Below are 56818 nucleotides of genomic sequence, written 5' to 3'. Positions count from 1 at the left end.
CACCGGGTCCGCCCCGACCTCCCGGCCGATGTGATCAGGGCCTTCGCGCGAGCCGGGATCAAGGTGGGCTCCACCCGCCGCTGGGAGCTGCGTTCCGTGGACCACCCGGCCGTGGCCCCGCTGCTGGAGTACAAGCGGCTGTACCGCATCTGGGTGGCGCACGGCTGGTCCTGGCTGCGGGACTGGGTGCGCGAGGGGCGGTTCCGGCCGGAGTTCCACGCGGGCGGCACGGTCACCGGGCGCTGGGTCACCAACGGCGGGGGCGCGCTGCAGATCCCCAAGGTGATCCGCCGCGCGGTGGTGGCCGACCCCGGCTGGCGGCTGGTGGTGGCCGACGCGGCGCAGATGGAGCCGAGAGTGCTGGCGGCGATCTCCCGCGACCCCGGCCTGATGGAGGTGGCGGCCCGCGAGGGCGACCTCTACCAGGCGGTGTCCGACCGCACCTTCTCCGGCGACCGAGACCAGGCCAAGCTGGCCGTCCTCGGCGCGGTCTACGGCCAGACCGCGGGCGACGGCCTGAAGAACCTGGCCGCCCTGCGCCGCCGCTACCCCAAGGCGGTGGCCTACGTGGACGAGGCGGCCCGCGCGGGCGAGGAGGGGCGCCTGGTCCGCACCTGGCTGGGCCGCACCTGCCCGCCCGCGGCGGGGACGGGCGCGGACGCCGCGGAGGAGGCGGGCATTCCGCTGGGCGAGGAGCGCGGGGAAACGGCCGCCGACCGGGGCCGGGGCCGGTTCGCCCGTAACTTCGTCGTCCAGGGCAGCGCGGCCGACTGGGCGCTGCTGCTCCTCGCCGCTCTGCGGCGCGCGTGCGTGGACCTCGCCGCCGAGCTGGTCTTCTTCCAGCACGACGAGGTGATCGTGCACTGCCCCGCCGAGGAGGCCGAGCAGGTCGCCGAGGCGATCCGGGAAGCCTCCGCCCTGGCGGCCCGCCTCACCTTCGGCGACACCCCGGTCCGCTTTCCCTTCAGCACCGCCGTGGTGGAGTGCTACGCCGACGCCAAGTGAGGGCGCGCCACCTGTGCGACCATGGCCGGCAGAGCTCGAACGCGGCTCCTGGACGAGTGCGCCGTACCCAGCCCACGACAAGACGGCGCGTGGGAGTTCGACATGGGATGGATCGCGCTCGTGATCTCCGGAATGCTGGAAGCGGTATGGGCGACGGCCCTCGGCAAGTCGCAGGGCTTCAGCCGCCCGCTTCCGTCCGTCGTCTTCGTCCTGGGCCTGCTGCTGAGCATGTCCGGCCTCGCCTTCGCCCTCCGCACGGTCCCGGTCAGTACCGGCTACGCGGTCTGGGTCGGCATCGGAGCGGCCCTCACGGCGGCCTACGCGATGCTCTTCGGCGGTGAGCCGGCCAGTACGGCCAAGATCCTGCTGCTGCTCGGGATCATCGCGTGCGTGGCGGGGCTGAAGCTGACGCACTGAGCCGGTGCCCCGCGCGGCCGAACGACGACCGGAAAGCCATGGCTCGTCCAGGGCAACCCTCTCCCCGCCTCACCAGTCACACGAACATCACTTGTCCGTGTTCCCGCAGGTCCAGAAAGGGCCCTCTCCTGTGACGACTCGTCCCCGCATGGCAGCCGCGACTCTGACGGCCGCGCTCGCCACGGCGGGCGGTCTGCTGACCGCCACCCCGGCTTCCGCCGTCACCTGCGCCTCGCCGTCCTGGACCGCGCAGTACTACGCGAACACCTCGTTCAAGGGCACGCCCAAGCTGACCGCCTGCGACTCGGCGATAGCCGAGAACTACGGCTACGGCGACCCGGCCGGTGTCACCCTGCCGAAGGACAACTTCTCCGTCCGCTGGTCCGTGACCCGTGACTTCGGCTCCGGCGGCCCGTTCCGGCTCGCCGCGGCCACGCAGGACGGGATGCGCGTATACGTCGACGGCGTGCGGCGGATCGACCTGTGGCGGAACGTTTCCTCGACCGCCCGCAAGACCGCCGACCTGACCATCCCGGCGGGCAGGCACACGCTCCGCGTGGACTACGTCGCGTGGACCGGCTACGCCTCCGCCGCCTTCACGTACACCCCCCGCACCGACGCCAGGACGGACACGGTCAAGCCTCTGGCGCCGACCGGGCTCACCGCCGCGTACGACCGCGGGACGGCGAAGGCCACGCTGCGCTGGACCCGGAACAAGGAGATGGACCTCGCCGGGTACCGCGTGTACCGGCGGGCGAGCGGCGCGAGCTGGGCCAAGGTCAGCGGCACCACGCTGCTCACCTCGCCGTCCTTCGTGAACGCGCCGCCCGTGACCGGCCAGACCTTCTTCTACGAACTCCGCGCCGTCGACAAGGCCGGCCGCGAGTCCACCGGCAGCGCAGACGTGTCCACCACCACGGTGGACCGCACCGCTCCGGTGGCGCCGACCGGCCTGACGGCCACGGACGGGCAGGGCGGCGTCGCCCTGGCCTGGCAGCCGGTTCCGGGTGCGGCCACGTACACCGTCTTCCGCCGACAGCAGACCGAGCCGGGCCTCCCGGAGGCCCCGGTGACGCAGGTCACCACGGTGTCCTCGGCCTCCTGGACCGATACGGCCGCCGCCGAGCGCACGGGCTACACGTACTACGTCTCCGCCGTCGACGCCGCGGGCAACACCTCCGCGACGCGCGCCACGGCGTCCGCCACCCGCGGCGACCTCGCCCCCGCACCGGCCACCGCCGTGACGGCCGTGTTCAAGCCGGGCACCGGCATCGTCGTGAGCTGGGCCCGCTCGACCAGCGGCGATGTCGAACGGTACGACGTCTACCGCGACGGTCACCTGTACACGGACGTGTCCGGAAGCACCTACACCGACCTGACGATCAGTCACGGCTCCACCTATGCCTACACGGTGGTCGCCGTGGACAAGGGCGGCAACCGTTCCCCCGTCTCCGCGCCCGCTTCCGCCACCACGGACGGTGACCTCGTCGCCCCGGCGCCCGTCACCGGCCTGACGGCGACGCCCCGCGAGGACGGCGTCTTCCTGGAGTGGACGCCGAACACCGAGTCCGACCTGAAGCGGTACGAGGTCTTCAAGGCCGAGAAGTACGACGACGGCGACGGTGGCCGGGTCTGGCTCGCCCACCGCGTCGAATACCTCGGCCCGGACACCACCTCGTTCCTCCACACCAGCGCGGCGGACGGCGAGAACGTGATGTACGCCGTGATCGCCGTCGACGACTGGGACAACCAGCTCGACGTGACCAACGAGACCGTCCACTGGACCGAGGTCACCGAACTCGGCACCCCGACCGAGGACTGACGCCCGCGCCCGCGCAACCGCCGGCAGCAGTCCGTCGACGGGGATGCTGCTCAGCTGCTCGACGACGCGAGAAAATCACGTGTTCTTGACAGGGTGGCGTCGGCGGCGCGGAACCGCAGCGACGATCCGTCGGAGGAAGCGGACACTTGGACCGTGCCGTCGGGCGCTCTGTCGACGTGGACGTCCTTCTGTCCTGGGGCGCCCCAACCCCGCACGTGCACATCCCGTACATCAGGGAAGCGCAGAAAGAACTCGAAGCCCTCGCTGCCGTGCACACGGGAGAATCCGAGGGTGACGGAGCAGCCTCGTTCGTCGAAGTGGACGTAGAAGAGGTCGCTGTTGCTCAGGACGTCGTGCGCGCACAGCGCCGGGAGCTCTGGGCTGCTCTTTGCAGCACCCTCAGAGGCGTTCATAGAAGGTTTTCTCGCTCGGGTCGGGAACAGTGGTGTGGAGCCTGGCGTCGAGTCTGCTGAGGAAGTGGTGAGGCCCGCTGTCCGCGCCTTTTGGACCGGCCCGGAATCCGCTGATGTGGCCGACGAGCACATCGGTACTGCCGGTGAAGCGGAGGAAGTCGGGCTTCCCGCCATGCGACACCGCGACGCGCATCCTGTGCCTGCTCTCACTGAGCACTGCCAGTTCGAAAGAGACGAGCAGTCCGGGCTCCCAGGCGTCCAGCTCCAGATCCTCCACAGCGAGGAACTGGAGCTGCCCCTGCACCGTGTCGACGTCCGCGGCTGCCCATTCCTCCGGCAGCGGCAAGGGCAGAGCGGGCAGGTCCAGCCGCAGCGTCACGGTGGGGCCGTGCCAGTCGAGGTGCACGGACCGGAGTCTGACGGAGCTCAGATCCAGGGGGGCCCGGCCGTAGAGCGGGGCGAGAACCTCGCTGTTTCGGGGGGAGAGCTCAGCGGTCATAGTAATAGTGTTCCTCGCACCCAGGGACCTGGCCGTTCCGGGTGTTGTCGAATCCCCATTGGGGTTTTCGTACACCTCCTCGCGAGTCTCGAACCGGTCACGAACCATTCCAGAACGGTTCGCCTACCCGAACTCTGATCTGCCTCTTCTGTTCGTCGTGGAACGCTACTTCGGCCGAGACTTTTGCTCCGACCTCAGGCAGGTCGAGCGCCGGTGGATCGGGGTTGTACGAGGCAATGTCCAGGAATCCGATCACTTCGGGAGAGCCGTCCAGCTCGATGAAAACTCCGAACGGTCGTCGAATGCGGACCACCCCGTGAGTCTTACTGCCGACCGGATGCCGGAGCTTTGCGTCTTCCCATTCGTCCGCCATAGCTACCTGTGCCTCACTCTGGGGTAGTGGTTCAGATCCTCCACGGAAGTGTTCGGGATCTCGATCTCGGTCAGGGGTCCGCCCTCGTAAGGGCGCTCGTACTGCCCGAAGCGAAGATCATACTCTTCCCGAGGAATTTTGATCTCTATGACGCCTTCACCATAATGCCGGGCATATTTATCTGCGAGTTCACGCTCCTTGGCGAAATATGCCTTTCCATCCATGTACGGGTCATGGGGTCCACCCGGGAAGTCTTCGGCCCGGTATCCCAGGGATTCTTGAATCTCACCTTGCCCCCGCTGGGGGGCCTTGTAGATCGACTGATAGTCGGGAGCGAGGCCGAGCGAGTCGGACCATGTGGTCGGATTGACCACGTAGGTGACGGGGTTGGGTGCAGGGGCCAGGCCCAATGGATCGAGGGTCGTATAACGCCCGATCTCCGGGCCGTAGTGGCGGAAGTAGTTGTAGTGGAGGCCGGTTTCGGGGTCGTAGTACTGGCCTGGGAAGCGGAGTGGGGTGTAGGTGGTGGCGGTGGTGTTCCAGGTAGTGCTGCCCCAGAGGGTGGTGCGGGTGCGCCAGGCGATCTCGCCGTCCTCTGCCACGAGTTCGCGTGGGGTGCCGACGAGGTCGGTGACGATCGCGAAGAAGCGGGAGTCGATCTCCGTCTGGGGGGCGTCGGCGGCGGTGATGCGCTCGGTCTGGGCGATCGGTTGCAGGCCGCGGTGGTCCCAGGTGAGGGTGACCGGGTTCGGGACGTCGGGTGCCGAGGTCGTCTGTTCGCAGAGGGTGGTGCCGTCCCAGGTGAAGATGACCTGTTCCGTCACCGTCATGCCGTCTGCCGACAGACGTTGCTTTGAGGTGCGGCGGCCCAGGGCGTCGTAGGTGTAGCGCCACACGGTGCCGTCGGGGGTGGTGACCTGGGCGAGGCGGTCTTCCGGGTCCCATGCGTAGCGCCAGGTGTCGGGCTTATGGGAGACGCGGGGTTTCTGGCGGAGGGTGACGCGGCCGAGGGCGTCGTGTTCGTAGCGGACTCCGCCGGCTCGGGTGATGCGGGTGCCGGTGTAGGTGCGGTCGCCGGTGGCTTCGTGGCCGGGGTGGGTGGTCGGCCAGGAGGCCATGGTCTGGTTCCCCGCCGCGTCGTAGGCGTACGACTCGGACCAGTTTGTGGCGTGGATGGCGGTGACGCGGCCTGCTGGATCGAGGGTGAAGGTGCGGGGGCCGTCGAGGTGGTCGTCGAGGGCGGTGAGGTTGCCGTCGGCCCGGTAGGTGTAGGCCCGGCGTTGGCGGGTCTCGCCGTCCGTGGTCGCTGTCTGGGTGGACAGGCGGCCCAGCGGGTCGTAGGTGTTGGTGAGGGTGAGGAAGTCGCCGATTCCGCGAGTGAGTTCGCGACCTGCGTCGTCGTAGTCGATGTCGATGGGGCGGCCGGAGACGACCAGGTCCGTGCGGCGGCCCGCGGCGTCGTAAGACCAGGTGGTGCGGGCGCCGGTGGGGGTGGTGCGGCCGGTGCGGCGGCCCAGTTCGTCGTGGTCGTACGTGAGGGTGCGGTCGTCGACCGTTTCCGTGCGGACGCGGCCGTACTGGTCGCGGAGGACGGTCAGGCGAGTGCCGTCGGGGCCGATCGCTTCGGCGAGCTGGTCCGAGAGGTCGTACGCGAAGGTGCTCACTCGGCCCGCCGCGTCCTTGCGGACGGTGCGCCCCAGCGCGTCGCGCTCGAACGTCGTCGTCTCGTCGAGTGCGTTCGTCCGGGAGACGAGATGGCCCGCGGGGTCGAAGACGTACGCGAGGGTGCGGTCGTCGAAGTCGGTCTCGGACACTAGGTGTCCGGCCGGGTCGTAGGCGTATTCCCAGAAAGCGAGCGGCGCCCTCGACGCCTACGCCGACACGGTCAAGTGGGCGCAAGGCAAGGCCAAGACCAGGCCCGGGCACCCCGTCACCGACAGATCGCCCGAAACAGGAAACCCCAGGTCACGAGCAACGTGACCTGGGGTTTCTCAGCGGAGCCGCTTTCGGGATTCGAACCCGAGACCTACGCATTACGAGTGCGTTGCTCTGGCCATCTGAGCTAAAGCGGCGTGTTGGACGCACCGGGGTGCGATCGGCAACGTCGGTAAGTCTACACAGGTTCGAGGGGTGGTTCGTACCGGGCCCCGGCCCGAGGGGGCCCGGTGCGGCGGGGGTCAGGTGCAGCGTTTGCCGGGGGCGGGCGGGGTGCCGTGGAGGAGGTAGGTGTTGATCGCTGAGTCGATGCAGGCGCTGCCGCGGCCGTAGGCGGTGTGGCCGTCGCCCTCGTAGGTGAGGAGGCGGCCGGAGGAGAGCTGGCGGGAGAGGGACCGGGCCCAGCGGTACGGGGTCGCCGGGTCGCGGGTGGTGCCGACGACCACGATGGGCGCCGCGCCCTTCGCCTCGATGCGGTGCGGCTCACCGATGGCCCTGACCGGCCAGTACGTGCAGTTCAAGGCGGACCAGGCGAGGCCCGGGCCGAACACCGGTGACGCCTTCTCGAACTGCGGCAGCGCCTGCTCCACCTGCTCCGGGCTCTCGAAGGCCGGCGGCAGGTCGAGACAGTTCACGGCCGCGTTGGCCATCATCAGGTTGGTGTAGTGACCGCGGGAGTCACGCTCGTAGTAGGTGTCGGACAGGGCGAGCAGGCCCGCGCCGTCGTTCTCGTCCATCGCGGAGTCCAGCGCCTCTCGGAGCTGTTCCCAGGTGCTCTGGTCGTACATCGCGGCGACCACGCCGATGGTCGCCAGCGACTCGGTCAGGCGGCGGCCGTCCGCGTCGCCGGCCGGGATCGGGTGGGCGTCGAGCGCCCGGAAGAACTTCTGCAGGCGGTCGCCGACCTGCGCGGGGGTCGCGTCCTTGCCGTTCAGCGGGCAGTCGGCCCGCTTGACGCAGTCCGCCGAGAACGCGTGGAACGCCGTCTCGAAGCCCGCCGTCTGGTCCAGGTTGACCTGCCGGGCGTCGAGCGAGGGGTCCATCGCGCCGTCCAGGACCAGCCGGCCGGTGCGGTGGGGGAACAGCCCGGCGTAGGTCGCGCCGAGGAGCGTGCCGTACGACGCGCCCACGTAGTTCAGCTTCTTGTCGCCGAGCAGTTCGCGCAGGACGTCCATGTCGCGGGCCGCCTCGACGGTGGAGACGTGCCGGAGCAGCTTCGCGGAGTGCTGCCCGCAGGCCTCGGCGAACTTCCGGTCGGCACCGACCAGGGCGTCCGTCTCCTTGGCGTCGTCCGGGGTCATGTCCACCTCGGTGAACGCGTCCATCTGGCGCCCGTTCAGGCACTCCACGGGTTCGCTGCGGGCCACCCCGCGCGGGTCGACGGCGACGATGTCGTAGCGGGCCCGGACCTCGGCGGGGTAGCCGATGCCCGCGTACTGCTGGAGGTATGTGATCGCGGAGCCGCCGGGGCCGCCCGGATTGACCAGCAGGGAGCCGAGCGGCTTGCCCTTGCCGGTGGCCTTCTTGCGGGCGAGGGCCAGCTTGATGTCACCGGAAGCGGGCTTGTCGTAGTCGAGCGGCACCTTCATCGTGGCGCACTCGAAACCGGGGGCGCCGCACGCCCGCCAGCTCAGCTTCTGCGTGTAGTACGGAGACAGCGCCGAGGGCGTCGACATCGGCAGCGCGGCCAACGCCGCCGCCACCGTGCCGTCCGAGCCCGTACCGTTCGCGCCGCAGCCGGACACGAGCAGTGCGGACGCCGCGAGCAGGGCCGCCGCCGTCCGGGCCGTGGCTCGGGAAGCAGCCCCGGGCAGGAGCGAGCGGCGCGGCCGGGCGGGCGGGGGCGACGGGGAGGGCCTGGTGTCCATCAAACGAGCGTAACGCTGCGCGACGCCTCGCGTACGCTGCGTCCAGGTTGTGGCGTGCTCACCCCGCGCGCAGGGCCATGGTCATCGCCTCCACCGCCAGCAGCGGGGCCACATTGCGGTCCAGGGCGTCACGGCAGGCGGCGATGGCCTCGATACGGCGCAGGGTGGACTCCGGGGAGCCCGCCCCGGCGATGCGTTGGAGAGCGTCCTCGGCGTCCTCGTTGGCGATGGCCACGCGGGAGCCGAGCTGGAGGGCGAGCACGTCGCGGTAGAAGCCGGTGAGGTCGCCCAGGGCGACGTCGAGGCTGTCGCGCTGGGTGCGGGTGCGGCGCCGCTTCTGCATGTCCTCCAGGTCCTTCATCACCCCGGCCGTGCCACGCGGCAGCCGGCCGCCCTGAGCGGCGCCGAGCGCGGCCTTCAGCTCGTCGGCCTCCTTGCCGTCCATCTCCTCGGCGAGCTGCTTGGCGTCCTCGACGGCGGCGTCGACCAGCTCCTGGGCGGCCTTGAGGCAGCCGCCGACCTCCTCGATGCGCAGCGGCAGCTTCAGCACCGAGGCGCGGCGACGGCGGGCCTCGGGGTCGGTGGCCAGGCGCCGGGCGCGGTCGACATGCCCCTGGGTGGCGCGGGCGGCGGCCGCGGCGACCTCGGGCTCGACGCCGTCACGGCGCACCAGCATGTCCGCGACGGCCGCGACCGGCGGGGTACGCAGGTTCAGGTGCCGGCAGCGGGAGCGGATGGTGGGCAGCACGTCCTCGATGGAGGGCGCGCACAGCAGCCAGACCGTGCGCGGGGCGGGCTCCTCGACGGCCTTGAGGACCGCGTTGGCCGACTTCTCGTTCAGCCGCTCGGCGTCCTCGACCAGGATGATCTGCCAGCGCCCGTTCGCCGGGCTGGTGTACGACTTGCGGACCGTGTCCCGCATGTCCTTGACCAGGATCTCCGCGCCCACGGCCGCGACCGAGGACACGTCCGCGTGGGTGCCCAGCAGCGCGGTGTGGCAGCCGTCGCAGAAGCCGCAGCCGGGGGTGCCGCCGAGGGCGCGGTCGGGGCTCACACACTGGAGGGCGGCGGCGAAGGCGCGCGCCGCCTGGTTGCGGCCTGCGCCGGGCGGTCCGGTGAACAGCCAGGCGTGGGTCATCTTCGATGCCTCGGGCGGCGGCTGGTCGGCCGCGGCGGCCGTGACGAGCGCGTCGGCGTCCCGCGCGGCAGCCTCCAGCGCAGCGCTCACCTTCTCCTGCCCGACGAGGTCGTCCCAGACGCTCATGGGTCACGCCGCCCTTTCCGTCACTTCGTGTTCCGTCGTCCATTGTGCGGGGGGCCACCGACAGTGCCGTCCGCACGGCGAAGGGCGGTGCCCTCCGCCGCGCCGAAGCGCCCGGTGGACACCGCCCCTTGCTTCCGCCCGGTCAGCCGCGCCGGCCCCGGCCGCGCCGGCCGCCGTCGTCGTCGTGCCGGTCGCGCTCGTCGTGCTCGTCGTAGGACCCGAGGAGTTCGTCCGCGAGCGACGGCAGATCGTCCAGCGGGGTCTCCTCGGCCCAGTCGGGGCGCGGGCGCCGGGGCTTGCCGTCGGCGCCGAGCTGCGGGATCTCGCGGGTGCGGTCCTCCGCGTCGTCGCGGACCGGCGGCAGTACGGCCGTCTCCTCGGCGGGACTCACCGGGGGCAGTACGGCGGTCTCGTCGGCCTCCCGGTCGGAGAACTTCGGCAGCAGCGCCGTCTCGTCGGCCGCGCCCTTCGGGGCGGGTGGCTGCGGCAGCTCGGCCGTCACCTCGGCCGCGGAGCCGCCGTCGCGCACCGGGCGCAGTACGGCCGTGTCGTCGCCCGCGCGGGGCGCCGGGGCGTCCGGGACGGCACGCTCGGGCTCGGACGGCTTGCGGGCCGCGGTGTCGGCCGCCGCGGCGGCCTCGGCCGCGCGCCTGCGGGCCTCCTCGGCACGCAGCAGGGCGTCCTCGGCCTTGCGCTGCTTCTCCAGGCGCAGGGCCTCGGCCTCGGCGCGCTGCCGGGCCTCCTCCTCGGCCTGCTTGCGGCGCCGCTCCTCCTCGGCCCTGCGGCGGGCCTCCTCCTCGGCGCGGGCCTTCTCCTCGGCGAGGAGCCGCTGACGCTCCTCCTCGGCACGGCGGTGCGCCTCCTCGGCGCGACGCCGGGCCTCCTCCTCCTGTCGCTCGGCCTCGCGGCGCTGCGCCTCCTCCAGCTCACGGCGCTTGCGCTCCTCCTCCTCGGCACGCAGCCGCGCGAGCTGCTCGGCGCGCTCGCGCGCCACCCGCTCCTCCTCGGCCTTGCGGGCGGCCTCGGCCTCCGCCTTGCGGCGGGCCTCCTCCTCGGCCTTCTTCCGCGCCTCCTCCTGGGCCTTGATCTCGGCCTCGGAGAGCGGCAGCACGGTGTCGAGCCGGTGCCGGATCACGCGGGTGACGCCCTCGGGCTCCTGGCCCGCGTCCACGACCAGGTAGCGGCCGGGGTCGGCGGCGGCGAGGGTGAGGAAACCGGCCCGCACGCGCGCGTGGAACTCGGCCGGCTCCGACTCCAGCCGGTCCGGCGCCTCGGTGAAGCGCTCCCGCGCGACCTCCGGCGGCACGTCCAGCAGGACGGTCAGATGCGGGACGAGACCGCCGGTGGCCCAGCGGTTGATACGGGCGATCTCGGTCGGCGACAGATCCCGGCCGGCGCCCTGGTAGGCGACGGAGGAGTCGATGTACCGGTCCGAGATGACGACCGCGCCGCGCTCCAGGGCGGGGCGTACGACGGTGTCGACGTGCTCGGCGCGGTCGGCGGCGTACAGCAGCGCCTCCGCGCGGTGCGACAGGCCGGCCTCGGACACGTCCAGCAGGATCGAGCGGAGCCGTTTGCCCACCGGGGTGGCGCCGGGCTCGCGGGTGAGGACGACCTCGTGGCCCTTGGCGCGAATCCACTCGGCGAGGGCCTCGGCCTGGGTGGACTTGCCCGCGCCGTCGCCACCCTCCAGGGAGATGAAGAAACCGTTCCCCGCAGGGGCGGTGACCGGGTCGTCGCCGCCGAGCAGGGCGTCCTTGATGTCCTGGCGCAGCGGGATGCCGGACCGGTCGTCGACCTTGGCGAGGACCAGCACAGCCACCGGGAGCAGCAGCGCGCCGACCAGCATCAGGGTGAAGGAGGCACCGCCGTGCGCGAAGACGAAGCGGCCGTTCTCCAGCCGGTGGCGGCCGATGAGCCCGGCGACGACCGGGGCGATCAGGGCGCCCAGCGCCATGAAGACCCGGACGACCGCGTGCAGGTGCTCGGTGATCCGGGTGCGGCGGGAGTCCTCGGTCTCCTGGTCGAGCAGGGCGTGCCCGGTGTTGGCGGAGATGCCCGCGCCGATGCCGGCCAGGGTGAGGATCAGCAGGACGGTGGTGACGTCCGGGACGAGTCCGGCGGCCAGCAGAGCGATGCCGGTGAGCGCGATGGCCAGGGCGAGCAGCCGGCGCCGGGACAGCGAGGGCAGCAGCGCGGGCGCGGTACGGATGCCGACGCCGACTCCGCCCGTGAGGCCCAGCACCAGCAGGCCGTAGAGCACCGGGCCGCCGCCCAGGTCGGAGGCGTGCAGCACGCACACCGCGACGGCGGCCGAGATGGCCCCGGCCACGGCGGCGCAGGCGATGACCAGCAGCAGCACGGCGCCCGTGCGGCCCTTGTCCACGCCGGAGCCGGAACGCGGACGGCGCAGGCCCTCCAGCGGGGAGCGCGGGCGCGGGGTGCGCGTGCCGGGCAGCTTCAGGGCGGTCAGCACGGACACCGAGGCGGCGAACAGGCCGGCCGCGACGTAGGCGGCGAGGGCCGCGTGGTGCTGGTCGAACCAGGCGATGCCGGTGGCCAGCAGGTTGTTGAACAGGGAGGCGATGACCAGGACGGCGGCGGCCAGCGGCAGCGCCACGAAGCCGGTGCGCAGCGACAGACGGCGCAGCGCGTCCAGGTGGTCCGGCAGCGGCCGCACCGACGCGCCCTCGGGGGGCGGGGCGGGCAGCAGCGCGGGGGCCGCGCTCTCCCGGCACACCGTCCACAGCCGCTCGGCGATGCCGGTCACGAAGGCGGTGGCCAGCAGGACGGTCAGGGCGTTGCCCGGCGTCCAGTCGATCCACAGCGGCGCCACGATCAGCAGCGCGGCCCGCACCCCGTCGGCGCCGACCATGGTCCAGCGCCGGTCGAGCGGGCCGTCCGGGGCGGTGAGCGTGGTCAGCGGGCCGAGCAGGACGGCACCGAAGAGCACGGTGGCCAGCACGCGGGCCCCGAAGACCGTCGCCACTGCGAACGCCGCGCCCCGGTAGCCCCCGCCGAAGGAGCCCTGGGTGACGGCCGCCTGGAGGACCAGCACCACCAGCACGAGCAGCGCGAGGGCGTCACCGACGCCGCTCACGAGCTGCGCGCTCCAGAGGCGGCGCAGGTCGGGTCGGCGCAGCAGTGAACGGACGGCGCGCTCGCGGGAATCCGCGACGAGGGCGTCGTCCGGTGCTGGATTGGGGGCCGTTGGCTGCTCGGCTCGCGTCATGCGTTCAGCCTATCCGCAGCTACCCACCCCCATGCCTCCCTCGTCCCCACCCCTTCCCTGACCCTCACTCCTTGATCCCTTAAGGGGCGCACGCCGGAGCGCGGAACACCCCGGTACCGAGGCCGGTACCGGGGTGTTCGCGAAAGAGGAAGCGGGTGAGCGACTCAGTCTTCCGAGCCGGAACCCGTCGCCTTGGCCGCCGTGGTCTTCTTGGCGGCCGTCTTCTTCGCCGTGGTCTTCTTGGCGGCCGCCGTCGTCTTCTTGGCCGCCGTCTTCTTGGCGGCGGTCTTCTTCGCCGGAGCCGTCTTCTTGGCCGTGGCCTTCTTCGCCGTCTTCTTGGCCGGCCCCTTGGCCCGCTTCTCGGCGAGCAGCTCGAAGCCGCGCTCGGGGGTGATCTCCTCCACACTGTCGCCGGAGCGCAGGGTGGCGTTGGTCTCCCCGTCGGTGACGTACGGACCGAAGCGGCCGTCCTTGACCACGACCGGCTTGCCGGAGACCGGGTCCTCGCCCAGCTCCTTCAGCGGCGGCTTGGCGGCCGCCCGGCCACGCTGCTTGGGCTGGGCGTAGATCGCCAGCGCCTCCTCCAGCGTGATCGTGAAGAGCTGCTCCTCCTCCGTGAGCGAGCGGGAGTCCGTGCCCTTCTTCAGGTACGGGCCGTAGCGGCCGTTCTGCGCGGTGATCTCCACACCCTCGGCGTCGGTGCCGACCACGCGGGGCAGCGACATCAGCTTCAGGGCGTCCTCGAGCGTGACCGTGTCGAGCGCCATGGACTTGAACAGCGAGGCCGTGCGCGGCTTGACCGCGTTCTTGCCGGTCTTCGGGGTGCCCTCGGGGAGCACCTCGGTGACGTAGGGGCCGTAGCGGCCGTCCTTGGCGATGATCTGGTGGCCGCTGACGGGGTCGGTGCCCAGCTCGAAGTCGCCGCTGGGCTTGGCCAGCAGTTCCTCGGCCAGCTCGACGGTCAGCTCGTCCGGCGCGAGGTCCTCGGGGACGTCGGCGCGCTGGTGCTGCTCGGTGTCCTTCTCGCCCCGCTCGATGTACGGGCCGTAGCGGCCGACGCGCAGGACGATGCCGTCGCCGACCGGGAAGGAGGAGACCTCGCGGGCGTCGATCGCGCCCAGGTCGGTGACGAGCTCCTTCAGGCCGCCGAGGTGGTCGCCGTCGCCGTTGCCCGCGTCCGCGGCGGCGCCGGTGTCGAGGCCCTCGCCGAAGTAGAAGCGCCTGAGCCACGGCACGGACTGCGCCTCGCCGCGCGCGATGCGGTCGAGGTCGTCCTCCATGCGGGCGGTGAAGTCGTAGTCGACGAGCCGGCCGAAGTGCTTCTCCAGCAGGTTGACCACGGCGAAGGACAGGAAGGACGGCACCAGGGCCGTGCCCTTCTTGAAGACGTAGCCGCGGTCCAGGATCGTGCCGATGATCGACGCGTAGGTCGACGGGCGGCCGATCTCGCGCTCCTCCAGCTCCTTGACCAGGGACGCCTCGGTGTAGCGGGCCGGGGCCTTGGTGGCGTGGCCGTCGACCGTGATCTCGTCGGCGGCCAGCGGGTCGCCCTCGGAGACCTGGGGCAGCCGGCGCTCGCGGTCGTCCAGCTCGGCGTTGGGGTCGTCGGCGCCCTCGACGTACGCCTTCAGGAAGCCGTGGAAGGTGATCGTCTTGCCGGAGGCGCTGAACTCGACGTCCCGGCCGTCGGCGGAGGTGCCGCCGATCTTGACGGTCACACTGTTGCCGGTCGCGTCCTTCATCTGGGAGGCGACGGTCCGCTTCCAGATCAGCTCGTACAGCTTGAACTGGTCGCCGGTCAGGCCGGTCTCGGCGGGGGTGCGGAAGCGGTCGCCGGAGGGGCGGATCGCCTCGTGCGCCTCCTGCGCGTTCTTGACCTTGCCCGCGTAGGAGCGGGGCTGCGGCGGGAGGTAGTCGGCGCCGTACAACTGCGTGACCTGGGCGCGGGCGGCGCCGATGGCCGTCTCGCTCAGGGTCGTGGAGTCGGTACGCATGTACGTGATGTAGCCGTTCTCGTACAGCTTCTGGGCGACCTGCATGGTCGCCTTCGCGCCGAAGCCGAGCTTGCGGCTGGCCTCCTGCTGGAGGGTCGTCGTACGGAACGGGGCGTACGGCGAGCGGCGGTACGGCTTGGACTCCACCGAGCGCACGGAGAACCGGGTGGTCTCCAGGGCGGCGGCGAGCGCGCGGGCGCCCGCCTCGTCCAGGTGGAGGGTGTTGGCGCTCTTGAGCCGGCCGAGGGAGTCGAAGTCGCGGCCCTGGGCGACACGCCGGCCGTCGACGCTCTGGAGGCGGGCGACCAGCGAGGACGGGTCCGACGCGTCACCGGCGCGGCCGGTGGCGAAGGTGCCGGTCAGGTCCCAGTACTCGGCGGAGCGGAAGGCGATGCGCTCACGCTCGCGCTCGACGATGAGCCGGGTGGCGACGGACTGCACACGGCCCGCCGACAGCTTCGGCATGACCTTCTTCCACAGGACCGGCGAGACCTCGTAGCCGTAGAGGCGGTCGAGGATGCGGCGGGTCTCCTGGGCGTCGACCAGCTTCTTGTTCAGCTCGCGCGGGTTGGCGACGGCCTCGCGGATCGCGTCCTTGGTGATCTCGTGGAAGACCATCCGCTTGACGGGGATCTTGGGCTTGAGGACTTCCTGGAGGTGCCAGGCGATGGCCTCGCCCTCGCGGTCCTCATCGGTGGCGAGGAAGAGCTCGTCGGAGTCCTTCATCAGGTCCCGGAGCTTCTTCACCTGCGCCTTCTTGTCCGCGTTGATGACATAGATCGGCGCGAAGTCGTGTTCCACGTCCACACCGAGGCGGCGGACCTCGCCGGTGTACTTCTCCGGCACCTCGGCGGCGCCGCTGGGAAGGTCACGGATGTGCCCGACGCTCGCCTCGACTACGTATCCGGGGCCGAGGTAGCCCTTGATCGTCTTCGCCTTGGCAGGCGACTCGACGATGACGAGTCGGCGGCCGCCCTGTGCGGTCTCGCTGGTCGGGGACAACTTCGCTCTTCTCTCCGGTCGGCGCTGGGGTCCTCCCCAGGGCGCTCGTCCCTGGGGTCGCGGCGTGTGGTGGCTGGTGTGACGCTGCGGAGTGTGACGGTACATCCCGCCCCCGTGTCAAACGGGAAAAGCCCACAACGGCCACTCGAACGGTAACCCGACTACCGCCATTCCTGCCGCCCGGAGTACCCACCGAGCGCTCACCCCAAGCCCGAAGCCCTCCCCTTCCGCCGCCGCTCCTGCCCGGCCGACCGGGTCAGGGACGCGTCAGGCAGTACGCGGCCAGCCCCAGGGAGACGAGCGCTCCGGCCGCCGCGAGCACCGTTGATGCGACCCGGTTCACACCGGCGGCGACCGGTTCCGCGCGGCGCACCCGCACCCCGGTCCACACCATCAGAGCCCCTCCGAACAGCGTGAACACCGCTCCCGCGAACACCGCCGGCACGCTCTCCATGATCCGTCCGCCCCTCCCGCGCGCCCGGCGCGGTCCGCAACTCTCCAGCGCGGGGAGGCTGCCACGCCCGGTGGGCGGCGGGGCGACGGCGGGATGAACGGACGGGGCCGGCTCTGTCGCCGTCCGGGCGGCACACATCACTTTCCGGCCTTTTTGCCGTTCCGCTCCGTGCCCCCGGCATACGACGATGATCCGCCCGCCCGTCCACCGGACCGGGTACGCCGGGTACGACAACCGGATCAGCCGACGTGTCCCGCCCGCGCGGCTCAGCCGAGCGGTTCCAGGAAGCCCTGCTCCACCAGCAGCCGGATCTGCGCGGGCGTACGGTCGCGCAGCACCACGGGGTCCTCGCCGACGAGCTGGGCGATGGCGTCCAGGATGACCCCCGCGCTCAGCGAGCCGTCGCACACGCCCGCGAAGCCCGCGCCGATGGTGTCCACCTTCGTCGCCCGGCGCATGCCCCGGTGCTGACGGAGCACCACATGCTCGGGGTCCTCGGCGCCGGGCAGGCCGACCTGCTCCTGCACGACCTCGGCGGCGAGCCTGAAGTGGCCCTCCAGCAGGGCCGCGTCGTCGTGCGCGCGCAGGTGGTCGACGCGCTCGAAGTGGTGCCGGATGGTGTCGCCGAGAGGCTGCTCGACCGGGTGCGGCCACTCCTCCACGGTGACGGAGGGCTCGGCCGAGCCGGTGCGGCGCAGGGTGATCCAGCCGAAGCCGACCGCCTTCACCTTGCGCGCCTCGAACTCGTCCAGCCACGCGTCGTACCGCGACTGGTACTCCGCCCGGTCCTCGCGGTGGTCCCCGGCGTCCCTGAGCCACAGCTCGGCGTACTGCGTGATGTCCTGGACCTCGCGCTGCACGATCCACGCGTCGCACCCGCGCGGCACCCAGGAGCGCACCCGGTCCTGCCAGTCCTCCCCCTCCACGTGCTGCCAGTTGGCGAGGAACTGCGCGAACCCGCCCTCGTTCAGCCTGTCCCCCGCCTGCTGAACGAGCGAGCGGCACAGATCGTCCCCGCTCATCCCGCCGTCGCGGTAGGTGAGCCGGGCGCCGGGCGAGATGACGAAGGGCGGGTTGGACACGATCAGGTCGAACGTCTCGTCGTCCTTGACCGGTTCGAACAGCGAGCCCTCGCGCAGGGAGGCGACGGGCGCGCCGGAGAGGGCGAGGGTGAGCGCGGTGATGTGCAGGGCGCGCGGATTGAGGTCGGTGGCGGTGACCCGCGTCGCGTGCTGGGCGGCGTGCAGCGCCTGGATGCCGGAGCCGGTGCCGAGGTCGAGCGCGGCGGCGACGGGGGTGCGCACGGTGATGCCGGCGAGTGTGGTGGAGGCGCCGCCGACGCCGAGGACCACGTCCTCGTCCCGGCTGCCGATGCCGCCCGCCCCGCCGACCGCGCAGCCGAGGTCGGACACGATGAACCAGTCCTCGCCGTCGGGCCCGCCGTAGGGGCGGACGTCGACGGTTGCGGCCAGCTCGTCGCCGCCCACGGGCTTGAGCCACCCGGCGTCCACCGCGTCCTCGACCGGCAATACGTCCGTCAGACGGGCGCGGGGCACCGGCTGCTGGAGCAGGAACAGCCGCACCAGGGCCTCCAGCGGCGTGTCGCCGCGGGTCGCGCGCAGGGCGGGCACGGTCTCGCTGCGGGCGAGCGCCGCGTAGGCGGGGGCGCCGAGCAGGTCGAGGAGGCCGTCCGCGGTGAAGGAGGCGGACAGCAGGGCGTCGCGCAGGCGGGCGGCCGCCTCGGGCCGGTCGGTGGCGGGCAGGGGGGCGGAACCGGAGTCAGTCACGCCCCCATTGTGGCCCGCCGCGCCGCCCCGGGGCCGCCGCACCCGGCCGTCCGCGCGGGCGCCGTCAGCTCTTGGCGGCGGGCGGCGCGGAGGCGGAGACCTTGCAGCTCTGCTGCTCGGCGATGGCCTCCTTGACGTCACCCTGCTCCAGACGCTTCAGCGCCTCGGTGCCGCTGCTGCTCTGGCGGCCGATCTCCTTGGTCTGGTCGGCGACCTCGTGCAGGCCCTTGGCGAACTTGCCCTGGTCCTTGGTGTCCAGCCCGTCGACCTTCTTCTTCAGGTCGGCGTAGGAGGTGGCCAGGCTGTTGAGGTTCTTCACCGCGTCCTGCTGCCGCTTGGCCCCGCCGTCGACCCCGGGGGGAGCACCGGCGCCGTTGATGGCGGTCGCGATGGCCTTGTAGCCGTCGGACATGTCTTGGAACGCCTGCGCGTACGTCTCCTTCGCCGTCTTCGGCGGGAGGTCGCTGTCGCTGGCGATCTTGGCGATCCCGGCGTTGGCCGCCTTGATCTTGGTGTACTGCGCGGGCACCGCGTCGCACACCTTCTTCGCCCAGACACCCAGCTTGGGGTCGGGGCCGCCGCCGTCGCTGCCGCATCCCGTCAGCGCCGTTATCAGTACCGCGCCGCCGGACAGGGCGGCCGCGAGCTTCTTGTTCACCGGATCGGTCCCTTCCATGGCTATCGGCCACCGGAATCTACACGGCGGAACGAGACCATCCACACGACCGATGCCCCATAAGAAGACTTTTGCGGTGCTTCGCACCATGCGAGAGAAGGCTCACGGCCGACGGCCCTCCCCACCACGCACGAGCGGGCGGCGACGCGTCAGCACGCGCCGTCCGCCCGCCCGTTGGCGGAGCCTCGTTTACGGAACCACCGCCGGCGGCGTGGAGTTGGACATCTCGCCCGCGTCCTCGTCGTCCCCCACGGCGATGCCGCGCCGCTTGGACACGTACACCGCGACGACGATCACCAGCAGCGCGAACACCGCGACCAGGGCGCGGACGAGCATGCTGCTGCTGCCTCCGTAGGAGAACTTGATCACCGCGGGGGCGATGAGCAGGGCGACCAGGTTCATCACCTTCAGCAGCGGGTTGATGGCCGGGCCCGCGGTGTCCTTGAAGGGGTCGCCGACGGTGTCGCCGATCACCGTGGCCGCGTGAGCGTCGCTGCCCTTGCCGCCGTGGTGGCCGTCCTCCACCAGTTTCTTGGCGTTGTCCCAGGCGCCGCCGGAGTTGGCGAGGAACACCGCCATCAGCGTGCCCGCCCCGATCGCGCCGGCGAGGAAGGCTCCGAGGGCGCCGACACCGAGGGTGAACCCGATGAAGATCGGTGCCATCACGGCGAGCAGGCCGGGCGTGGCCAGCTCTCGCAGGGCGTCGCGGGTGCAGATGTCGACGACCCGGCCGTACTCGGGCTTCTCCGTGTAGTCCATGATCCCCGGCCGCTCGCGGAACTGCCTGCGCACCTCGAACACCACCGAGCCGGCCGACCGCGACACGGCGTTGATGGCTAGCCCGGAGAAGAGGAAGACGACCGCCGCGCCCGCGATCAGGCCGACCAGGTTGTTGGGCTGGGAGATGTCCATCGACAGAGTCAGCGGCGAGCCAGGCCCGCTGAGCTGCTCCCCGACATCCCGCACGCCGGTGGTGATCGCGTCCCGGTACGAACCGAACAGGGCCGCCGCCGCGAGGACGGCGGTGGCGATGGCGATGCCCTTGGTGATGGCCTTGGTGGTGTTGCCGACCGCGTCCAGGTCGGTGAGCACTTGGGCGCCGGCGCCCTCCACGTCCGAGGACATCTCGGCGATGCCCTGCGCGTTGTCGGAGACCGGGCCGAAGGTGTCCATGGCGACGATCACCCCGACCGTGGTCAGCAGCCCGGTCCCGGCGAGCGCCACCGCGAACAGCGCCAGCATGATCGAGGTGCCGCCGAGCAGGAACGCCCCGTACACGCTGAGGCCGATCAGCAGCGCGGTGTAGACGGCGGACTCCAGGCCCAGCGAGATGCCGGAGAGGACGACGGTCGCGGGGCCGGTGAGCGAGGTGCGGCCGACGTCGCGGACCGGGCGGCGGGTGGTCTCGGTGAAGTAGCCGGTGAGCTGCTGGATGACGGCGGCGAGCAGGATGCCGATGGCCACGGCGACCACCGCCAGCACCCGGGGGTCGCCGTCCTTCCCGCGGATCGCCGCGTCGGTCACGCCGGCCAGCTCGGAGTAGCGGCCGGGCAGATAGACGTAGACGGCGACGGCGACCAGCGCGAGGGAGATCACGGCCGAGACGAAGAAGCCCCGGTTGATGGCGCTCATCCCGCTGCGGTCGGCGCGGCGCGGGGCGACCGCGAAGATGCCGATCATCGCGGTGATGACACCGATGGCCGGTACCAGCAGCGGGAAGGCGAGCCCGGCGTCGCCGAAGGCGGTCTTGCCGAGGATCAGCGCGGCCACCAGGGTGACGGCGTACGACTCGAAGAGGTCGGCCGCCATGCCCGCGCAGTCCCCGACGTTGTCACCCACGTTGTCCGCGATGGTGGCCGCGTTGCGCGGGTCGTCCTCCGGGATGCCCTGCTCGACCTTGCCGACCAGGTCGGCGCCGACGTCGGCGGCCTTGGTGAAGATGCCGCCGCCGACTCGCATGAACATGGCGATCAGGGCGGCACCCAGGCCGAATCCCTCCAGCACCTTGGGCGCGTCGGCCGCGTAGACCAGCACCACGCAGGAGGCACCGAACAGGCCGAGGCCGACGGTGAACATGCCGACCACGCCGCCGGTGCGAAATGCGATCTTCATCGCTTTGTGCGAGACGACGGTGAGATCCATTTGCGTCTCGCCGTCTCCCGGAGTCGCCTCCCGGGCGGCCGCGGCAACGCGCACATTGCTGCGGACGGCGAGCCACATGCCGATATAACCGGTGGCCGCCGAGAAAGCCGCGCCGATCAGGAAGAACACCGAGCGTCCGGCCCGCTGATTCCAGTCGTCCGCGGGAAGCAGCAGAAGCAGGAAGAACACCACGACGGCGAAAATGCCGAGGGTGCGCAACTGCCGCGCCAGATACGCCTTCGCGCCTTCCTGGACCGCCTCGGCGATCTCCCGCATGCGCGCGGTGCCCTCGCCCGCCGACAGCACCTGGCGCACCAGGACGCCCGCGACGACCAGCGCCGCGAGGGCCACCGCCGCGATCACGGCGACCAGGGCGCGGTTGCCGTCCGTCAGGACGACGGCCGCGAGGTACACGGAGTTGGATGCGGAGTGACCCGCCTGACCAGGGATGAGAAGCCCCGCCATTCGTCCTCCTTGACGCTTGGGCCGAGCTCAAGCTGTGGACGGACTTGTAGCTGCCCGATGGTGATCCCGACCGGCACGGTAAACAGAATTGCCCGCCCCTAACCCTTTAGCAAACGATCGAGTGCAGGACCAGAGCACGAAACCCGGACGGAGTAATACCCCTGAGGCATTTAAGATCGCGCCTTCACCGGCGCCAACTGCAGGGTTTCCGGTCGTGAATTCCTTCACGTATTCGCGGCGGTCGGCGGTTCGGCCGAAAGTGGGCGGAACGCCGCGAGGGGCCCTGCGGTGCAGGGCCCCTCGGGAAGTCGTCCGGCTCGCGTGGCGCGCGGTCCGGATCAGTGCGGTCCGGATCAGTACGGCTCAGATCACTACGGTCGGCGGCTGGACGGTCGGCCAGGACATGCGGATCAGGCCACCGTTCTCGCTGGTGGTGACCTCGACGTCGTCCACGAGGCCGCTGATGACCGCGAGGCCCATCTCGTCCTCCTCGGCCTCCACGTCCGCGTCGGCGCTCGCGCCGCCCGCGACCCGCTCGGCGGGCACGGCGTGCGGGGCCTCGTCGCCGACCTCGATGGAGAAGAGCTTCTCGTCCTCGATGAGCGCCACCTTGACCGGCGCGGTGATGCCCACGCTCTGGTGGAGTCCGACCGCGCGGGAGCACGCCTCACCGACCGCGAGGCGGACCTCGTCGAGTACGGCCTCGTCCACTCCGGCCCTGCGCGCCACCGCGGCCGCCACCAGACGGGCGGTCCGGACGTGCTCGGGCAGCGCGCTGAAGCGGAGTTCGACGGTGGCCATGCATCCCCCTCGCGTACTACGGGCGTGCGGTGCGGGGCCGGGGCCGCCGAAAGCCCGCACCCCCACGATGAAACTTCCGCGCCCGGACCGCTGACGGCGCCGGGGCGGAGTCGACCGGCGCCCGGACCGCACAGACGGCCCGGACCCGGCTTACGACCCTGATCAGTCGGTGGCCGCCACCGCTTCCTCGACCGAGGTGTGGATGGGGAACACCTTGGTGAGGCCGGTGATACGGAAAATCTTCAGAATGTGCTCCTGGTTGCAGACCAGACGGAGCGAGCCCTCATGGGCACGCACCCGCTTCAGGCCACCGACCAGCACGCCGAGCCCGGTGGAGTCGAGGAAGTCCACGCCCTCCATGTCGACGACAAGATGGAAATTGCCGTCGTTCACCAGCTCGACCAACTGCTCGCGCAGCTTGGGCGCGGTGTACACATCGATTTCGCCACCGACCTCGACGACCGTACGATCGCCGACGGTACGGGTCGACAGGGACAGGTCCACGAATCCTCCAGCACCTTGCTATCGAGCGGTCGCCCCTCGGGACATCCCGGCTTACGGCCCTTGGAACACTTCGCCAGCCGCCATGGCATTCAATCACTTACCGGCAGGTGTGCACGACGCCTTGGCTCCATTGTCCGTCAAGCCGGTGACACACTCGGTGCCGATGGCCAAGAATCACCGACCCGATCACCCCCAGCCGGACCCGGCGTCCCGCCCGTCCCCGGAGACGGTTCTGCACCGGCTCGCCTCCGGTCCGAGCAGGTCCGCGCGCATCACTCATACGGAGCACTTGCCCCCGCGTGCGGGCCGGCATGCCGTCTGGCCGGACCGGATTCGCGCCGAGGTGATCGCGGCGGTCCAGGAGCGCGGGATCGAGCACCCCTGGGCCCACCAGGCAATCGCCGCCGAGCACGCCCTGGACGGCGACTCGGTGGTCGTCGCCACCGGCACCGCTTCCGGCAAGTCGCTGGCCTATCTGATGCCGGTGCTGTCGGCCCTGCTGGACGGCTCCGAGGCCCCGAACGGCCGGGGCGCCACCGCCCTGTACCTCTCCCCGACCAAGGCCCTGGCCGCCGACCAGTGCCGCGCGGTACGGGAACTCGCCGCGCCCCTGGGCAACGCGGTGCGCCCCGCGGTCTACGACGGCGACACACCGTTCGAGGAACGCGAGTGGGTACGCCAGTACGCCAACTACGTCCTGACCAACCCGGACATGCTGCACCGGGGCATCCTGCCGTCCCACCCCCGCTGGTCCTCCTTCCTGAAGTCGCTCAAGTACGTCGTCATCGACGAGTGCCACACCTACCGGGGCGTCTTCGGCTCGCACGTCGCCCAGGTGCTGCGCCGGCTGCGCAGACTGTGCGCCCGCTACGGCGCGTCGCCCGTCTTCCTGCTGGCCTCCGCCACTGCCGCCGAGCCCTCCGTGGCCGCCCGCCGGCTGACCGGGCTACCGGTGGTCGAGGTCGCCGACGACGCCTCCCCGCGCGGGGAACTCGTCTTCGCCCTCTGGGAGCCCCCGCTCACCGAGCTGCACGGCGAGAAGGGCGCCCCGGTGCGCCGCACGGCCACCGCCGAGACCGCCGACCTGCTGACCGACCTCACCGTGCAGGGCGTGCGCTCGGTCGCCTTCGTCCGCTCCCGGCGCGGCGCCGAACTGATCTCGGTCATCGCGCAGGAACGGCTCGCCGAGGTCGACCGTTCTCTGGTCCGGCGTGTCGCCGCCTATCGCGGCGGTTATCTCCCCGAGGAGCGCCGCGCCCTGGAACGCGCCCTGCACTCCGGCGACCTCCTCGGCCTCGCCGCCACCACCGCCCTGGAGCTGGGCGTGGACATCTCCGGCCTGGACGCCGTGGTGATCGCCGGCTATCCGGGCACCCGCGCCTCCCTGTGGCAGCAGGCGGGCCGCGCCGGACGCTCCGGACAGGGCGCGCTGGCGGTCCTGGTGGCCCGCGACGACCCGCTGGACACCTACCTCGTCCACCATCCGGAGGCCCTGTTCGACCGCCCGGTGGAGTCGACGGTCCTCGATCCGGACAACCCCTACGTCCTCGCCCCGCACCTGTGCGCGGCCGCCGCGGAGATCCCGCTGACCGAGGCCGATCTCGATCTCTTCGGACCCGTGAGCGCCGATGTGCTGGGCCAGCTGGAGGCCGCGAAGCTGCTGCGCCGCCGCACCCGTGCCTGGCACTGGACGCGCCGGGAACGCGCCGCCGACCTGACCGACATCCGGGGCACCGGCGGACCTCCGGTGCAGATCGTGGAGGAGGGCACCGGGCGCCTGCTCGGCACGGTCGACGCCGAGGCCGCGCACTCCGCCGTCCACGAGGGCGCGGTCCACCTCCACCAGGGCCGCACCTACCTGGTGCGCTCGCTCGACCTGAAGGACTCCGTCGCCCTGGTCGAGCAGGCCGACCCGCCGTACTCGACCGCCGCCCGCGACACCACGTCCATCGCCGTCCTGGAGACGGAGACCGAGATCCCCTGGGGCTCCGGCCGCCTGTGCCTCGGCTCGGTCGAGGTCACCAACCAAGTGGTCTCCTTCCTGCGCAGACGCCTGATCACCGGTGAGGTGATGGGCGAGACGAAACTCGACCTCCCTCCGCGCACGCTCCGTACCCGCGCGGTGTGGTGGACGGTCACCGAGGACCAGCTCGACGAGGCCCGGATCAACCCGGAGATCCTCGGCGGCGCCCTGCACGCCGCCGAACACGCCTCGATCGGCATGCTGCCCCTCTTCGCCACCTGCGACCGCTGGGACATCGGCGGGGTGTCGGTCCCGCTGCACCCCGACACGCTGCTCCCCACGGTCTTCGTCTACGACGGCCACCCCGGCGGGGCGGGCTTCGCCGAGCGCGCCTTCCACACCGCCCGCGCCTGGCTGACGGCCACCCGCGAGGCCATCGCCGCCTGCGAGTGCGAGGCCGGCTGCCCGTCCTGCATCCAGTCCCCCAAGTGCGGCAACGGCAACGAGCCACTGCACAAGCGGGGGGCGGTGCGGCTCCTTACGACACTGCTGCGGGGGGCGCCGGAGGAGGCGGAGGGGACGGGGGCGGGGACCGGTGGGGTGGATGCGGCCGGGACGTGGACAGCGGCTTCCGGGGAGGGCGAGCCGAGCTAGGGGCTGAGGCCTTGTGATGCGGGCGCCCGGGCCGCGGGGCCGGGACCTTGCGATGCGGGCCCCCGGGTCGGAGGGCCGGGCCCCTGCGACGCGGGGGCCCGGGTCCCCGCAGCCGACGAGTCAGGAGGCCCCGCCCTGGCCCGTACCTCCGCCGCGAACGGCCCGTGTCCCGACCCCGCGCTCACGTCCGAGGTCTCGCCGACGATCGCGCACCGCACCAGCCGCGCCCCCTGGGCCGACGCCACCCGGCGACCCGCGTCGCACGCCGCCTCCGCGCCCTCGGCCCAGTGGTCCGCCGCCGCGAGCGCCGCCAGATCGGCCGCGCCCGCCGCCCGGTGCCGTACGACGACCGCGTGCCCCAGGCCGGCCACGGCACCGAACACCACGCACAGCAGGGCGATCACCCCGAGGCTCCAGACGGTGGCGGAACCCCGGTCACCCTCCCGGCATCTCATGGCCCCGCCGCTCCGGCCGCCACCGCCTCCTCGGCGGCGGCCACGGCCTCCTCCCGCACCTCGAACGGCAGCCCCGTCAGCACTGGCGGCTTCGCCACCACCGTCACGCGCACCTGCTCGCCCTCGCGGGCCACGCTGACCGTCGAGCCGCTCGGTGCCGCCTCTTGGGTCACCCGGACCACGGCGTCGGGCGGGTCCTGGCGGGCGGCGGCCCGCGCCCCGGTGCGGGCGGCGTCCACGCACTGGATCTGGGCGGCCACGGCGAGCAGCCCCCAGACCAGCGCCATGGTGAACGCCACCAGCACCGACAGCACCACGGCCGCCTCCGCCGTCACGAACCCCCGGTCCGTGCCTCGTTCACATGCGCGCACTGAGCGCTCGTTTCACGATGCCCTGGAGTTCCGCCTTCACTTGGCCGCTGGTGACGACCTCGTAGAGCAGCAAGGCGAATCCGACCGCCGCGATGATCCCCATGGCGTACTCGGAGGTCACCATTCCGGCGTCCTTGCGGCACCGTTCCCGCAGCAGCGCCCATGCCCTGCCGGCCTTCTCACGCATCTCGCGTTCCTTTCTCTGCAGCTTCGTTGTCGTTGTCGTGCACGTCGGTCCGCTCGGTCAGGGCCCACCTCCTCCCATCGCGCCGCCCGCGAGGCCGATGACCACGGGCAGGACGCCGACCGCGATGAAGGCGGGGAGGAAGCACAGCCCGACCGGCGCCGAGATCAGTACGGCCGCCCTGCGCGCCCGGACCGTGGCCGCCCGTATCGACTCCGCCCGCGCGTCCGACGCGAGCCGGGCCACGGGTTCGGCCGCCGGGAGCCCCGACCGGTCGGCCCGCTCCAGCAGCCGGGCGAGTGCTCCGGCGCCCGGAAGGGCGGTCAACCGGCCCCAGGCGTCCGCCGGTTCACCGCCGAGGCGGGCTTCCGCCGCACCCCGCGCCAACGCGTCACCGACCGGGCCCCCGAGCGCCTCCCCGACTGCCTGGGCGGCGACCACTGGCCCCGCCCCGGCCTCGATGCAGGCGGCCAGCAGCTCGGCGGCGAGGGGGAGTTGGCGGGCCGCCACAGCCGTGTCCAGCGCTGTCGCAGGCCGCGCCGCCGCCCGGCGCTCCTGCCACCGCCACAGCGCCACACCGGCCCCGAGCCCCACCAGCACCCCGAAGATCCCGCCGACCACCGCCCACGCCCCGCACGCGACTCCGGCCACCGGCAGCCACTTCCGGGCCGCGTCGGCGGCCGCGAGAGAACGAGCGGCCTCGGGCGGCTCCACGGCCAGCAGTCCCGCCACCCTCCGCCGCGCCAGACGCCGTTGCCGCACCAGCTCCAGCCGACGGCCCGCCCAGCCGAGGGCGACGGCCATCCCCACGGCCACCCCCAGGCTGTGGACGAACTCCCCGCTCATGCCGCCTCAGCTCCCCGCACGATCCGAGCCGCCCACCAGATGCCGGCGCCCTCGAACACCGCTCCCGCCACCAGACAGCCCAGCCCAGCGCCGGTGTGCAGCAGCACCCGGAGCGGATCGGCGCCCATGGCCGCGCCCAGCAGCAGCCCGAACAGGGGCAGCACCGCCAGCAGCAGAGCCGTGGCACGAGCACCGGACAACTGGGCGCGCAGGTCGGCGCGTTGGTCCCGCTCCGCCCGCAGGGCGCCGTCCAGCCGGTCAAGGCCGGCCGCCAGGCCCGCGCCCTGGTCCACCGCCACCCGCCAGCAGGCGGCCAGCCCCAGCAGCCCCTCGGCGCCCGGCTGGCGGGCCGCCACGGCGAGCGCGCCCGGCACATCGCCCCCGAACCGCGCCGCCGCGATCGCGGCCGCGTGCCCCTCACCCAGGCCCCCGGAGTCCCGCTCGGCCCGCAGCAGGGCCTCGCCGGGCTGCTGGCCGGCGCGGACCTCCCCGGCGAGCACCCCGCACAGGGCGATCACCGCGTCCGCGCGGCCTTCCCGCATCAGCCGGGCCCGCCGCGCCTTCCCCACCCGGCGCAGCACCGGCACCCCGGCGGCCCCTGCCACCACCGGAATGACCGAGGCCCCCAGCAGCGCCAGCACCAGCCCCGCCACGAGCGTCCACCACTCGGCACCCACCCGTTCGTACAGCCGCCGCAGTTCACCGAGACCCCGCTCCCAAGGCGTCGGCACGGGCTCCGCCACTCCACCGCCCGCGAACAGCAGCCTCGCCCGCCGCACCCCCTGATGCCGGGCGTTCACCACCCAGGCCACACCCCCGGCACAGGCCAGCCCCGCGCCCAGCACCGCCTCTCCGACACCGACGTCAGCCATGGCAGGCCCTCTCACTCCAGCCGGGCAGCCGCCGCAGCTCACCGAGACCCCGCTCCCAGGGCGTCGGCCCGGCGTCAATCACCCCGCCGCCCGCGAACAGCGGCCCGGCAGCCAGTACCGCCTCTCCCACCCCGGCATCAGCCATCGCCGACCCCCTCGCCCTCAGCCCCCTCGGACAACAGCCCCCGCAGCCGCTCCCACCCGCGCTCCGGCACGAAGCCCCGCTCGCCCCACCGCAGCGCCGGTACCGTCCGGACCAGCCCCGAGGTGTCTCGCTCCAGCACATGGACCTCCGCGATCCGGCGCCGCCCGGCCCGGTCCCTCATCAGGTGGATCACCACCGAGAGCGCGGCCGCCAACTGGCTGTGCAGCGCGGCCCGGTCGAGGCCGGCCGCCGTGCCCAGGGCCTCCAGACGGGCCGGGACGTCGGCGGCCGCGTTGGCGTGCACAGTGCCGCAGCCGCCCTCGTGACCGGTGTTGAGCGCGGCCAGCAGATGCACCACCTCGGGGCCACGCACCTCCCCGACGACCAGCCGGTCGGGCCGCATCCGCAGCGCCTGCCGGACCAGGTCCTCCAGCGTCACAAGACCGGCGCCCTCCTGGTTCGCGGGGCGGGTCTCCAGCCGGACCACATGCGGGTGGTCGGGCCGCAGCTCGGCCGAGTCCTCGGCCAGCACGATCCGTTCACCGGGGCCGACCAGCCCGAGCAACGCGCTCAGCAGCGTCGTCTTGCCGGTGCCGGTCCCGCCGCTGACGAGGAACGACAGCCGCGCCCCCATCAGCGCCCGCAGCAGCCCCTCTCCGCCCGGCGGCAGCGTGCCCGCGCGGGCCAGCTCGCCGAGCGTGAAGGCGCGGGGCCGGACCACGCGCAGGGACAGGCAGGTGCAGCCGACCGCCACCGGAGGCAGCACCGCGTGCAGCCGGGTCCCGTCGGGCAGGCGGGCGTCGGCCCAGGGCCGGGCGTCGTCCAGGCGGCGTCCGGCGACGGCGGCCAGCCGTTGCGCGAGCCGTCGGACCGCCGAGGCGTCGGGAAAGGTGACCGGGGTCAGCTCCAGGCCGCCGCCCCGGTCGACCCACACCCGGTCCGGCGCGGTGACCAGCACGTCGGTGACGCTCGGGTCGGCCAGCAGCGGCTCCAGCGGGCCGGAGCCGACGAGTTCGGAGCGCAGGTGCTCGGCCGCGCCCAGGACCTCGGCGTCGCCCAGCACCCGCCCCTGTTCGCGCAGCGCCTGCGCCACCCGTGCCGGCGTGGGTTCGGCGCCGCTCTCGGCGAGGCTGCGCCGGACCCCGTCGAGGAGGGCCGCGCCGTCGGCCCGGTCGAGTCCGGGAAGCGTCATCGCGGGCCTCCCGTCTCGGTCAGCGCCTGCTCCCAGAAGGCGGTGCAGAACCGGGACAGCGGGCCGCGTCCGGTCGCGCCGGGCGGTCTGGCGGTGCCCCGGGGCCGCAGCAACGCGGGATCGGCGGGGACGGTGCCGATCAGCGGCAGACCGAGCAGCCGGGCCACCTCGTCCTCGTCCAGCCCCGGCCCGTACGGCCCCCTGACCGCGACCCGCAGGTCCCGCACGACCATGCCCATGGCGGAGGCGACCCGGCCGGCCGCGGCCAGCGCGCGCAGCTCCGCCGGGACGACGAGCACCGCCATGTCGAGCTGGGCCAGGGCTTCCGCGACACCGTCGTCCAGGCGGCGCGGGAGGTCGACGACCACCGTGCCCCCGCGCCGCCGGGCGGCGGCGAGCACCGCGCGGACGGCCTGGGGCGGCACCGCCACGCAGTCGCCCCGGTCCCAGCTCAGCACGCGCAGCGCGTGCAGTTCGGGCAGGGATTCCTCCAGGGCGCCGCCGCCGACTCTGCCGCGTGAGGCGGCGAAGGCGGGCCAGCGGAGCCCTTCCGCGGTCTCGCCGCCGAGGAGCACGTCGAGTCCGCCGCCGAGCGGGTCGGCGTCCACGAGGAGGGTGCGCAGGCCCTGGTGGGCGGAGGTGACGGCGAGGGCGCAGGCCAGGGTGGAGGCCCCGGCGCCGCCCCGGCCGCCGATGACGCCGACGGTGAGGGCCGGACGGCCGACGCCCTCCGCCACGTCGGCGATGCGGTCGATGAGCCACTGCTCGCCGTCGGGCAGCATCAGTACATGGTCGGCGCCGATCCCGACCGCGCGTTTCCACACGTCCGGGTCGTCCTGGTCACGGCCGACCAGGACCACTCCGCGCCGCCGCGCGGCGCCGCGCACCCGGCGGGCGGCGTCGTCCCCGACCAGGACGAGCGGCGCGCCGTCCCATGCCCCGCCGTGGTCCGGGATGCCGTGGTGTACCTCCGGTGTCGCGCCGGCCGCCGCGCACAGGCGCAGCAGATCGTCGAGGAGCGCCGCGTCCTCGGTGACGATGAGCGGCCGTCCCGGTCGTCCGGCCGTGGCCGGAGGCGGATTGTGGGCGACGGTTCCGGTCATGGTGTTCCCCCTTCACTGCGACTTCCGCGCCGCTCTCTCGGCCGCGCGATTCCCAAGATGTGGAGAACCGGTAAAGGTCTCCATATGAACGGCCGACAGAAACCGGCCAGACGCACTCCGCATTGCGATCCAGCCATGAACGGGCCCGGATCAGGAGCGCTGGAATCACGATGGGGCTAACCGGGAAATCGTGTGGATCTTGGTCAAAAACTGTGGACGGCGGAGCGCCTGTGAATAACTTCGTCACTCATACCGGTGACGTCGGCACGCACTGTGTACGAGTTTCCGAGCGCACCCTAATGATTACCCTACGTAATCAATCGTGGGCATGACGAAAGGGCGGCCGCAGCCGCCCGATGCCGGTTCCGTACCGGCCGAAAGAGGGGTGAAAACGCGTCCGGACATGCGACGACCCCCGCCGGGGGGGAGAGCGGGGGTCGTCCCCACGGCCGACTCGGGGGGGGAGGAGTCGGGCCGGGGTTAGCACGGTCGCGAACGATCCGTGACTTCCATGGTGTACCCGAGAGGCCTCTCAGGCAAACCCACACGCCCCACCTTACGCCGAATGGTGGGCGCCTATGCTCAGGGACGTGGAAAACCACTCCTTGCCTCGCGCAGCGGCCTTCTTCGACCTGGACAAGACGGTCATTGCGAAGTCCAGCACGCTCACCTTCAGCAAGTCCTTCTACCAAGGCGGACTGATCAACCGCAGAGCGGCCTTGCGCACCGCATATGCCCAGTTCGTCTTCCTGGCCGGCGGTTTGGACCATGACCAGATGGAGCGCATGCGGGAGTACCTCTCCGCACTCTGCCGGGGCTGGAACGTGCGCCAGGTCAAGGAGATCGTGGCCGAGACCCTGCACGACCTGATCGACCCGATCATCTACGACGAGGCCGCCTCGCTGATCGAGGAGCATCACACGGCGGGCCGGGACGTCGTGATCGTGTCCACGTCCGGCGCGGAGGTCGTGGAGCCGATCGGCGAGCTGCTCGGCGCCGACCGGGTGGTGGCCACCCGGCTGGTGGTCGGCGAGGACGGCTGCTTCACCGGCGAGGTGGAGTACTACGCGTACGGCCCCACCAAGGCCGAGGCGATCCGCGAGCTGGCCGCCTCCGAGGGATACGACCTCGACCGCAGCTTCGCCTACAGCGACTCCGCCACCGACCTGCCGATGCTCCAGGCCGTCGGCCACCCGCACGCCGTCAACCCCGACCGCGCGCTGCGCCGGGAGGCGGTCTCCCGCGGCTGGCCGGTGCTGGAGTTCCGCAAGCCGGTGCGGCTCAAGCAGCGCCTGCCCTCGCTGCACGCACCCCGCCCGGCGGTCGTCGCGGCGGCGGCGCTGGGCGCGGCGGCCGCGACCGCGGGTCTCGTCTGGTACGCCAGCAAGCGCCGGGGCGCGACCGCCTGACCGGAACTCACCGCGCCCTTTTCGCCCTTTTTGAACTCAAAAGTAAAGAAGTTCGGCCAGGGGTTTCGCTCGTCACGAAGTTGCAGTACAAAGGTTTTATGGCCTGCGGGACCTGAGGACATCCGAGAGGATTCCCTACCACTACGCATATGGGCCCCACGGACCTCGTATGAACACCAGGCACCCACGCGACGTCGGACCGTCGATTACGGGCCTGCTACACCAGGGCCGGGCAAAGACCCCGACCTGATGAACAACATATCGAGGACGCTTGGTAACCCGGTGAACATGCCAGCGGCGGTACGAGGACCCCTCGTACCGCCGCAACCATGTCCCGGGGGTCAGGCCGCTCCGCGCTGGAGGGCCTCGCAGACCGCCGTCGACTCACGTGCGCCCAGCTCCACCGCGCGCCCGCAGTGGGCGATCCAGGCCGCCATGCCGCCAGGGGTGCCGGAGACGTAGCCGTCGAGCGCGGCGAGGTAGGAGGCGCGGCCCAGCTCGGCGTGGCCGACCTCGGCCGGGCACACCGACTTCGGGTCCAGGCCGCTGCCGATCAGGACGATGCGCTCGGCCGTGCGCGCCACCAGCCCGTTGTGGGAGGTGAAGGGGCGCAGCGCGAGGATCTCGCCGTGCACCACGGCGGCCGTCACCAGCGCGGGCGCGGAGGACCCGGCGATGATCAGCTCCGCGAGGCCGTCCAGGCGGCCGGACACCTCCTGGGCGTCCGGCAGCGGCAGCTCGATGAGGGGCTCGTCGGCGATTTCACCCGCTTGGCGCGGCCGGCCGACCTCGTCGGCGTCGCTCGCGGCGGCCACCATGTGCAGCCGGGCCAGCACCCGCAGCGGGGACTGCCGCCAGATGGACAGCAGTTGCCCGGCCTCGGCGGTGAGCCGGAGGGCCGCGCCCATGACGCGCGCCTCGTCGCCGGTGCTGAAGTCGGTGCGGCGCCGCACCTCCTCCAGGGCCCAGTCGGCGCCGGACAGCGCCGCCGAGCCGCGGGCGCCGCGGAGGGCGGCCTCGGAGGTGATGGCGTTGCTGCGACGGCGCATGATCCGGTGCCCGTACACCCGGTCCACGGCCTTGCGCACGGACTCCACGGAGTCGGCCACGCCGGGCAGCGAGCCCAGGGCCGCGAGCGGATCTGCGGTCGCTCCTGTCGTACTCATGAGGTCGACCCTACGCGCCCGCGCCGTCGACCGACCGGCACCCCTTCTTCGGCCCTCACACCCCTCGAAGGAGTGACGTTCACCTTCTTCCTGGCACATACAGCTACGAGCTGACTACCCTTCGTGAACATGAAAATTGCTTTCGTCGGGAAGGGCGGCAGCGGCAAGACCACGCTCTCCTCCCTCTTCATCCGCCATCTCGCCGCCGCCGGAGCGCCGGTGGTCGCGATCGACGCGGACATCAACCAGCACCTCGGCCCCGCTCTCGGCCTCGACGAGGACCAGGCGGCGGCGCTGCCCGCCATGGGCGACCGGCTGCCACTGATCAAGGACCATCTGCGCGGCTCCAACCCGCGCATCGCCTCGGCCGAGACGATGATCAAGACCACCCCGCCCGGCTCGGGCTCCCGGCTGGTCCGGATCAGTGAGCCAGACGCGATCTACGACGCCTGCGCCCGCCCGGTGGAACTCGACGGCGGTGCCGTCCGTTTGATGGTCACCGGCCCCTTCACCGAAGCCGACCTGGGTGTCGCCTGCTACCACTCCAAGACCGGAGCGGTGGAGCTGTTCCTGAACCACCTCGTAGACGGCCCCGGCGAGTACGTGGTGGTGGACATGACCGCCGGCTCGGACTCCTTCGCCTCCGGCATGTTCACCCGCTTCGACATGACGTTCCTCGTCGCCGAGCCGACCCGGAAGGGGGTCTCCGTCTACCGCCAGTACAAGGAGTACGCCCGCGACTTCGGCGTCACGCTGAAGGTCGTCGGCAACAAGGTCCAGGGTCCGGACGACGTCGACTTCCTGCGCGAGGAGGTGGGGGACGACCTGCTGGTGACGGTCGGGCACTCCGACTGGGTGCGCGCCATGGAGAAGGGCCGCCCGCCCCGCTTCACCCTGCTGGAGGACGGCAACGTCCGCGCGCTGGACACGCTCCGGGCCGCCGCCGACGCGACGTACGGGCTGCGGGACTGGGAGCGGTACACCCGGCAGATGGTCCACTTCCATCTGCGCAACGCCCAGTCGTGGGGCAACGAGCGCACCGGGGCCGACCTGGCGGCGCAGATCGACCCCGGCTTCGTGCTCGGTGAAAGCGTGGCGACCCCCGTCTGACTCTGCCGCTCGGCACTCCCGACGCCTACTGCTTGACGGCCGGCGCTCCGGGGACGCCCTTGGGCGCCGGGGCCGGGCGGCCGGAGAGCAGGGACGCCCAGCCCTGCTTGGGCGCCTCGCCCACCTCGAGGGTGCGCAGCTTGGCCAGGGTCTGCGGGTCCTGGGCGTCCAGCCAGTCGGTCAGCTCGCGGAACGAGACGCAGCGGACGTCGGGCTTGTTGCACACGTTCTTGACGACGTCCTCGATGGCGCGCATGTACGTGCCGCCGTTCCAGGACTCGAAGTGGTTGCCGATGATCAGGGGCGCGCGGTTGCCGTCGTAGGCACGGTCGAAGCCCCTGAGGAGGCCGTCGCGCATCTCGTCGCCCCACAGGGCGAACTTGTCGGGGTCGCCCTGGGTCCGGGTGCCGGACTGGTTGACCATGAAGTTGTAGTCCATGGTGAGCTGCTCGTAGGTGTGGCCGGGGAAGGGCACGAGCTGCATGGACAGGTCCCAGAGACCTTCCTTCTTCTTCGGCCAGACCTGGTCGTTGACGCCGCTGGAGTCGTAACGGAAGCCCATCTGGCTCGCCGCCTTGACGAAGTTCTTCTGCCCTTCCAGGCAGGGGGTGCGGGCGCCGATGAGTTCCTTGTCGTAGTCGAAGGGCAGCGGCGAGGACTTCTTCAGGCCCGAGTTGGTCTTCCAGGTCTTCACGAACTCCTTGGCCTGGCTGATCTCGCTCTTCCACTCGGCCACGGACCACTGGCCGACCCCGCCGTCGGGGCCGCAGAAGTGGCCGTTGAAGTGGGTGCCGATCTCGTTGCCCTCCAGCCACGCGAGGCGCGCCTGCTTGGCGGTGTCGGCGATGCCCTGCTCGTCGTTGAAGCCGATGTCGGAGCGGCCCGGCGAGTGCTGCGGCGGCTTGTAGAGGTCCCGCTTCTCCTCCGGCAGCATGTAGACGCCGCTGAGGAAGAACGTCATGTTGGCGTGATTGTCCTTGGCGACCTTACGGAAGTGCGAGAACAGTTTCTGACTGTCCTCACCCGCGCCGTCCCAGGAGAACACCACGAACTGCGGTGGTTTCTGACCAGGCTTCAGCTTTTCGGGCCGGGACAGGTGCGGCTGTGCGCCGGTGTACGCGGTGGACCCGTCGCCGATCAGCCGGACGACACTCTGGGGAGCCGGTGCGCCCTTCTGCGGGCCGGACGTGCCTTCCCCTGCCTGGCCGGAGCCGGCGGCGCAACCGGCGAGGGACGCGGCACCGGCAGCGGCGACCATGGCACAGACGGCGATCCTCTGGGTGGCGGCCATGTTCCGCCCACCTTCTTCCTTCTCTCGGGCGAACTCTCAGGCGAACGCCGATGAGGGCGTTTTCTGGCGATGTGCCGGATTCCTCCCGGCGGCGCCGCCAAGGTCGCATGGAGTCGAGAAGGAATTAGTACGACAAGCCGATGAGATGCACCTTTCACCCGGCAGAGTGCACATGTGTGCCATTTGCCTCGAAAAGATATGCCGAGCCTTTACTCTGGATTACGGTTCGTTTACCGAGCGTTGAATCATCCCGCCGCTGCACGCCGTGACCCACGGCCGCGACCGAACCCCCGCCCCTGGCGGGACCCCCCAGACCGCGACCGCGCTGCCCCGGAGGAGACGGGAACATGTCAGCCTGCGCACCACCCCGTACCGACCACTCCCCGCCCCCCACTACCCCACCGCCCCGGCGCCGCCGTTTCCGCGTCGAGAGCGCCGACGTCTCGGCGTCCGTCGCGGTGTTCCTCATCGCCCTGCCGCTCTCGCTGGGCATCGCCCTGGCCACCGGCGCCCCGCTCCAGGCGGGCCTGGTCGCCGCGGCGGTCGGCGGGATCGTCGCCGGCCGGATCGGCGGCTGCCCGTTGCAGGTCAGCGGGCCCGCCGCCGGTCTGACCGTGGTCACCGCCGACCTCATCCACCAGTACGGGTGGCGGGCGACCTGCGGCATCACCGTCCTCGCCGGACTCGCCCAGCTCGGCCTCGGCTGCCTGAAGGTGGCGCGCGGCGCGCTCGCCGTCAGCCCGGCGGTCGTGCACGGCATGCTCGCGGGCATCGGCATCACCATCGCCGTGGCCCAGGTGCACATCGTGCTCGGCGGCAGTCCGGACAGCTCCGTCCTCACCAACCTGCGTGCGCTTCCCGCCCAGTTGGCCCACCTCGACCCGGCCGCCGTGGTGATCAGCGCGCTCACCCTGACCCTGCTGCTGGCCTGGCCCCGCATCCCCGGCCGCGTGGGCAGCCTGCTGCGCAAGGTGCCGGCCGCGCTGGTCGCCGTCGTCGGGGCCACCGTGACGGCGGCACTGACCGGGCTCACCCTGCCCCGCGTCGACCTGCCGTCGTGGCGCAGCCACGCGCTGGCCGGACTCCCCCAGGGTCCGACGCTCGGCATCGTCGCCGCCGTGCTCACCACCACCCTGGTGTGCAGCGTGCAGTCACTGCTCGGCGCGGTGGCCGTGGACAAGCTGGCCGCCGGCCGCACCGGCCCCGCGCGCGTGGGGCGCTCCGACCTCGACCGCGAACTGCTCGGCCAGGGCGCGGCCAACATCGTCTCCGGCGCGCTGGGCGGACTGCCGGTCGCGGGGGTGGCGGTACGCAGCACGGCGAACGTCAACTCCGGGGCGGTGAGCCGGAACTCCACGATGCTGCACGGCGGTCTCGTGGTGATCGCCACCCTGCTGCTGGTCCCCCTCCTGGAGCGGATTCCGCTCGCCTCGCTCGCCGCCCTGGTGATGGCCGTCGGCATCCAGATGGTGTCCCTGAACCACATCCGTACGGTGACCCGCCACCGCGAGGTGCCGGTGTACGCCGCGACCACCCTCGGCGTGGTCTGCCTCGGCGTCCTGCAGGGCGTGCTCCTCGGGATCGCCGTGGCCGTCGCCCTGGCCCTGCACCGCCTCACCCACACCCGCATCACGCACGAGGAGAAGGAAGGGGTCCATCACGTCCGGGTGCGCGGCCAGTTGACGTTCCTGGCCGTGCCCCGGCTCAGCCGAGCCCTGCACCGCATCCCGCACGGCACCCGTGCCGTCGTCGAGCTGGACGGCTCCTTCATGGACCACGCGGCGTACGAGTCGCTCCAGGACTGGCGGAGTTCCCACACCGCGCGGGGCGGCTCCGCCGAGCTGAAGGACCACCGCACCGGGGTGCGGAGCGCGGGCACCCCGTCCTCCACCGTCTGCCGGTGCCGCCCCTGGACACCATGGCGCAACCACCGGTGCGACATGCCTGCGGCGGCCGTGCGCCAGGACGCGGCGGACACCATGGGCGCCCCCCGCCCCGACACCCACGAACTCGCCCGCGGCATCAGCTCGTTCCAGCGGAACACCGCCCCACTGGTCCGGGAGGAGCTGGCCCGGCTGGCCAGGGAGGGACAGCGGCCCTCCCAGCTCTTCCTCACCTGCGCCGACTCCCGGCTCGTCACCTCGATGATCACCGCCAGCGGCCCCGGCGACCTGTTCGTGGTGCGCAATGTCGGGAACCTGGTGCCGCCGCCCGGCCAGGAGCACTCCGACGACTCGGTGGCCGCCGCCATCGAGTACGCGGTGGATGTGCTCGGGGTCAGGTCGATCACCGTGTGCGGACACTCCGGGTGCGGGGCGATGCAGGCCCTGCTCGCCGCCGAGCCCGGCGCCGCCCCGACCCCGCTGCGCCGCTGGCTGAGGTACGGAGAGCCGAGCCTGGCCCGGCTGGCCGACGGGCCCCGGGAGCGGCCCCGGCTCGCCCCGCGCCCGGTGGCCGACGCGGTGGAGGAGCTGTCGCTGGCCAATGTGGTGCAGCAGTTGGCGCATCTGCGGGAGCACGAGTCCGTCGCGCGGGCCCTGGCGGCCGGTGCGCTGGAGCTGCACGGCATGTACTTCCACGTCGGAGAGGCGCGGGCGTACCTGCTCGGCGAGGAAGGAGCCGAGGGAGGCGAGACGGAAGCCGCGGTGTTCCACGAGGTCAGAGAGGACCCCAGGGAGGACGTGCGAGAGGCGCCGGAGGTGGGCAGCTTGGTCTGAGCGGCCACTCGCACGGGGACCGCAGATAGGTCTAAACCAATTCTGCGGTCCACCCTTGTCATCAGCCCCGACGTCTGATGAGGTGTGGCCTGGGACACAACGGACACCCTGGGAAAGGGAGATGTCGTGAGCAACGAGAGCCTGGCCAACCTTCTGAAGGAGGAGCGACGCTTCGCGCCGCCGGCCGACCTGGCCGCGAACGCCAACGTCACGGCCGAGGCGTACGAACAGGCCGCGGCGGACCGGCTCGGCTTCTGGGCCGAGCAGGCCCGCAGGCTGAGCTGGGCCAAGGAGCCGACGAAGACGCTGGACTGGTCGAACCCGCCGTTCGCCAAGTGGTTCGAGGACGGCCAGCTGAACGTCGCCTACAACTGCGTGGACCGGCACGTGGAGGCCGGGAACGGCGACCGGGTCGCCATCCACTTCGAGGGCGAGCCGGGCGACAGCCGCTCCATCACCTACGCCGAGCTGAAGGACGAGGTCTCCAGGGCGGCCAACGCGCTGCTGGAGCTGGGTGTCCGCAAGGGCGACCGGGTCGCCATCTACATGCCGATGATCCCCGAGACCGCCATCGCCATGCTGGCCTCGGCCCGCATCGGCGCCGCGCACTCGGTGGTCTTCGGCGGCTTCTCGGCCGACGCGCTGGCCACCCGTATCAAGGACGCGGACGCCAAGGTCGTCATCACCGCCGACGGCGGTTACCGCCGGGGCCAGCCGTCCGCGCTCAAGCCCGCCGTGGACGACGCGGTCGCCAAGGCGGCCGGCACCGTCGAGCACGTGCTGGTGGTGCGCCGTACCGGGCAGGACGTGGCGTTCGACGCCGAGCGGGACGTGTGGTGGGACGAGCTGGTCGGGCGCCAGTCGGCCGAGCACACCCCGGAGGCGTTCGACGCGGAGCACCCGCTGTTCATCCTCTACACCTCCGGCACCACGGGTAAGCCCAAGGGCATCCTGCACACCTCGGGCGGCTACCTCACGCAGACCGCCTACACCCACTGGGCGGTGTTCGACCTCAAGCCGGAGACGGACGTCTACTGGTGCACGGCCGACGTCGGCTGGGTCACCGGCCACTCGTACATCGTGTACGGCCCGCTGGCCAACGGCGCGACCCAGGTGATGTACGAGGGCACCCCGGACACCCCGCACCAGGGCCGCTTCTGGGAGATCGTCGAGAAGTACCGGGTCTCGATCCTGTACACCGCGCCCACCGCGATCCGGACGTTCATGAAGTGGGGCGACGACATCCCCGCGCAGTTCGACCTGACCTCGCTCAGGGTGCTCGGTTCGGTGGGCGAGCCCATCAACCCCGAGGCGTGGGTCTGGTACCGCAAGAACATCGGCGCCGACCGCACCCCGGTCGTGGACACCTGGTGGCAGACCGAGACCGGCGCGATGATGATCTCGCCGCTGCCGGGCGTCACCGAGACCAAGCCCGGTTCCGCGCAGCGCCCGCTGCCCGGCATCAGCGCCACCGTCGTCGACGACGAGGCGAACGAGGTGCCGGACGGGGGCGGCGGCTACCTGGTCCTCACCGAGCCGTGGCCGTCGATGCTCCGCACCATCTGGGGCGACGACCAGCGCTTCCTGGACACCTACTGGTCGCGCTTCGAGGGCAAGTACTTCGCCGGCGACGGCGCCAAGAAGGACGACGACGGGGACATCTGGCTCCTCGGCCGCGTGGACGACGTGATGCTGGTGTCGGGCCACAACATCTCTACCACCGAGGTGGAGTCGGCGCTGGTGTCGCACCCGGCGGTCGCCGAGGCGGCCGTCGTGGGCGCCGCCGACGACACGACCGGGCAGGCCATCGTGGCGTTCGTCATCCTGCGCGGTTCGGCCGCCGAGGACGAGAAGCTGGTCGCCGAGCTGCGCGACCACGTCGGCGCCACCCTCGGCCCGATCGCCAAGCCCAAGCGCGTCCTGCCGGTGGCGGAGCTGCCCAAGACCCGCTCCGGCAAGATCATGCGCCGGCTGCTGCGGGACGTGGCGGAGAACCGCCAGCTCGGAGACGTCACCACCCTGACCGATTCCACGGTCATGACGCTCATCCAGTCCAAGCTGCCGTCCTCCTCCAGCGAGGACTGAGCCGAGGCGGACAGAGGGCGCCCCGGTGACCGCGCCGGGGCGCCCGATCTGCCGGACCCTCCGATCTTGGGTAACGTGAACAAAGTACGGCAGTAGTCCGTGCCTCGAGGTGCGCCGGGAAGTCTGGTCGGCAAGCGTTCTGTCATGCCCACCAGCCGGAGGTTCCCGCCGTGGCCACGCCCCGCACCCCCAACGCCGCCCGCAAGGCCCTCGCCCGCCTGTCGCTGCCGGAGCGGACCGCCGTGGCGGACGCGCTGCGCACCGAGACGGTGGGCGGTGTCCTCCTGCTCGTCGCCGCCGTCGCCGCGCTGATCTGGGCCAACGTCCCCGCCCTGAGCCACGCCTACGCGACCGTCAGCCACTTCCACCTCGGCCCGGCCGCCCTCGGCCTTAACCTCTCCGTCGCCCACTGGGCGGCCGACGGCCTGCTGGCGGTGTTCTTCTTCGTGGCCGGCGTCGAGCTGAAGCGGGAACTGGTCGCCGGCGACCTGCGCGACCCCAAGGCGGCCGTACTGCCCGTGGTGGCCGCGCTGTGCGGGATGGTCGTACCCGCGCTGGTGTACACGCTCACCAACCTCACCGGCGGCGGCTCCCTGGCCGGCTGGGCGGTGCCGACCGCCACCGACATCGCCTTCGCGCTCGCCGTCCTCGCGGTCATCGGCACCTCGCTGCCCAGCGCGCTGCGCGCCTTCCTGCTGACCCTCGCGGTGGTCGACGACCTCTTCGCCATCCTGATCATCGCCGTCTTCTTCACCGGCCGGATCGACTTCGCCGCGCTCGGCGGGGCCGTGGCCGCCCTCGCGCTGTTCTGGCTGCTGCTGCGCAAGGGCGTGCGCGGCTGGTACGTCTATCTGCCGCTTGCCCTGGTGATCTGGGCCCTGATGTACAACAGCGGCGTCCACGCGACCATCGCCGGTGTGGCGATGGGCCTGATGCTCCGCTGCGTCACCCGTGAGGGTGAGGAGCGGTCGCCGGGTGAACGGCTGGAGCATCTGGTGCGCCCCCTGTCGGCCGGACTCGCCGTGCCGCTGTTCGCCCTGTTCAGCGCGGGCGTGCCGGTGTCCGGCGGGGCGCTGGCCCAGGTGTTCACGCGGCCGGAGACGCTCGGCGTGGTGCTCGGCCTGGTGGTGGGCAAGACGGTCGGTGTCTTCGGCGGGACCTGGCTGACCGTGCGCTTCACCCGCGCCTCGCTGAGCGAGGGGCTGGCCTGGGCCGATGTCTTCGCGGTCGCCACGCTCGCCGGGATCGGCTTCACCGTCTCCCTGCTCATCGGTGAGCTGGCCTTCAGCGGTGACCTCGCGCTGACGGAGGAGGTGAAGGCGTCCGTCCTCGTCGGATCGCTGATCGCGGCCATCTGTGCCACGGTGCTGCTGAAGGTGCGCAACGCCAGGTACCGGCGGCTGTGCGAGGACGAGGAGCGCGACGAGGACCAGGACGGCATCCCCGACGTCTATGAGCAGGACGACCCGGCGTACCACCTTCGCATGGCCGAGATCCACGAGGGGAAGGCCGCTGAGCACCGGCGTATCGCGGCCGGGCTGGCCGCCGCCGCGCGCCGCGCGCGTGCCGAAGTGCCGGGCGGGGCAGGCGAGGAGAACGGTCGTCCGGCATGATCTGACGAGACGGTACAAAACAAGACGGCACCACAAGCAGAGGGAGAGAACGCGATGAGCGCACCCGACGGCAGGCCGGTCGGCGCCGAACACAGCATCGGCCAGCTGGTCGCCTCGGCGACGACCGAGATGTCGGCGCTGGTGCACGACGAGATCGCGCTGGCCAAGGCGCAGCTCAAGCGGGACGTGAAGCGCGGCGCGGCGAGCGGCGGGGCCTTCTCCGGCGCGGGCGCGGTGCTGGTGTTCTCGCTGCCGATGCTCAACTTCGCGCTGGCGTACGGCATCCGGACCTGGAGCCACTGGAACCTCGCGGTGTGCTTCCTGCTGTCCTTCGCCGCCAATGTGCTGGTGGCCGGACTGCTCGCCCTGATCGGCGTGGTGTTCGCCAAGAAGGCCAAGAAGAGCAAGGGCCCGCAGAAGGTCGCCGCGTCCGTGAAGCAGTCGGCGGGCGTCCTCCAGAACGCCAAGCCGCACCCGCGTGAGCTGCCTGCGGCGGACCGCGCGCACAAGGCTGTGGCACGCTCGTCCTCATGACGGAACCCGCCGCCGCACCGGCCGTACGCCTCGACCTGCCCTCCGGGGAGCGGGTGACGCACCGGGACGTCGCCGCCAACGGCGCGCGTTTCCACATCGCGGAGCTGGGCGACGGTCCCCTGGTCCTGCTGCTGCACGGCTTCCCGCAGTTCTGGTGGACCTGGCGGTACCAGTTGTCCGCGCTGGCGGCCGCGGGCTACCGGGCCGTAGCCATGGACCTGCGGGGCGTCGGCGGCAGCGACCGCACCCCACGCGGGTACGACCCGGCCAACCTCGCGCTGGACGTCACCGGGGTGATCCGTTCGCTCGGCGAGCCGGACGCCGCGCTGGTCGGCCACGACCTGGGCGGCTACCTGGCATGGACGGCGGCGGCGATGCGGCCCAAACTGGTGCGCCGGCTCGCGGTGGTGTCGATGCCGCACCCGAGGCGCTGGCGCGCGGCGATGCTGCGGGACGCCCGGCAGACGGCGGCCAGCTCCTACATCTGGGGCTTCCAGCGGCCGTGGATCCCCGAGCGGCAGCTCACCGCCGACGGCGGCGCGCTGGTGGGCGAGCTGATCCGGGACTGGTCCGGGCCGCGCCTGCCGGAGGACGCGGACGTGGCGGCGTACCAGCGGGCGATGTGCATCCCGTCGACGGCGCACTGCTCGATCGAGCCGTACCGCTGGCTGGTGCGGTCGCTGGCCCGGCCGGACGGCATCCAGTTCAACCGGCGGATGAAGCGGCCGGTCCGGGTGCCCACGCTGCATCTGCACGGCTCGCTGGACCCGGTCACCCGTACGCGCAGCGCGGCCGGTTCGGGCGAGTACGTGGAGGCGCCGTACCGCTGGCGGCTGTTCGACGGGCTGGGGCACTTCCCGCACGAGGAGGACCCGGTGGCGTTCTCCACCGAGCTGATCAACTGGTTGAAGGACCCCGAACCCGACCGATGACCGTTCGGATGCGTTGAGTGTCCGCTTTCCCGACCGTTTCCGACCGTTTGCTCACCGAACTGCCACATGCCTGACGCATAGGCCGATCGGGGGGCCCGGAGGCGGTTACTGACCTTGGGGCGGGGGCAAACGTCGGGGTATGGGCTGGACGCACGACTACGGTGACGCACCCCGCGAACGACACTCGGCCTCCGGGCCGGATTCGCCGCCACCAGTAACGCCGCAACTCGCGGAAGGGGACCCGAGGGTGGGGATTCCGCGCATCCTGCGCCGCCGGGCCCGCTGGGTCTCCGTACGCCTGCGTCACACCGCGCGCACCTGAACCCACGTCACCTCATGGGACGCGGTCGCCTCACGCAGCGCGGGCGCCTCACAGGGCGCAGTTGTCGGTACCCACCTGACTGTTCGCCGTACGCCCCCGCGTGATGTCCGGGCGGATCTCGTCGGCGGTGAGGGCGTAGCCGGTCTCGGCGTCGTCCCGCGACTTGGCGAACACCACGCCGTACACGGTGCCCTGAGGGGTCAACAGGGGGCCGCCGGAGTTGCCCTCGCGGACGGTGGTGAAAAGTGAGTACACGTCACGGCCGACCGTGCCCCGGCGGTAGATGTCCGAGCCGTTCGCCATGATGCGCCCGCGCACCCGCGCCGCGCGCACGTCGTACGCGCCGTTCTCCGGGAAGCCGGCCACGATGGCGCCGTCCCCGCTGCCGGCGTCCTTCGAGGCGAACCGCAGCACGGGCGCCTTCAGGTCGGGCACGTCCAGGACGGCGATGTCGCGCCGCCAGTCGTAGAGGACGACCGTGGCGTCGTACGTGCGGCCCTCGCCGCCTATCTGGACGGTGGGTTCGTCGACGCCGCCGACGACATGGGCGTTGGTCATCACGCGCCGGTCGCCGAAGACGAAACCGGTTCCTTCCAGTACCTTGCCGCAACTGCGGGCGGTGCCGGTGACCTTGACGATGGAGCGCTGGGCCCTGACCGCCACGGCGCTGCTCGCCAGGGCCGGGTCCGGCGGCCGGACCTCGCGGATCTGCTCGTCGGAGAAGGGGCTGAAGACCTGCGGGAAGCCGTTCTGCGCGAGGATCGAGCCGAAGTCCTTGAACCAGGTGCCCGACTGCACCGGCAGCACCTGGTCCATCCCGACGAGCACCTTGGAGCCGCGGACCTCCCGGCCGAGCGTCGGCAGCGTGGTCTGGGCGAGCGCGGAGCCGATGAGCCAGGCGACCAGCAGCATGGCGCCCACGTTGACCAGGGCGCCGCCGGTGGCGTCCAGCGCGCGGGCCGGGGACCAGGTGATGTGGCGGCGCAGCTTGTTGCCCAGGTGGGTGGTGAGGGCCTGTCCGACGGAGGCGATCACGATGACGACGATGACCGCGACGACGGCGGCCACGGTGCCGACCTCGGCGTTGTCGGTCACCGCGTCCCAGACGGGAGGCAGCGCGCAGACGGCGAGCAGGCCGCCGCCGAGGAAGCCGATCACCGACAGGATGCCGACGACGAAGCCCTGGCGGTAACCCACGACCGCGAACCAGACGGCGGCCAGCAGCAACAGGATGTCCAGCACGTTCAACGCTTCAGGCCCCGCCCATCGACTTTCCCCGCGGTAACGAACACGCACGACACCCTGTCATGACCAGCGGTCGAGCGGGACCTGCCGGGTCCGGTCCCAGGGGCGCTCCCAGCCCGCGTAGTGCAGCAGCCGGTCGATGACCCCGGCCGTGAACCCCCATACGAGCGCCGATTCGACCAGGAATGCCGGGCCCCGGAACCCGCTGGGGTGCACGGTGGTCGCGCGGTTGGCGGGGTCCGTGAGATCCGCCACGGGGACGGTGAAGACGCGCGCCGTCTCGTTGGGGTCGACCACCCCGACCGGGCTCGGCTCGCGCCACCAGCCGAGCACCGGAGTGACGACGAACTCGCTGACCGGGATGTAGAGGGCGGGCAGCACCCCGAAGAGCTGGACGCCGGCCGGGTCGAGCCCGGTCTCCTCCTCCGCCTCGCGCAGGGCCGCCCGCAGCGGGCCGTCGGTCTTCGGGTCGCCGTCCACGGCGTCGAGGGCGCCGCCGGGGAAGGAGGGCTGGCCCGCGTGGGAGCGCAGCGAGCCGGAGCGCTCCATCAGCAGCAGCTCGGGGCCGCGCCGGCCCTCGCCGAACAGGATCAGCACCGCCGACTGGCGGCCGCCGCCGTCCTCGGGCGGCAGGAAGCGGCTGAGCTGGAGCGGCTGGACCGTCTCGGCGGCCCGCGCCACCGGCTCCAGCCACCCCGGCAGCCCCTCCCTGCGCAGCGCCACCGGGCTCTCGTGCGTGTCACGCGTGTACGTCATGCCACCCCCTGCTGCCGTGTCCAACGCCCGACTGCCCCGTGATCGTTCCCCTCATCCGGCCCCCAGCGGCGGGGCCGGGATGCCGCCCGCGTCCAGGTAGGACTGGGGCGGGTTGAGCCGCTGGCCGGGGAAGCCGCCCTTCTCGTACTTGAGGAGCTTGCGCGCCTTCTCCGGGTCGGTCTCGCCCTCGCCGTAGGACGGGCAGAGCGGGGCGATCGGGCAGGCGCCGCAGGCGGGCTTGCGGGCGTGGCAGATGCGGCGGCCGTGCCAGATGACGTGGTGGGAGAGGTCGGTCCAGTCCTTCTTGGGGAACAGCTCGCCGACCGCGGCCTCGATCTTCTCGGGCTCGGTCTCCTCGGTCCACTTCCAGCGCCGCACCAGCCGCTGGAAGTGGGTGTCCACGGTGATGCCGGGGCGGCCGAAGGCGTTGCCGAGGACCACGAAGGCGGTCTTGCGGCCGACGCCGGGCAGCTTGACCAGGTCCTCCAGCTTGCCGGGGACCTCACCGCCGAAGTCCTCCACGAGCGCCTTGGACAGCCCTATGACCGAGCGCGTCTTGGCCCTGAAGAAGCCGCAGGGCCGCAGGATCTCCTCCACCTCGGCGGGGTCGGCCGCCGCGAGGTCCTCCGGGGTGGGGTACTTGGCGAACAGCGCCGGGGTCGTCTGGTTGACGCGCAGGTCGGTGGTCTGGGCCGACAGGACCGTGGCGACCAGGAGCTGGAAGGGGTTCTCGAAGTCCAGCTCGGGGTGGGCGTACGGATAGACCTCGGCGAGCTCACGGTTGATCCGGCGGGCGCGGCGGACCAGGGCGGTGTGCGATTCACCGGTCGTCCCACCAGCCGTCTTCGCGGGGCCCTTTTTTATGGATTTCACCTTTTCGCCACTTCCATCGGAATCCTGTTCGCCCACGGCGGAATCACGTCGTGCAACCACCCGCGCAGCCCCCTCGGCCTGTGCTCTCACCGGCGATTTGGACACCCGGCCAGCCTAGAGCCCGGCACCGACATCCGCGCCGGACCCGGAAGATCGGCCCCCGATTGGACCCCTGCCGCTTACCCCGGCACACCTGTGCGGCATCCTTGTGACAGATCACACTGTTTGGACCGTCCGGGAAAACGGGGAACACGGTCCCCTGGCACGCTGGGGAGGAACATCCCCTGAGCAGCTCGACAAGGAGAGAACTCGTGGACGACGTTCTGCGGCGCAACCCGCTCTTCGCGGCTCTTGACGACGAGCAGTCCGCGGAGCTGCGCGCCTCCATGAGCGAGGTGACCCTCGCCCGTGGCGACTCCCTCTTCCACGAGGGCGACCCCGGCGACCGGCTCTACGTCGTCACCGAGGGCAAGGTCAAGCTGCACCGCACCTCCCCCGACGGGCGGGAGAACATGCTGGCGGTGGTCGGCCCCAGCGAGCTGATCGGTGAGCTGTCGCTGTTCGACCCCGGCCCGCGTACGGCCACCGCGACCGCGCTGACCGAGGTCAAGCTGCTCGGCCTCGGCCACGGCGACCTCCAGCCCTGGCTGAACGTCCGTCCGGAGGTCGCCGGCGCCCTGCTGCGTGCCGTCGCCCGCCGGCTGCGCAAGACCAACGACGCCATGTCCGACCTGGTCTTCTCCGACGTGCCCGGCCGTGTCGCCCGCGCCCTGCTGGACCTCTCGCGCCGCTTCGGCGTGCAGTCCGAGGAGGGCATCCACGTGGTGCACGACCTCACCCAGGAGGAGCTGGCCCAGCTGGTCGGCGCCTCCCGCGAGACCGTCAACAAGGCCCTCGCCGACTTCGCGCAGCGCGGATGGCTCCGCCTGGAGGCCCGCGCGGTGATCCTGCTGGACGTCGAGCGCCTCGCCAAGCGGTCCCGCTGACGCCTGTCCGTAATTGACCTGCACCGCCGCCTCCGGCGGTGCACAGTGTCCGCATGTCCGGACCGCCCGCCCCCCACGGCCTCGACGCCGAGGGGTTCATCGCCCGTGAAGGCTCCCTCGCGCGCGTGCAGGACGCGTTCCGCCCCGCCGTGGCCGCCGCGCGGGACGGGCTGGCGGAGACCTTCGGGGCGCGGCTGCACAGCGGCTACCTCTACGGGTCCGTCCCGCGCGGCACCGCGCGCGTGGGGCGCAGCGACCTGGATCTCCTCATCGCACTGCGCGGCGAGCCCACCGAAGCCGACCGCACCGCCGCGGCGGCCCTCGCCACGGCCCTGGACCGGGAGTTCCCCCAGATCGACGGCGTGGGCCCGCTGCTCTTCGGCGAGGCCCGGCTGCTGAGCGAGGGCGAGCGGTACGACATGGGCTGGTTCCTGGCCTGCCTGTGCACCCCGCTGCTCGGGGACGACCTCGCCGGGCGTCTGCCCCGCTACCGCCCGACTCCCCGCCTCGCCCGTGAGACCAACGGCGACCTGGCCGGTCTGCTCCCGCGCTGGCACGAGCGGATCGCGGGGGCCGCCGACACGGAGGAGGCCCGGCGTCCGCTGGTCCGGTTCATGTCCCGGCACCTGGTGCGCACCGGCTTCACCCTGGTCATGCCCCGCTGGAACGGCTGGACGAGCGACCTGGCCGAGATGGCGGAGGTCTTCGGCGCCTATCACCCCCGCCGGGCCGCCCAGATGCGCGTCGCGGCCCGCTACGGCCGCGAGCCCGTCGGGGACGCCGCGATCCTGCGCGGCTACGTGGACGACCTGGGCCCGTGGCTCGCCGGGGAGTACGCGCGCGTGCACGGCACGAAAGGCGCGGATTCCCCCTAGATGAGCCCGTGCTCCCCCAGGTAGTCCAGCTGGGCCCGTACCGACAGTTCCGCCGCCGGCCACAGCGAGCGGTCGACGTCGGCGTAGACGTGGGCGACGACGGCCTCGGCGGTGCGGTGGCCGTTCTCGACGGCCGTCTCGACCTGGGCGAGGCGGTGGGCCCGATGGGCGAGGTAGAACTCGACGGCGCCCTGGGCGTCCTCCAGGACCGGCCCGTGGCCCGGCAGGACGGTGTGCACGCCGTCGTCCACGGTCAGCGAGCGCAGCCGGCGCAGGGAGGCCAGGTACTCCCCGAGACGCCCGTCCGGATGGGCGACCAGGGTCGTGCCGCGCCCGAGGATGGTGTCGCCGGTGAGGACCGCCTGATCAGCCGGGACATGGAAGCTCAGGGAGTCCGCGGTGTGGCCGGGCGTCGGTATGACGCGCAGCTCGAGCCCGCCGACCGTGACCACGTCCCCGGCGCCCAGCCCCTCGTCCCCGAGCCGCAGCGCCGGGTCGAGCGCGCGCACGCGCGTGCCGGTGATCTCCGCGAACCGGGACGCGCCCTCCGCGTGGTCGGCGTGCCCGTGGGTGAGCAGGGTGAGCGCTATCCGCTTGCCGGCCTTCTCGGCGGTGTCCACGACCTCGCGCAGGTGGCCGTCGTCCAGCGGGCCGGGGTCGATGACCACGGCGAGGTCGGAGTCGGGCTCCGCGACGATCCAGGTGTTGGTGCCGTCCAGCGTCATGGGCGAGGCGTTGGGCGCGAGCACGTTGACGGCGCGCTCGGTGGCCGGGCCCGAGCGGACCGCGTCGCGGGGCTGGCCGGGCAGGGCGGCGGCGTCGGTCATGCCGCCCCTCCCCGCGGGCCCGGAGCGGCCGGGACGTGCTTGGTGAACTCGTCGTGCCCCGGCCAGCTCAGCTCCACCCTGCCGTCCAGCAGCCGGGCCCGCGCGAGCACCGGGGTGAGATCGCGGTCCGGCGCGGCCGCGAGCGCCTCGGCGGCCGTGCCGTAGGGCAGGAGTTGGCGCAGGGTGGCGATGGTGGGCGGCATCATCAGCAGGTCGCCCCTGTCGTACCCGGCGGCGGCCTCGGCGGGCCGGGTCCACACCGTGCGGTCGGCCTCGGTGGACAGGTCGCGGGTGCGCTGGCCCTCGGGCAGGGCGGCGACGAAGAACCAGGTGTCGTAGCGCCGGGACTCGAACTCCGGGGTGATCCACCGGGTCCACGCGCCCAGCAGGTCGGAGCGCAGCACGAGCCCCCGGCGGTCCAGGAACTCCGCGAAGGACAGCTCGTGCGCGACCAGGGCGAGCCGGTCCGCCTCCCAGTCGTCGCCGCTGGTGTCGCCGACGACCGTGTCCGGTCCGGTCCCCGCGAGCAGGACGCCGGCCTCCTCGTAGGTCTCGCGCACGGCCGCGCAGACGATCGCCTGGGCGCCCATCTCATCGGCACCGAGCCGGTCCGCCCACCACGCGCGCGTGGGGCCCGCCCAGCGGACGTGGTGGTCGTCGTCGCGCGGGTCGACACCGCCGCCCGGATACGCGTACGCGCCTCCGGCGAAGGCCATGGAGGCGCGTCTGCGCAGCATGTGGACGGCCGGTCCGGCCGGGGTGTCCTTGAGCAGCAGCACGGTCGCCGCCCGCCGGGGGACGACGGGAGTGATCGTGCCGTCCGCGAGGGCGCGGATGCGGTCGGGCCACTCCGGGGGGTACCACTGACCGTTCGCCATGGGCGGAGGCTATCCCGAACAGGGCAGATGTTCGAGAGGTACCGGACCGGAGCCCGGACGGGCTACGGGAGCAGCTCGACCAGGATCTCGACCTCGACCGGAGCGTCCAGCGGAAGCACCGCGACGCCGACCGCGCTGCGGGCGTGCACGCCCTTGTCGCCGAGGACCTCGCCGAGCAGCTCGCTGGCGCCGTTGAGGACACCGGGCTGGCCGGTGAAGTCGGCGGCGGAGGCGACGAAACCGGTCACCTTCACCACGCGGGCGATCCGGTCCAGGTCGCCCGCGACGGACTTGACGGCGGCCAGCGCGTTCAGCGCGCAGGTCCGGGCCAGGTCCTTGGCCTCCTCGGCCGTGACCTCGGCACCGACCTTGCCGGTGACCGGGAGCTGGCCGTCCACCATCGGGAGCTGGCCCGCGGTGTGGACGTAGTCCCCGGAGCGCACGGCGGGCTGGTAGGCGGCCAGCGGGGGCACGACCTCCGGCAACGTCAGGCCGAGGTCGGCGAGCCGGGCCTCGACCGCGCTCACGCCTGCTTCTCGCGCTTCAGGTAGGCGACGAGCTGCTCGGCGTTGGGCCCGGGCACCACCTGGACGAGCTCCCAGCCGTCCTCGCCCCAGTTGTCCAGGATCTGCTTCGTGGCGTGGACGAGCAGCGGCACAGTTGAGTATTCCCACTTGGTCATAGGCCGACTGTAGTCGCTGTTATCCACAGCCTCCCGCGTGAGTGTCGCCCGGACTGGTTAGGCTCGAAGACGTGAGCAGGCTCCAGGTCGTCAGCGGCAAGGGCGGGACCGGAAAGACGACGGTCGCCGCCGCTCTAGCGCTGGCTCTCGCCGGCGAGGGGAAGCGGACGCTTCTCGTCGAGGTCGAGGGCCGGCAAGGCATCGCGCAGCTCTTCGGGACCGAGGCGCTGCCCTACGAGGAGCGGAAGATCGCCACCGCTCCCGGCGGAGGTGAGGTGTATGCCCTCGCCATCGACGCCGAACAGGCGCTTCTGGACTACCTCCAGATGTTCTACAAACTCGGCAGCGCTGGCCGCGCGCTGAGAAAACTCGGCGCCATAGACTTCGCCACCACCATCGCCCCCGGCCTGCGGGACGTCCTGCTGACCGGCAAGGCGTGCGAGGCGGTGCGCCGCAAGGACAAGAAGGGCGAGTTCCTCTACGACCACGTCGTGATGGACGCTCCCCCCACCGGCCGCATCACCCGCTTCCTCAATGTCAACGACGAGATGGCCGGCCTCGCAAAGATCGGCCCGATACACACTCAGGCGCAGGCCGTGATGCGGGTGCTGAAGTCCCCGGAGACGGCCGTGCACCTCGTCACGCTGCTGGAGGAGATGCCGGTCCAGGAGACCGCCGACGGCATCGCCGAACTGCGCGCGGCGGGGCTGCCGGTGGGGCGCGTCATCGTGAACATGGTCCGCCCCGAGGTGCTGGACGCGGCCGAGCTGGACCTGGTCCGTACCGTCCCGCACACCGCCGTCGCCCGCGCGCTGTCCTCGGCGGGCCTGGGCGGGGGGCAGCGCGGCGGGCACGCCGAGCGGCTGGTCGACCCGCTGCTGGCGCAGGCCGCCGAGTACGCCGAGCGGCACACCCTGGAGCAGGAGCAGCGCGCGGTCCTCGGCGAGCTGGACCTGCCGGTGGACCAGCTGCCGCTGCTCGCCGAGGACATGGACCTGACGGGCTTGTACGAACTGGCCCTCGAGTTGCGGAAGCAGGGGTTGTCATGAGCCAGGAGCCGCAGACCGCCGCGGACCCCGACGCGCGCTCCGGCCGGTCCCCCGCGCCGACCCTGCACGTGGACGCGCTGCTGGACGATCCGGCGACCCGGATCGTGGTGTGCTGCGGCTCCGGCGGCGTCGGCAAGACGACCACGGCCGCCGCGCTCGCCCTGAGGGCCGCCGAGCGCGGCCGCAAGGTGGTCGTCCTCACCATCGACCCGGCCAAGCGGCTGGCCCAGTCGATGGGCATCGACTCCCTCGACAACGTGCCGCGCCGGGTCAAGGGCACCGAGGACCGCCGGGAGGAGGCCCCCGGCGAGAGCGCCGAGCCCGGCGAACTGCACGCCATGATGCTCGACATGAAGCGCACCTTCGACGAGGTCGTGGAGACGCACGCGGACCCCGAGCGGGCGGCCCAGATCCTGGCGAACCCCTTCTACCAGACGGTCTCCGGCGGCTTCGCGGGCACGCAGGAGTACATGGCGATGGAGAAGCTCGGCCAGCTCCGCGCCAAGGACGAGTGGGACCTGATCGTCGTCGACACCCCGCCCTCGCGCAACGCGCTGGACTTCCTGGACGCGCCCAAGCGGCTCGGCTCGTTCCTGGACAGCAAGCTGATCCGGGTGCTGACCGCGCCGGCCAAGCTGGGCGGCCGCGCGGGGATGGCGTTCCTGAACGTGGGGATGTCGATGATGACCGGCACCCTGGGCAAGCTGCTGGGCGGGCAGCTCCTGAAGGACGCGCAGACGTTCGTCTCCGCCATGGACACCACCTTCGGTGGCTTCCGCACCCGCGCGGACGCCACTTTCAAGCTGCTGCAGGCGCCGGGGACGGCCTTCCTGGTGGTGGCGGCGCCCGAGCGGGACGCGCTGCGCGAGGCGGCGTACTTCGTGGAGCGGCTGGCGGCCGAGAAGATGCCGCTGGTCGGCCTGGTGCTCAACCGGGTCCACGGCAGCGGCGCCACCCGGCTGTCGGCCGAGCGGGCGCTCGCCGCCGCGGAAAATCTTGCGGAGCCCGGCATTGTGGATCAGGCGGACGGGAATGCTGACGTTCGTAACTCCCCCGAAACAGACGGAAGTTCAGATTCCGGCCCAGAGGATGCCGCCGCGGACCCGGACCGGCCCGTGGACGAGCTGACCGCGGGTCTGCTGCGCCTGCACGCCGAACGCATGCGCCTGCTGGCGCGCGAACAGCGCACGCGGGACCGTTTCATCAGCCACCACCCCGAGGTGGCCATCGTGGAAGTACCCGCGCTCCCCGGCGACGTCCACGACCTCACGGGCCTGCGCGACATCGGTGACCGCCTCGCGGCAGGGCACACGGAACTGTCCTAGCGGCTCCGGGCACGCGCGGACACGCTCCTGTGCGGCGCGTCCGTGCGGGCCGTCGGTGCCGCCGGTCTATGCCGGAGGCGAGCTGTCAGCTGACGGCCGCGTAGTTCTCGTAGACCTCGTCGTCGTCGAGGGGCACGATTCCCGTGCCGCGCTCGTACTCCGAGCGGGCGGTCTCCAGCAGCCGCCGCCAGGAGCTCACGGTGGGCCGGCGGCGCAGCAGCGCCCGGCGCTCGCGCTCCGTCATGCCTCCCCACACGCCGAACTCGACGCGGTTGTCCAGCGCGTCGGCCAGGCACTCCGTGCGCACCGGACATCCGGTGCACACCGCCTTGGCCCTGTTCTGCGCTGCTCCCTGCACGAACAGTTCATCCGGATCGGTAGTGCGGCAGGCGGCCTGCGCACTCCAGTCGGTAACCCAGCCCATACCGGCGCCGTCCTCTCCCGAATCGAGGCTCCCCCACGGCGGCAGCGGCATATTCACCGCCGCCAGTTGAGGACGTTACGGAAGGCACGGACAGCGCAACACCCCCTTCGGGCCCAATCTTGAATGGCCCGAACGGACTATGGGTAAGCGGCAGATCACCCGGAGGAGTGAGCGGGCGACATGCGTGATCATCCCGGCAAAGCGGGACGGTTGTGGTGCGGCACATGGGGCGCCGGGTGACACATGAGGCGGTTTCGGACACGTCCCCGTCAGGAAGTCGGGGCTCTCCGGAGCGATTCGGGGTCGCCGGACGTATTGCTACCTGGCCGCGCCGCTGTGACAGTTGAATGCAGCTTAGGCCAACGCCTGTGCGTGTGTCCGGCGAATGACAACCTGAGCCCCCGCTTCGCCGCGCCGTAACGCCGTCATGCCGTCCCGCCACCCGACCGGACGTCACGATCCTGCACCCGAACCGCCCGAGGGGCCGTCGCTCCCCCGGAACGCTTATCACCACGGATTAGGCTGCCTCCATGCCAAAGAAGCGCTCGGGCGGTGGTCTGTCGGCCACGCAGCAGGCCGCCAAGTTCCTCGGTGTCAGCGTGCTCGCGGGGGCGGTGACGGCGGGGATCGCCCTGCCGGCCGCGGGGGCGCTGGGCCTTGCCGCGAAGGGCTCGGTGCAGGGCTTCGACGAGATCCCGGCCAACCTCAAGAGTCCCCAGCTCAGCCAGCGGACGACCATACTGGACAGCCAGGGCAACCAGATGGCCACCGTCTACTCCCGTGACCGCACGGTGGTGGAGCTGAAGGACATCTCGCCGTACATGCAGAAGTCCATCGTCGCCATCGAGGACTCGCGCTTCTACCAGCACGGCGCGATCGACCTCAAGGGCGTGCTGCGCGCGCTGAACAAGAACGCGCAGAGCGGGGGCGTGGCCCAGGGCGCGTCCACCCTCACCCAGCAGCTCGTGAAGAACTACTTCATCGAGGAGGCCGGCGACGACCCGACCAAGGTCGCCCAGGCCACCCAGCAGACCCTCGGCCGCAAGGTCCGCGAGCTGAAGTACGCGATCCAGATCGAGGAGAAGCTCGGCAAGAAGAAGATCCTGGAGAACTACCTCAACATCACCTTCTTCGGCGAGCAGGCGTACGGCGTCGAGGCCGCGGCCCAGCGCTACTTCTCCAAGCACGCCAAGGACCTCAACCTCCAGGAGTCCGCCCTGCTGGCGGGCATCGTTCAGTCCCCGAGCCGCTACGACCCGGTCAACGACGAGGCCGAGGCCACCAAGCGGCGCAACACCGTGCTCCAGCGCATGGCCGATCTGGGCGACATCTCCCGGGCCGAGGCCGACCGGGCCGGCAAGCAGCCGCTGGGCCTGCACGTCAGCCGCCCCAAGAACGGCTGCATCACCGCGACCCGCAACTCCGCCTTCTTCTGCAAGTACGTCGAGAACGTCTTCCTCACCGACCCGGTCTTCGGGAAGTCCCGCGAGGAGCGCGCGAAGCTCTGGAACAAGGGCGGTCTGAGGATCCGTACGACGCTGGACCCGCAGGCGCAGAAGTCGGTGCAGGACTCGCTCAAGGACCACGTCTACAAGTCGGACTCGGTCGCCGCGGCCGCGACCCTGGTGCAGCCGGGGACCGGCAAGGTGCTGGCGATGGGCCAGTCGAAGCCGTTCGGCTACGGCAAGGACGAGACGGAGTACAACTTCTCGGTCGACCGGGACCTGGGCGGCTCCAACTTCGGCTTCCCGACGGGTTCGACGTTCAAGCCGTTCGTGGCGGCGGCCGCGATCGAGGGCGGCAAGCCGCCGACGCAGGCGTACTCGGCTCCGTACAAGATGGCGTACCCGGGCCCGGTGCAGCGGTGCGGCTCGACGCCGTACCGGAACACCAAGAACGAGACGGTGGAGAACGAGAACGAGTCCGAGAAGGGCCCGTACCGCATGAAGGAGGCGATGGCCAAGTCGGTCAACACCTACTTCGTACAGCTCATCTCCGACATCGGGCTGTGCCCGGTGGCCAAGATGGCCGACAAGCTGCACGTGGTGCAGGGCGACGGCTCCAAGCTGCCGCAGGAGCCGTCCATCGCGCTCGGCTCCATCGGCCTCTCCCCGCTGACCATGGCCAACGCGTACGCCACCTTCGCCTCGCGCGGCACGTACTGCACCCCGGTCGCCATCGAGTCGATCACCGAGAAGTCCGGTGACGAGGAGAAGTCGCTGCCGGTGCCGAAGTCCACGTGCACGCGGGCGATGAGCGAGAAGACGGCGGACACGGTCAACACCCTGCTCCGGGACGTGATCGACTCCGGTACCGGCCAGGAGGCGGGTCTGAACGACCGGGACAGCGCGGGCAAGACCGGTACGACGGACGAGCGTAAGAACGCCTGGTTCGTCGGCTACACCCCGAACATGTCCGGCGCGGTCTGGGTCGGCAGCGCCCGGCAGAACGTGAAGATGGTCGGCATCACCATCGGCGGGGCGTACCACGACCTGGTCTTCGGCGGTGGCGTGCCGGGTCCGATCTGGCGGGACGCGATGTCCGGCGCCCTGGCGGGCAAGGACGCGCCCGACTTCAACACGATCGACATCCCCGACGACGAGGACAAGGGCGACGGGGACAACGACCGGGGTGACGACCGGGGTGACGGCAACGGCGGTCATCAGGGGACGCCCGGCGGGGGCCTGATCGGCGGGCTCTTCGGCGGGCTGACCGGCGGGAACGGCGGCCGTCCCGGCACCGGGCAGCCGAAGCCGGCCAAGCCGGGGCTGGTGCAGGGGAACGCGAACGGCGGACGCCGGAACTGAGTCCGGTACGACAGGGGGGCCGCACCCATTCGAAGGTGCGGCCCCACTGTCATGTCCTGCTTAGCCCTGGAGCTGCTGCTTCACGATCGCGGCGACGCGGCCGCCGTCGGCCTGGCCGGCCACCTTGGGGTTCACGATCTTCATGACGGCACCCATGGCGCGTGGTCCCTCGGCGCCGCCCGCCTTGGCCTCCTCGACGGCCTGGGCCACGATCGTGGTCAGCTCGTCGTCGGAGAGCTGCTTGGGCAGGTAGGTGGCGAGCAGCTCGCCCTCCGCCTTCTCCCGCTCGGCCTGCTCGGGGCGGCCACCCTGGGCGAAGGCGTCGGCGGCCTCGCGGCGCTTCTTCGCCTCCTTGGTGATCACCTTGAGGACCTCGTCGTCGGACAGCTCGCGCTTCTCCTTGCCCGCGACCTCCTCCTTGGTGATCGCGGCGAGGGTCAGCCGGAGCGTCGCGGAGCGCAGCTCGTCGCGCTC

At 71.9% G+C, this 56818-nt stretch carries 48 protein-coding genes, 1 tRNA gene, 1 pseudogene and 1 riboswitch (2 of these 51 only partly in view); of the genes and pseudogenes, 17 read left to right on the top strand and 33 right to left on the bottom strand.

The window, feature by feature from the left end; translation table 11 throughout:
- From E5082_RS14290 to E5082_RS14280, 3 genes are all read left to right on the top strand, one after another.
- Nucleotides 1-1005, top strand: partial view of a bifunctional 3'-5' exonuclease/DNA polymerase gene (locus E5082_RS14290; protein ID WP_135791601.1) — the 3' portion only. It extends 654 nt beyond the left edge of the window; only the last 1005 of its 1659 coding nucleotides appear in the window; its start codon lies off the left edge, out of view; the stop codon is at nt 1003-1005.
- Nucleotides 1006-1033: 28 nt separating this feature from the next.
- Nucleotides 1034-1097, top strand: a riboswitch (guanidine-III (ykkC-III) riboswitch).
- Nucleotides 1098-1107: 10 nt separating this feature from the next.
- Nucleotides 1108-1422: a DMT family transporter gene (locus E5082_RS14285; protein ID WP_135791600.1), complete on the top strand. Its 315-nt coding sequence runs from the start codon at nt 1108-1110 to the stop codon at nt 1420-1422.
- 148 nt (nt 1423-1570) lie between these two features.
- A complete protein-coding gene (locus tag E5082_RS14280) occupies nt 1571-3244 on the top strand; it encodes a fibronectin type III domain-containing protein (protein ID WP_135791599.1) in 1674 nt (557 codons plus the stop codon).
- A gap of 50 nt (nt 3245-3294) precedes the next feature.
- Here E5082_RS14280 and E5082_RS14275 read toward each other — a convergent pair whose 3' ends face one another.
- The 15 genes and pseudogenes from E5082_RS14275 to bldG form a co-directional block, all read right to left on the bottom strand.
- The gene (locus E5082_RS14275) at nt 3295-3657 is read right to left on the bottom strand and encodes a hypothetical protein (RefSeq protein ID WP_135791598.1); all 363 of its coding nucleotides are present in this window, start codon (nt 3655-3657) and stop codon (nt 3295-3297) included.
- Nucleotides 3644-4156, bottom strand: coding sequence for an Imm50 family immunity protein (locus tag E5082_RS14270; protein WP_167514055.1), 513 nt, complete (start codon nt 4154-4156; stop codon nt 3644-3646). Before E5082_RS14270 ends, E5082_RS14275 begins: the two co-directional genes overlap by 14 nt.
- Before the next feature lie 97 nt (nt 4157-4253).
- The gene (locus E5082_RS14265) at nt 4254-4529 is read right to left on the bottom strand and encodes a S1 domain-containing protein (protein WP_135791596.1); all 276 of its coding nucleotides are present in this window, start codon (nt 4527-4529) and stop codon (nt 4254-4256) included.
- 329 nt (nt 4530-4858) lie between these two features.
- Nucleotides 4859-6376: pseudogene (locus E5082_RS14260) on the bottom strand (RHS repeat-associated core domain-containing protein); the annotation flags it as partial.
- A 151-nt stretch (nt 6377-6527) separates the two neighbouring features.
- Nucleotides 6528-6601, bottom strand: a tRNA-Thr gene (locus tag E5082_RS14255).
- Nucleotides 6602-6706: 105 nt separating this feature from the next.
- Entirely contained in the window at nt 6707-8332 is a 1626-nt protein-coding gene (locus E5082_RS14250; protein WP_135791594.1) for an alpha/beta hydrolase, read from the bottom strand.
- Nucleotides 8333-8390: 58 nt separating this feature from the next.
- On the bottom strand, nt 8391-9596 hold the full coding sequence (locus tag E5082_RS14245) for a DNA polymerase III subunit delta' (protein WP_135791593.1): 1206 nt from the start codon (nt 9594-9596) through the stop codon (nt 8391-8393).
- A 142-nt stretch (nt 9597-9738) separates the two neighbouring features.
- The gene (gene tmk, locus E5082_RS14240; protein ID WP_135791592.1) at nt 9739-12828 is read right to left on the bottom strand and encodes a dTMP kinase; all 3090 of its coding nucleotides are present in this window, start codon (nt 12826-12828) and stop codon (nt 9739-9741) included.
- 164 nt (nt 12829-12992) lie between these two features.
- Nucleotides 12993-15824, bottom strand: coding sequence for a type I DNA topoisomerase (gene topA / locus E5082_RS14235; protein ID WP_135791591.1), 2832 nt, complete (start codon nt 15822-15824; stop codon nt 12993-12995).
- Between the two features lie 256 nt (nt 15825-16080).
- Nucleotides 16081-16278 (bottom strand): hypothetical protein, encoded by a 198-nt coding sequence (locus E5082_RS14230; RefSeq protein WP_135791590.1) that lies wholly within the window; start codon nt 16276-16278, stop codon nt 16081-16083.
- A gap of 266 nt (nt 16279-16544) precedes the next feature.
- The gene (locus E5082_RS14225; RefSeq protein ID WP_135791589.1) at nt 16545-18065 is read right to left on the bottom strand and encodes a DUF7059 domain-containing protein; all 1521 of its coding nucleotides are present in this window, start codon (nt 18063-18065) and stop codon (nt 16545-16547) included.
- A 64-nt stretch (nt 18066-18129) separates the two neighbouring features.
- Entirely contained in the window at nt 18130-18741 is a 612-nt protein-coding gene (locus E5082_RS14220) for a small secreted protein (protein ID WP_190045275.1), read from the bottom strand.
- A 189-nt stretch (nt 18742-18930) separates the two neighbouring features.
- Nucleotides 18931-21348, bottom strand: a complete 2418-nt coding sequence (locus tag E5082_RS14215) for a sodium-translocating pyrophosphatase (RefSeq protein ID WP_135791588.1) — start codon at nt 21346-21348, stop codon at nt 18931-18933.
- 363 nt (nt 21349-21711) lie between these two features.
- On the bottom strand, nt 21712-22149 hold the full coding sequence (locus E5082_RS14210; RefSeq protein WP_135791587.1) for an ATP-binding protein: 438 nt from the start codon (nt 22147-22149) through the stop codon (nt 21712-21714).
- Between the two features lie 162 nt (nt 22150-22311).
- Nucleotides 22312-22653, bottom strand: a complete 342-nt coding sequence (bldG, locus tag E5082_RS14205; RefSeq protein WP_067299561.1) for an anti-sigma factor antagonist BldG — start codon at nt 22651-22653, stop codon at nt 22312-22314.
- 82 nt (nt 22654-22735) lie between these two features.
- Between bldG and E5082_RS14200 the strand changes: the two genes are divergently transcribed.
- Nucleotides 22736-25270, top strand: a complete 2535-nt coding sequence (locus E5082_RS14200; protein WP_229918832.1) for a DEAD/DEAH box helicase — start codon at nt 22736-22738, stop codon at nt 25268-25270.
- Here the strand turns inward: E5082_RS14200 and E5082_RS14195 are convergent.
- From E5082_RS14195 to ssd, 7 genes are all read right to left on the bottom strand, one after another.
- Nucleotides 25267-25725, bottom strand: coding sequence for an Rv3654c family TadE-like protein (locus E5082_RS14195; RefSeq protein WP_135791586.1), 459 nt, complete (start codon nt 25723-25725; stop codon nt 25267-25269). The two genes, E5082_RS14200 and E5082_RS14195, sit on opposite strands and share 4 nt — an antisense overlap.
- Nucleotides 25722-26060, bottom strand: coding sequence for a TadE family type IV pilus minor pilin (locus E5082_RS14190; protein ID WP_135791585.1), 339 nt, complete (start codon nt 26058-26060; stop codon nt 25722-25724). Before E5082_RS14190 ends, E5082_RS14195 begins: the two co-directional genes overlap by 4 nt.
- Before the next feature lie 22 nt (nt 26061-26082).
- On the bottom strand, nt 26083-26283 hold the full coding sequence (locus tag E5082_RS14185; protein WP_086690392.1) for a DUF4244 domain-containing protein: 201 nt from the start codon (nt 26281-26283) through the stop codon (nt 26083-26085).
- Between the two features lie 57 nt (nt 26284-26340).
- Entirely contained in the window at nt 26341-27126 is a 786-nt protein-coding gene (locus E5082_RS14180) for a type II secretion system F family protein (protein WP_135791584.1), read from the bottom strand.
- Nucleotides 27123-27998 carry a type II secretion system F family protein gene (locus E5082_RS14175; protein WP_135791583.1) on the bottom strand — a complete coding sequence of 292 codons (876 nt, stop codon included), beginning with the start codon at nt 27996-27998 and terminating at the stop codon, nt 27123-27125. The genes E5082_RS14180 and E5082_RS14175 overlap by 4 nt, the downstream gene beginning before the upstream one ends.
- Before the next feature lie 137 nt (nt 27999-28135).
- Nucleotides 28136-29335 (bottom strand): TadA family conjugal transfer-associated ATPase, encoded by a 1200-nt coding sequence (locus tag E5082_RS14170; protein WP_135791582.1) that lies wholly within the window; start codon nt 29333-29335, stop codon nt 28136-28138.
- Nucleotides 29332-30438 carry a septum site-determining protein Ssd gene (ssd, locus tag E5082_RS14165; protein WP_135791581.1) on the bottom strand — a complete coding sequence of 369 codons (1107 nt, stop codon included), beginning with the start codon at nt 30436-30438 and terminating at the stop codon, nt 29332-29334. Before ssd ends, E5082_RS14170 begins: the two co-directional genes overlap by 4 nt.
- A gap of 578 nt (nt 30439-31016) precedes the next feature.
- Here ssd and E5082_RS14160 point away from each other — a divergent pair.
- Nucleotides 31017-31847, top strand: coding sequence for an HAD family hydrolase (locus tag E5082_RS14160; RefSeq protein WP_135791580.1), 831 nt, complete (start codon nt 31017-31019; stop codon nt 31845-31847).
- Between the two features lie 341 nt (nt 31848-32188).
- On the opposite strand, the gene E5082_RS14155 is transcribed toward E5082_RS14160, so the two are convergent.
- A complete protein-coding gene (locus E5082_RS14155; protein WP_135791579.1) occupies nt 32189-33013 on the bottom strand; it encodes a Fic family protein in 825 nt (274 codons plus the stop codon).
- A gap of 129 nt (nt 33014-33142) precedes the next feature.
- Between E5082_RS14155 and E5082_RS14150 the strand changes: the two genes are divergently transcribed.
- Nucleotides 33143-34123, top strand: a complete 981-nt coding sequence (locus E5082_RS14150; protein WP_190045274.1) for an ATP-binding protein — start codon at nt 33143-33145, stop codon at nt 34121-34123.
- 25 nt (nt 34124-34148) lie between these two features.
- Here E5082_RS14150 and E5082_RS14145 read toward each other — a convergent pair whose 3' ends face one another.
- A complete protein-coding gene (locus tag E5082_RS14145) occupies nt 34149-35414 on the bottom strand; it encodes a polysaccharide deacetylase family protein (RefSeq protein WP_135791577.1) in 1266 nt (421 codons plus the stop codon).
- 347 nt (nt 35415-35761) lie between these two features.
- On the opposite strand from E5082_RS14145, the gene E5082_RS14140 reads away from it, so the two are divergent.
- The 6 genes from E5082_RS14140 to E5082_RS32945 all read left to right on the top strand — a co-directional run bounded on the left by E5082_RS14140 (nt 35762) and on the right by E5082_RS32945 (nt 43617).
- Complete coding sequence (locus tag E5082_RS14140) at nt 35762-38131, top strand: bifunctional SulP family inorganic anion transporter/carbonic anhydrase (RefSeq protein WP_135791576.1); 2370 nt, start codon at nt 35762-35764, stop codon at nt 38129-38131.
- Nucleotides 38132-38257: 126 nt separating this feature from the next.
- Entirely contained in the window at nt 38258-40216 is a 1959-nt protein-coding gene (acs, locus tag E5082_RS14135) for an acetate--CoA ligase (protein WP_135791575.1), read from the top strand.
- A gap of 170 nt (nt 40217-40386) precedes the next feature.
- Complete coding sequence (gene nhaA, locus E5082_RS14130; protein WP_135791574.1) at nt 40387-41829, top strand: Na+/H+ antiporter NhaA; 1443 nt, start codon at nt 40387-40389, stop codon at nt 41827-41829.
- A 54-nt stretch (nt 41830-41883) separates the two neighbouring features.
- On the top strand, nt 41884-42363 hold the full coding sequence (locus tag E5082_RS14125; RefSeq protein ID WP_135791573.1) for a phage holin family protein: 480 nt from the start codon (nt 41884-41886) through the stop codon (nt 42361-42363).
- A complete protein-coding gene (locus tag E5082_RS14120; RefSeq protein ID WP_086694333.1) occupies nt 42360-43295 on the top strand; it encodes an alpha/beta fold hydrolase in 936 nt (311 codons plus the stop codon). The genes E5082_RS14125 and E5082_RS14120 overlap by 4 nt, the downstream gene beginning before the upstream one ends.
- A 139-nt stretch (nt 43296-43434) precedes the next feature.
- Nucleotides 43435-43617 (top strand): hypothetical protein, encoded by a 183-nt coding sequence (locus E5082_RS32945; RefSeq protein WP_135791572.1) that lies wholly within the window; start codon nt 43435-43437, stop codon nt 43615-43617.
- Between the two features lie 48 nt (nt 43618-43665).
- On the opposite strand, the gene E5082_RS14110 is transcribed toward E5082_RS32945, so the two are convergent.
- From E5082_RS14110 to nth, 3 genes are read right to left on the bottom strand one after another with little or no spacing between them, the layout of a single operon-like run.
- Nucleotides 43666-44865, bottom strand: coding sequence for a MarP family serine protease (locus E5082_RS14110; RefSeq protein WP_135791571.1), 1200 nt, complete (start codon nt 44863-44865; stop codon nt 43666-43668).
- Nucleotides 44866-44922: 57 nt separating this feature from the next.
- Entirely contained in the window at nt 44923-45618 is a 696-nt protein-coding gene (locus tag E5082_RS14105; RefSeq protein WP_135791570.1) for an NUDIX hydrolase, read from the bottom strand.
- Nucleotides 45619-45669: 51 nt separating this feature from the next.
- Complete coding sequence (gene nth / locus E5082_RS14100) at nt 45670-46491, bottom strand: endonuclease III (RefSeq protein WP_229918831.1); 822 nt, start codon at nt 46489-46491, stop codon at nt 45670-45672.
- 311 nt (nt 46492-46802) lie between these two features.
- On the opposite strand from nth, the gene E5082_RS14095 reads away from it, so the two are divergent.
- Both E5082_RS14095 and E5082_RS14090 read left to right on the top strand, forming a co-directional pair.
- Nucleotides 46803-47477 carry a Crp/Fnr family transcriptional regulator gene (locus tag E5082_RS14095; RefSeq protein WP_030811441.1) on the top strand — a complete coding sequence of 225 codons (675 nt, stop codon included), beginning with the start codon at nt 46803-46805 and terminating at the stop codon, nt 47475-47477.
- 53 nt (nt 47478-47530) lie between these two features.
- Nucleotides 47531-48352 carry a nucleotidyltransferase domain-containing protein gene (locus tag E5082_RS14090; RefSeq protein ID WP_135791569.1) on the top strand — a complete coding sequence of 274 codons (822 nt, stop codon included), beginning with the start codon at nt 47531-47533 and terminating at the stop codon, nt 48350-48352.
- Here the strand turns inward: E5082_RS14090 and E5082_RS14085 are convergent.
- From E5082_RS14085 to sp36, 4 genes are all read right to left on the bottom strand, one after another.
- Nucleotides 48349-49179 carry an MBL fold metallo-hydrolase gene (locus E5082_RS14085; protein ID WP_135791568.1) on the bottom strand — a complete coding sequence of 277 codons (831 nt, stop codon included), beginning with the start codon at nt 49177-49179 and terminating at the stop codon, nt 48349-48351. The genes E5082_RS14090 and E5082_RS14085 overlap by 4 nt on opposite strands.
- Nucleotides 49176-50057: an NUDIX hydrolase gene (locus E5082_RS14080; protein ID WP_135791567.1), complete on the bottom strand. Its 882-nt coding sequence runs from the start codon at nt 50055-50057 to the stop codon at nt 49176-49178. Before E5082_RS14080 ends, E5082_RS14085 begins: the two co-directional genes overlap by 4 nt.
- 62 nt (nt 50058-50119) lie before the next feature.
- A complete protein-coding gene (locus tag E5082_RS14075) occupies nt 50120-50584 on the bottom strand; it encodes a RidA family protein (protein ID WP_135791566.1) in 465 nt (154 codons plus the stop codon).
- On the bottom strand, nt 50581-50739 hold the full coding sequence (sp36, locus tag E5082_RS14070; protein WP_086694324.1) for a Sp36 family protein: 159 nt from the start codon (nt 50737-50739) through the stop codon (nt 50581-50583). The genes E5082_RS14075 and sp36 overlap by 4 nt, the downstream gene beginning before the upstream one ends.
- Before the next feature lie 71 nt (nt 50740-50810).
- Here sp36 and bagA point away from each other — a divergent pair, with 71 nt between their 5' ends.
- Nucleotides 50811-51788, top strand: coding sequence for an ATPase BagA (bagA, locus tag E5082_RS14065; RefSeq protein ID WP_135791565.1), 978 nt, complete (start codon nt 50811-50813; stop codon nt 51786-51788).
- Nucleotides 51785-53113 carry an ATPase BagB gene (gene bagB / locus E5082_RS14060; RefSeq protein WP_135791564.1) on the top strand — a complete coding sequence of 443 codons (1329 nt, stop codon included), beginning with the start codon at nt 51785-51787 and terminating at the stop codon, nt 53111-53113. Before bagA ends, bagB begins: the two co-directional genes overlap by 4 nt.
- An 85-nt stretch (nt 53114-53198) precedes the next feature.
- Here bagB and wblA read toward each other — a convergent pair whose 3' ends face one another.
- Nucleotides 53199-53537 (bottom strand): transcriptional regulator WblA, encoded by a 339-nt coding sequence (wblA, locus tag E5082_RS14055; protein ID WP_030811461.1) that lies wholly within the window; start codon nt 53535-53537, stop codon nt 53199-53201.
- Nucleotides 53538-54067: 530 nt separating this feature from the next.
- Between wblA and E5082_RS14045 the strand changes: the two genes are divergently transcribed.
- On the top strand, nt 54068-56344 hold the full coding sequence (locus E5082_RS14045) for a transglycosylase domain-containing protein (protein ID WP_135791563.1): 2277 nt from the start codon (nt 54068-54070) through the stop codon (nt 56342-56344).
- A 60-nt stretch (nt 56345-56404) separates the two neighbouring features.
- On the opposite strand, the gene E5082_RS14040 is transcribed toward E5082_RS14045, so the two are convergent.
- Nucleotides 56405-56818, bottom strand: the 3' portion of a protein-coding gene (locus E5082_RS14040; protein WP_030811466.1) for a GatB/YqeY domain-containing protein. The gene runs 54 nt beyond the window's last position; only the last 414 of its 468 coding nucleotides appear in the window; its start codon lies beyond the right edge, outside the window; the stop codon is at nt 56405-56407.

Origin of the sequence: Streptomyces griseoluteus (assembly GCF_004784465.1) — a bacterium.
Classification (GTDB): Bacteria; Actinomycetota; Actinomycetes; order Streptomycetales; family Streptomycetaceae; genus Streptomyces; species Streptomyces griseoluteus.
Note: the sequence above shows the minus strand (reverse complement) of the source record. Positions and strands in the feature narration are given on the sequence as shown.

What these genes read in the sequence shown, in the direction of transcription:
- E5082_RS14285 (WP_135791600.1), top strand. Translation starts at nt 1,108, where the DNA reads ATGGGATGGATCGCGCTCGTGATCTCCGGAATGCTGGAAGCGGTATGG.
- E5082_RS14280 (WP_135791599.1), top strand. Translation starts at nt 1,571, where the DNA reads ATGGCAGCCGCGACTCTGACGGCCGCGCTCGCCACGGCGGGCGGTCTG.
- E5082_RS14275 (WP_135791598.1), bottom strand. Translation starts at nt 3,657, where the DNA reads ATGAACGCCTCTGAGGGTGCTGCAAAGAGCAGCCCAGAGCTCCCGGCG.
- E5082_RS14270 (WP_167514055.1), bottom strand. Translation starts at nt 4,156, where the DNA reads ATGACCGCTGAGCTCTCCCCCCGAAACAGCGAGGTTCTCGCCCCGCTC.
- E5082_RS14265 (WP_135791596.1), bottom strand. Translation starts at nt 4,529, where the DNA reads ATGGCGGACGAATGGGAAGACGCAAAGCTCCGGCATCCGGTCGGCAGT.
- E5082_RS14250 (WP_135791594.1), bottom strand. Translation starts at nt 8,332, where the DNA reads ATGGACACCAGGCCCTCCCCGTCGCCCCCGCCCGCCCGGCCGCGCCGC.
- E5082_RS14245 (WP_135791593.1), bottom strand. Translation starts at nt 9,596, where the DNA reads ATGAGCGTCTGGGACGACCTCGTCGGGCAGGAGAAGGTGAGCGCTGCG.
- tmk (WP_135791592.1), bottom strand. Translation starts at nt 12,828, where the DNA reads ATGACGCGAGCCGAGCAGCCAACGGCCCCCAATCCAGCACCGGACGAC.
- E5082_RS14230 (WP_135791590.1), bottom strand. Translation starts at nt 16,278, where the DNA reads ATGGAGAGCGTGCCGGCGGTGTTCGCGGGAGCGGTGTTCACGCTGTTC.
- E5082_RS14220 (WP_190045275.1), bottom strand. Translation starts at nt 18,741, where the DNA reads ATGGAAGGGACCGATCCGGTGAACAAGAAGCTCGCGGCCGCCCTGTCC.
- E5082_RS14215 (WP_135791588.1), bottom strand. Translation starts at nt 21,348, where the DNA reads ATGGCGGGGCTTCTCATCCCTGGTCAGGCGGGTCACTCCGCATCCAAC.
- E5082_RS14210 (WP_135791587.1), bottom strand. Translation starts at nt 22,149, where the DNA reads ATGGCCACCGTCGAACTCCGCTTCAGCGCGCTGCCCGAGCACGTCCGG.
- E5082_RS14200 (WP_229918832.1), top strand. Translation starts at nt 22,736, where the DNA reads ATGGCATTCAATCACTTACCGGCAGGTGTGCACGACGCCTTGGCTCCA.
- E5082_RS14195 (WP_135791586.1), bottom strand. Translation starts at nt 25,725, where the DNA reads ATGAGATGCCGGGAGGGTGACCGGGGTTCCGCCACCGTCTGGAGCCTC.
- E5082_RS14185 (WP_086690392.1), bottom strand. Translation starts at nt 26,283, where the DNA reads ATGCGTGAGAAGGCCGGCAGGGCATGGGCGCTGCTGCGGGAACGGTGC.
- E5082_RS14180 (WP_135791584.1), bottom strand. Translation starts at nt 27,126, where the DNA reads ATGAGCGGGGAGTTCGTCCACAGCCTGGGGGTGGCCGTGGGGATGGCC.
- E5082_RS14175 (WP_135791583.1), bottom strand. Translation starts at nt 27,998, where the DNA reads ATGGCTGACGTCGGTGTCGGAGAGGCGGTGCTGGGCGCGGGGCTGGCC.
- E5082_RS14170 (WP_135791582.1), bottom strand. Translation starts at nt 29,335, where the DNA reads ATGACGCTTCCCGGACTCGACCGGGCCGACGGCGCGGCCCTCCTCGAC.
- ssd (WP_135791581.1), bottom strand. Translation starts at nt 30,438, where the DNA reads ATGACCGGAACCGTCGCCCACAATCCGCCTCCGGCCACGGCCGGACGA.
- E5082_RS14160 (WP_135791580.1), top strand. Translation starts at nt 31,017, where the DNA reads ATGCTCAGGGACGTGGAAAACCACTCCTTGCCTCGCGCAGCGGCCTTC.
- E5082_RS14155 (WP_135791579.1), bottom strand. Translation starts at nt 33,013, where the DNA reads ATGAGTACGACAGGAGCGACCGCAGATCCGCTCGCGGCCCTGGGCTCG.
- E5082_RS14150 (WP_190045274.1), top strand. Translation starts at nt 33,143, where the DNA reads ATGAAAATTGCTTTCGTCGGGAAGGGCGGCAGCGGCAAGACCACGCTC.
- E5082_RS14145 (WP_135791577.1), bottom strand. Translation starts at nt 35,414, where the DNA reads ATGGCCGCCACCCAGAGGATCGCCGTCTGTGCCATGGTCGCCGCTGCC.
- E5082_RS14140 (WP_135791576.1), top strand. Translation starts at nt 35,762, where the DNA reads ATGTCAGCCTGCGCACCACCCCGTACCGACCACTCCCCGCCCCCCACT.
- E5082_RS14125 (WP_135791573.1), top strand. Translation starts at nt 41,884, where the DNA reads ATGAGCGCACCCGACGGCAGGCCGGTCGGCGCCGAACACAGCATCGGC.
- E5082_RS14120 (WP_086694333.1), top strand. Translation starts at nt 42,360, where the DNA reads ATGACGGAACCCGCCGCCGCACCGGCCGTACGCCTCGACCTGCCCTCC.
- E5082_RS32945 (WP_135791572.1), top strand. Translation starts at nt 43,435, where the DNA reads ATGGGCTGGACGCACGACTACGGTGACGCACCCCGCGAACGACACTCG.
- E5082_RS14105 (WP_135791570.1), bottom strand. Translation starts at nt 45,618, where the DNA reads ATGACGTACACGCGTGACACGCACGAGAGCCCGGTGGCGCTGCGCAGG.
- E5082_RS14090 (WP_135791569.1), top strand. Translation starts at nt 47,531, where the DNA reads ATGTCCGGACCGCCCGCCCCCCACGGCCTCGACGCCGAGGGGTTCATC.
- E5082_RS14085 (WP_135791568.1), bottom strand. Translation starts at nt 49,179, where the DNA reads ATGACCGACGCCGCCGCCCTGCCCGGCCAGCCCCGCGACGCGGTCCGC.
- E5082_RS14080 (WP_135791567.1), bottom strand. Translation starts at nt 50,057, where the DNA reads ATGGCGAACGGTCAGTGGTACCCCCCGGAGTGGCCCGACCGCATCCGC.
- sp36 (WP_086694324.1), bottom strand. Translation starts at nt 50,739, where the DNA reads ATGACCAAGTGGGAATACTCAACTGTGCCGCTGCTCGTCCACGCCACG.
- bagB (WP_135791564.1), top strand. Translation starts at nt 51,785, where the DNA reads ATGAGCCAGGAGCCGCAGACCGCCGCGGACCCCGACGCGCGCTCCGGC.
- wblA (WP_030811461.1), bottom strand. Translation starts at nt 53,537, where the DNA reads ATGGGCTGGGTTACCGACTGGAGTGCGCAGGCCGCCTGCCGCACTACC.
- E5082_RS14045 (WP_135791563.1), top strand. Translation starts at nt 54,068, where the DNA reads ATGCCAAAGAAGCGCTCGGGCGGTGGTCTGTCGGCCACGCAGCAGGCC.